General features: G+C 67.8%; 49 protein-coding genes and 2 pseudogenes (2 of these 51 only partly in view). 26 read left to right on the forward strand and 25 right to left on the reverse strand.

All coding sequences use genetic code 11. The features are described 5' to 3' along the window. Positions 1–444 carry the 5' end (the start) of a cytochrome ubiquinol oxidase subunit I gene (locus WS70_RS20145; protein ID WP_059598607.1) on the reverse strand. 969 nt of this gene lie to the left of the window's left edge, so only the first 444 of its 1,413 coding nucleotides appear in the window; it begins with the start codon at positions 442–444; its stop codon lies beyond the left edge, outside the window. A 498-nt stretch (positions 445–942) separates the two neighbouring features. Here WS70_RS20145 and WS70_RS20150 point away from each other — a divergent pair, with 498 nt between their 5' ends. The 3 genes from WS70_RS20150 (at position 943) to ltaE (ending at position 3,041) form a co-directional block, all read left to right on the forward strand. Continuing rightward, entirely contained in the window at positions 943–1,287 is a 345-nt protein-coding gene (locus tag WS70_RS20150; protein ID WP_059469913.1) for a hypothetical protein, read from the forward strand. Between the two features lie 15 nt (positions 1,288–1,302). Next, positions 1,303–1,857 carry a glycine zipper family protein gene (locus WS70_RS20155; RefSeq protein WP_059469863.1) on the forward strand — a complete coding sequence of 185 codons (555 nt, stop codon included), beginning with the start codon at positions 1,303–1,305 and terminating at the stop codon, positions 1,855–1,857. 182 nt (positions 1,858–2,039) lie between these two features. Continuing rightward, positions 2,040–3,041 carry a low-specificity L-threonine aldolase gene (gene ltaE / locus WS70_RS20160; RefSeq protein WP_059469864.1) on the forward strand — a complete coding sequence of 334 codons (1,002 nt, stop codon included), beginning with the start codon at positions 2,040–2,042 and terminating at the stop codon, positions 3,039–3,041. Positions 3,042–3,356: 315 nt separating this feature from the next. Here the strand turns inward: ltaE and WS70_RS20165 are convergent, their stop codons facing one another. Both WS70_RS20165 and WS70_RS33875 read right to left on the reverse strand, forming a co-directional pair. Beyond that, the gene (locus WS70_RS20165; protein WP_059598608.1) at positions 3,357–4,253 is read right to left on the reverse strand and encodes an HTH-type transcriptional regulator ArgP; all 897 of its coding nucleotides are present in this window, start codon (positions 4,251–4,253) and stop codon (positions 3,357–3,359) included. Next, positions 4,250–4,445 (reverse strand): annotated as a pseudogene (locus WS70_RS33875) (hypothetical protein). Before WS70_RS33875 ends, WS70_RS20165 begins: the two are co-directional and overlap by 4 nt. On the opposite strand from WS70_RS33875, the gene WS70_RS20175 reads away from it, so the two are divergent. Beyond that, positions 4,434–6,566 (forward strand): penicillin-binding protein 1A, encoded by a 2,133-nt coding sequence (locus WS70_RS20175; RefSeq protein ID WP_059598609.1) that lies wholly within the window; start codon positions 4,434–4,436, stop codon positions 6,564–6,566. The pseudogene WS70_RS33875 and the gene WS70_RS20175 overlap by 12 nt on opposite strands. A gap of 12 nt (positions 6,567–6,578) precedes the next feature. Then, complete coding sequence (locus tag WS70_RS20180; RefSeq protein WP_059469867.1) at positions 6,579–7,187, forward strand: trimeric intracellular cation channel family protein; 609 nt, start codon at positions 6,579–6,581, stop codon at positions 7,185–7,187. 27 nt (positions 7,188–7,214) lie between these two features. On the opposite strand, the gene WS70_RS20185 is transcribed toward WS70_RS20180, so the two are convergent. The 7 genes from WS70_RS20185 to WS70_RS20220 all read right to left on the reverse strand — a co-directional run bounded on the left by WS70_RS20185 (position 7,215) and on the right by WS70_RS20220 (position 15,712). Next, entirely contained in the window at positions 7,215–8,033 is an 819-nt protein-coding gene (locus tag WS70_RS20185; RefSeq protein WP_059598610.1) for a heme ABC transporter ATP-binding protein, read from the reverse strand. A gap of 148 nt (positions 8,034–8,181) precedes the next feature. Continuing rightward, positions 8,182–9,306 carry a FecCD family ABC transporter permease gene (locus tag WS70_RS20190; RefSeq protein ID WP_059598611.1) on the reverse strand — a complete coding sequence of 375 codons (1,125 nt, stop codon included), beginning with the start codon at positions 9,304–9,306 and terminating at the stop codon, positions 8,182–8,184. Between the two features lie 241 nt (positions 9,307–9,547). Next, positions 9,548–10,474, reverse strand: a complete 927-nt coding sequence (locus tag WS70_RS20200; RefSeq protein ID WP_059598612.1) for a heme/hemin ABC transporter substrate-binding protein — start codon at positions 10,472–10,474, stop codon at positions 9,548–9,550. Then, complete coding sequence (locus tag WS70_RS20205; protein ID WP_059598613.1) at positions 10,471–11,604, reverse strand: hemin-degrading factor; 1,134 nt, start codon at positions 11,602–11,604, stop codon at positions 10,471–10,473. Before WS70_RS20205 ends, WS70_RS20200 begins: the two co-directional genes overlap by 4 nt. A 56-nt stretch (positions 11,605–11,660) precedes the next feature. Further along, positions 11,661–13,940, reverse strand: a complete 2,280-nt coding sequence (locus WS70_RS20210) for a TonB-dependent hemoglobin/transferrin/lactoferrin family receptor (RefSeq protein WP_059598614.1) — start codon at positions 13,938–13,940, stop codon at positions 11,661–11,663. A gap of 495 nt (positions 13,941–14,435) precedes the next feature. Then, positions 14,436–14,663 (reverse strand): hypothetical protein, encoded by a 228-nt coding sequence (locus tag WS70_RS20215; protein WP_059469873.1) that lies wholly within the window; start codon positions 14,661–14,663, stop codon positions 14,436–14,438. A gap of 152 nt (positions 14,664–14,815) precedes the next feature. Beyond that, positions 14,816–15,712: a LysR substrate-binding domain-containing protein gene (locus WS70_RS20220; RefSeq protein ID WP_059598615.1), complete on the reverse strand. Its 897-nt coding sequence runs from the start codon at positions 15,710–15,712 to the stop codon at positions 14,816–14,818. 166 nt (positions 15,713–15,878) lie between these two features. On the opposite strand from WS70_RS20220, the gene WS70_RS20225 reads away from it, so the two are divergent. The 6 genes from WS70_RS20225 (at position 15,879) to WS70_RS20250 (ending at position 21,528) form a co-directional block, all read left to right on the forward strand. Then, on the forward strand, positions 15,879–16,730 hold the full coding sequence (locus tag WS70_RS20225; RefSeq protein WP_059598616.1) for an ABC transporter permease: 852 nt from the start codon (positions 15,879–15,881) through the stop codon (positions 16,728–16,730). A gap of 4 nt (positions 16,731–16,734) precedes the next feature. Continuing rightward, positions 16,735–17,778 carry an ABC transporter ATP-binding protein gene (locus WS70_RS20230; RefSeq protein ID WP_059469876.1) on the forward strand — a complete coding sequence of 348 codons (1,044 nt, stop codon included), beginning with the start codon at positions 16,735–16,737 and terminating at the stop codon, positions 17,776–17,778. 25 nt (positions 17,779–17,803) lie between these two features. Further along, positions 17,804–18,898 carry an extracellular solute-binding protein gene (locus WS70_RS20235; RefSeq protein ID WP_059598617.1) on the forward strand — a complete coding sequence of 365 codons (1,095 nt, stop codon included), beginning with the start codon at positions 17,804–17,806 and terminating at the stop codon, positions 18,896–18,898. 10 nt (positions 18,899–18,908) lie between these two features. Then, on the forward strand, positions 18,909–19,736 hold the full coding sequence (locus tag WS70_RS20240; RefSeq protein WP_059598618.1) for an ABC transporter permease: 828 nt from the start codon (positions 18,909–18,911) through the stop codon (positions 19,734–19,736). A gap of 16 nt (positions 19,737–19,752) precedes the next feature. Then, entirely contained in the window at positions 19,753–20,262 is a 510-nt protein-coding gene (locus WS70_RS20245; protein ID WP_059469879.1) for a TIGR00725 family protein, read from the forward strand. A 66-nt stretch (positions 20,263–20,328) separates the two neighbouring features. Continuing rightward, on the forward strand, positions 20,329–21,528 hold the full coding sequence (locus tag WS70_RS20250; RefSeq protein WP_059598619.1) for a porin: 1,200 nt from the start codon (positions 20,329–20,331) through the stop codon (positions 21,526–21,528). Between the two features lie 69 nt (positions 21,529–21,597). On the opposite strand, the gene WS70_RS20255 is transcribed toward WS70_RS20250, so the two are convergent. The 3 genes from WS70_RS20255 to rpiB form a co-directional block, all read right to left on the reverse strand. Then, positions 21,598–23,799, reverse strand: a complete 2,202-nt coding sequence (locus tag WS70_RS20255) for a S46 family peptidase (protein WP_059598620.1) — start codon at positions 23,797–23,799, stop codon at positions 21,598–21,600. A 272-nt stretch (positions 23,800–24,071) separates the two neighbouring features. Further along, on the reverse strand, positions 24,072–25,034 hold the full coding sequence (locus tag WS70_RS20260) for a sugar-binding transcriptional regulator (protein ID WP_059598621.1): 963 nt from the start codon (positions 25,032–25,034) through the stop codon (positions 24,072–24,074). A gap of 32 nt (positions 25,035–25,066) precedes the next feature. Continuing rightward, on the reverse strand, positions 25,067–25,561 hold the full coding sequence (rpiB, locus tag WS70_RS20265) for a ribose 5-phosphate isomerase B (protein WP_059469883.1): 495 nt from the start codon (positions 25,559–25,561) through the stop codon (positions 25,067–25,069). A gap of 274 nt (positions 25,562–25,835) precedes the next feature. On the opposite strand from rpiB, the gene WS70_RS20270 reads away from it, so the two are divergent. The 7 genes from WS70_RS20270 to dhaL all read left to right on the forward strand — a co-directional run bounded on the left by WS70_RS20270 (position 25,836) and on the right by dhaL (position 33,020). Beyond that, a complete protein-coding gene (locus tag WS70_RS20270) occupies positions 25,836–27,317 on the forward strand; it encodes a sugar ABC transporter ATP-binding protein (protein WP_059598623.1) in 1,482 nt (493 codons plus the stop codon). Further along, on the forward strand, positions 27,314–28,303 hold the full coding sequence (locus tag WS70_RS20275) for an ABC transporter permease (protein WP_162498993.1): 990 nt from the start codon (positions 27,314–27,316) through the stop codon (positions 28,301–28,303). The genes WS70_RS20270 and WS70_RS20275 overlap by 4 nt, the downstream gene beginning before the upstream one ends. Positions 28,304–28,334: 31 nt before the next feature. After that, complete coding sequence (locus WS70_RS20280) at positions 28,335–29,363, forward strand: substrate-binding domain-containing protein (RefSeq protein ID WP_059469885.1); 1,029 nt, start codon at positions 28,335–28,337, stop codon at positions 29,361–29,363. A gap of 11 nt (positions 29,364–29,374) precedes the next feature. Continuing rightward, the gene (locus tag WS70_RS20285; protein ID WP_059598624.1) at positions 29,375–30,145 is read left to right on the forward strand and encodes an SDR family oxidoreductase; all 771 of its coding nucleotides are present in this window, start codon (positions 29,375–29,377) and stop codon (positions 30,143–30,145) included. Positions 30,146–30,218: 73 nt separating this feature from the next. Then, the gene (locus WS70_RS20290) at positions 30,219–31,355 is read left to right on the forward strand and encodes an MDR/zinc-dependent alcohol dehydrogenase-like family protein (RefSeq protein WP_059598625.1); all 1,137 of its coding nucleotides are present in this window, start codon (positions 30,219–30,221) and stop codon (positions 31,353–31,355) included. A gap of 4 nt (positions 31,356–31,359) precedes the next feature. After that, positions 31,360–32,364: a dihydroxyacetone kinase subunit DhaK gene (locus WS70_RS20295; protein WP_059598626.1), complete on the forward strand. Its 1,005-nt coding sequence runs from the start codon at positions 31,360–31,362 to the stop codon at positions 32,362–32,364. Continuing rightward, the gene (gene dhaL, locus WS70_RS20300; RefSeq protein ID WP_059469889.1) at positions 32,361–33,020 is read left to right on the forward strand and encodes a dihydroxyacetone kinase subunit DhaL; all 660 of its coding nucleotides are present in this window, start codon (positions 32,361–32,363) and stop codon (positions 33,018–33,020) included. The genes WS70_RS20295 and dhaL overlap by 4 nt, the downstream gene beginning before the upstream one ends. Before the next feature lie 241 nt (positions 33,021–33,261). On the opposite strand, the gene aac(6')-III is transcribed toward dhaL, so the two are convergent. The 4 genes from aac(6')-III to WS70_RS20320 all read right to left on the reverse strand — a co-directional run bounded on the left by aac(6')-III (position 33,262) and on the right by WS70_RS20320 (position 36,114). Continuing rightward, entirely contained in the window at positions 33,262–33,732 is a 471-nt protein-coding gene (gene aac(6')-III, locus WS70_RS20305; RefSeq protein WP_059469890.1) for a tobramycin N-acetyltransferase AAC(6')-III, read from the reverse strand. Then, positions 33,729–34,112 carry a DUF6232 family protein gene (locus WS70_RS20310; RefSeq protein WP_059469891.1) on the reverse strand — a complete coding sequence of 128 codons (384 nt, stop codon included), beginning with the start codon at positions 34,110–34,112 and terminating at the stop codon, positions 33,729–33,731. The genes aac(6')-III and WS70_RS20310 overlap by 4 nt, the downstream gene beginning before the upstream one ends. Positions 34,113–34,497: 385 nt before the next feature. After that, positions 34,498–34,758 carry a DUF2866 domain-containing protein gene (locus tag WS70_RS20315; RefSeq protein WP_059469892.1) on the reverse strand — a complete coding sequence of 87 codons (261 nt, stop codon included), beginning with the start codon at positions 34,756–34,758 and terminating at the stop codon, positions 34,498–34,500. Between the two features lie 207 nt (positions 34,759–34,965). Further along, positions 34,966–36,114: a porin gene (locus tag WS70_RS20320; protein WP_059469893.1), complete on the reverse strand. Its 1,149-nt coding sequence runs from the start codon at positions 36,112–36,114 to the stop codon at positions 34,966–34,968. A gap of 301 nt (positions 36,115–36,415) precedes the next feature. Here WS70_RS20320 and WS70_RS20325 point away from each other — a divergent pair, with 301 nt between their 5' ends. Continuing rightward, on the forward strand, positions 36,416–37,225 hold the full coding sequence (locus tag WS70_RS20325) for a MetQ/NlpA family ABC transporter substrate-binding protein (protein WP_059469894.1): 810 nt from the start codon (positions 36,416–36,418) through the stop codon (positions 37,223–37,225). 122 nt (positions 37,226–37,347) lie between these two features. Here the strand turns inward: WS70_RS20325 and WS70_RS20330 are convergent, their stop codons facing one another. After that, entirely contained in the window at positions 37,348–38,463 is a 1,116-nt protein-coding gene (locus WS70_RS20330) for a succinylglutamate desuccinylase/aspartoacylase family protein (protein ID WP_059598627.1), read from the reverse strand. Positions 38,464–38,733: 270 nt separating this feature from the next. On the opposite strand from WS70_RS20330, the gene WS70_RS20335 reads away from it, so the two are divergent. Then, entirely contained in the window at positions 38,734–40,854 is a 2,121-nt protein-coding gene (locus WS70_RS20335; protein WP_082722473.1) for an acyltransferase family protein, read from the forward strand. A 207-nt stretch (positions 40,855–41,061) separates the two neighbouring features. On the opposite strand, the gene WS70_RS20340 is transcribed toward WS70_RS20335, so the two are convergent. Next, positions 41,062–41,844 (reverse strand): ABC transporter substrate-binding protein, encoded by a 783-nt coding sequence (locus tag WS70_RS20340; protein WP_059598629.1) that lies wholly within the window; start codon positions 41,842–41,844, stop codon positions 41,062–41,064. Between the two features lie 234 nt (positions 41,845–42,078). Beyond that, positions 42,079–42,978 carry a LysR family transcriptional regulator gene (locus WS70_RS20345; protein ID WP_059469898.1) on the reverse strand — a complete coding sequence of 300 codons (900 nt, stop codon included), beginning with the start codon at positions 42,976–42,978 and terminating at the stop codon, positions 42,079–42,081. A 134-nt stretch (positions 42,979–43,112) separates the two neighbouring features. Here WS70_RS20345 and WS70_RS20350 point away from each other — a divergent pair, with 134 nt between their 5' ends. Beyond that, on the forward strand, positions 43,113–44,303 hold the full coding sequence (locus WS70_RS20350; protein WP_059598634.1) for a M20 aminoacylase family protein: 1,191 nt from the start codon (positions 43,113–43,115) through the stop codon (positions 44,301–44,303). Between the two features lie 295 nt (positions 44,304–44,598). Here the strand turns inward: WS70_RS20350 and WS70_RS20355 are convergent, their stop codons facing one another. Both WS70_RS20355 and WS70_RS20360 read right to left on the reverse strand, forming a co-directional pair. Next, positions 44,599–45,315: a TetR/AcrR family transcriptional regulator gene (locus WS70_RS20355; protein ID WP_059469899.1), complete on the reverse strand. Its 717-nt coding sequence runs from the start codon at positions 45,313–45,315 to the stop codon at positions 44,599–44,601. A gap of 308 nt (positions 45,316–45,623) precedes the next feature. Beyond that, positions 45,624–46,409, reverse strand: a complete 786-nt coding sequence (locus WS70_RS20360; protein WP_059469900.1) for an IclR family transcriptional regulator — start codon at positions 46,407–46,409, stop codon at positions 45,624–45,626. 229 nt (positions 46,410–46,638) lie between these two features. Between WS70_RS20360 and pcaF the strand changes: the two genes are divergently transcribed. Together pcaF and WS70_RS20370 are read left to right on the forward strand one after the other, a co-directional pair. Continuing rightward, the gene (gene pcaF / locus WS70_RS20365) at positions 46,639–47,841 is read left to right on the forward strand and encodes a 3-oxoadipyl-CoA thiolase (protein WP_108034023.1); all 1,203 of its coding nucleotides are present in this window, start codon (positions 46,639–46,641) and stop codon (positions 47,839–47,841) included. A 666-nt stretch (positions 47,842–48,507) separates the two neighbouring features. Further along, positions 48,508–50,052, forward strand: coding sequence for a methyl-accepting chemotaxis protein (locus tag WS70_RS20370; RefSeq protein WP_059596458.1), 1,545 nt, complete (start codon positions 48,508–48,510; stop codon positions 50,050–50,052). A gap of 244 nt (positions 50,053–50,296) precedes the next feature. Here the strand turns inward: WS70_RS20370 and gabD are convergent, their stop codons facing one another. Together gabD and WS70_RS20380 are read right to left on the reverse strand one after the other, a co-directional pair. Further along, on the reverse strand, positions 50,297–51,766 hold the full coding sequence (gabD, locus tag WS70_RS20375; protein WP_059596459.1) for an NADP-dependent succinate-semialdehyde dehydrogenase: 1,470 nt from the start codon (positions 51,764–51,766) through the stop codon (positions 50,297–50,299). A 90-nt stretch (positions 51,767–51,856) separates the two neighbouring features. Further along, entirely contained in the window at positions 51,857–53,140 is a 1,284-nt protein-coding gene (locus WS70_RS20380; protein ID WP_059472490.1) for a 4-aminobutyrate--2-oxoglutarate transaminase, read from the reverse strand. A 142-nt stretch (positions 53,141–53,282) separates the two neighbouring features. On the opposite strand from WS70_RS20380, the gene pdxR reads away from it, so the two are divergent. Further along, entirely contained in the window at positions 53,283–54,857 is a 1,575-nt protein-coding gene (pdxR, locus tag WS70_RS20385) for a MocR-like pyridoxine biosynthesis transcription factor PdxR (RefSeq protein WP_059596460.1), read from the forward strand. A gap of 285 nt (positions 54,858–55,142) precedes the next feature. Further along, positions 55,143–55,544, forward strand: coding sequence for a GNAT family N-acetyltransferase (locus tag WS70_RS20390; protein WP_082716346.1), 402 nt, complete (start codon positions 55,143–55,145; stop codon positions 55,542–55,544). Positions 55,545–55,730: 186 nt separating this feature from the next. Here the strand turns inward: WS70_RS20390 and WS70_RS33660 are convergent. Continuing rightward, positions 55,731–55,991, reverse strand: a pseudogene (locus WS70_RS33660) (EamA family transporter); the annotation flags it as partial. Between the two features lie 162 nt (positions 55,992–56,153). On the opposite strand from WS70_RS33660, the gene selD reads away from it, so the two are divergent. Next, positions 56,154–56,896: the 5' portion of a selenide, water dikinase SelD gene (gene selD / locus WS70_RS20400; protein WP_059472494.1), read on the forward strand. Its footprint extends 322 nt past the window's final position; only the first 743 of its 1,065 coding nucleotides appear in the window; the start codon lies at positions 56,154–56,156; its stop codon lies off the right edge, out of view.

A 56,896-nucleotide genomic window follows, 5' to 3' on the forward strand; every position in this document is an offset into this window, starting at 1 on the left:
GAGAATCCAGAACGTCGAGATCAGCGTGCCGACCGCGACCATCAGCGTCGCGCCGAAGTGCGCACGCGGGCTCACGCGATTCCAGCCGAACAGCATGATGCCGAGGAAGCCCGCTTCGAGGAAGAACGCGGTCATCACTTCGTACATCAGCAGCGGGCCGGTGACGGAGCCGGCGAAGCTCGAGAAGCCAGACCAGTTCGTGCCGAACTGATAGGCCATCACGACGCCGGACACGACGCCCATGCCGAACGCGACGGCGAAGATCTTCGACCAGAAGAGACAGAGATTCTTGTAGTACGCCTTGCCGGTCTTGAGCCAGCGATATTCGAGCACGGCGATGAAGCTCGCGAGCCCGATGCTCAGCGCGGGAAAGACGATATGGAAGGAGACGGTGAATGCGAACTGCACGCGGGCCAGATCGAGGGCCGTAATAGCGGTTTCCATGCGAGTAGACCGAAGCTGACGACACCCGCCGGCGGGCTGCCGGCGGCCCCTGCGCCGCATGTGCAAGGCTGCGGCTGAAGAGTCGGATCGGAGTATGGGCCGCCGTGTTGCGGTGCGAAATGTGCCAACTCGTCGCAGATGTCCAGCGCACGGGCGCGGTTTGTCGATCTAAATCGTTGATTGGCATCAAGTTTGGCGCGCTTTTGTGTGATAGCGCCCGGCGCGGCGGGTTGACGCGCCTGCGGCAATTCACCGCGCCGCAAGCGCGCCGCGTCCGGAACGGCAGCGGGCGCATCGCGTGCATCTTCGTTGCCGGACATTACCGCGTAACGAAAGCCAGTGTCGCGAGACGGTTCGAGCGGCCCGTTTCGTCACATATGTAACGTACGGCAAGACCGCTCGCCGCCGTGTGCGTTGAAATCGCCGCGCATTCGGCATAGCTTGCTCATGTCGAAATCCGGCGCGGGACGATCCTGCGTCGAAGTGGCGGAGAGACATGTGAGCAAATTGAAGATTGTGTTCGGCGTCGCGGTCGCGGCGGCCGCGTGCGCGAGCGGCGCCGCGCAGGCGGCGCGGGTCGGCGTCTACATCGGGCCCGGTTACCCGTATTACTACGCGCCCGTTCCGTACTACTACTATCCGCCGCCCGTCGTGGTGGTGCCGGTCGAGCCCGCGCCGCCGCCGGAGTATATCGAGCAAGGACAGGGCGAAGGCCGGGCGGGCGCGGCCGCCCCTGGGCGCGGCGACGGCTTCTGGTACTACTGCGACGCGTCGAACGCCTATTACCCGAACGTGAAGCAGTGCGCGTCCGGCTGGCGCAAGGTGCCGGCCCGGCCGCAATAAAAGGATGCGACGAAGATGACCAATCCGATCGATCACTATGCGAGGCGGGCGCTGCTCGTCGCATCGGCGAGCCTGTTGAGTGCGTGCGCGGTCGTGCCGACGGGGCCGAGCGTGATGGCGCTGCCGGGCACCGGCAAGACATTCGACCAGTTCCGCGCCGACGACGCGAATTGCCGGCAGTTCGCGTTCGGGCAGGTGGGCGGCGTGAGTGCGAACCAGGCATCGACGGCGAGCGCGCTCGGTAGTGCGGCCGTCGGCACCGCCCTCGGCGCGGCGGCGGGCGCGGCGTTCGACGGCGGCCGCGGCGCGGCGGTCGGCGCAGGGGCGGGGCTGCTCGCGGGCAGCGTGCTCGGCGTGGGCGCGGCTCAGGGTTCCGCCTACGACGTGCAGCGCCGGTACGACTACGCGTACCTGCAGTGCATGTATGCAGCGGGCGACCGCGTGCCGGTGCCGGGGCGTGTCAGTCGCGGCTATGACGGTTACGGCGGCTACGAAGGCGGCGGCTACGCGCCGAACACGCCGCCGCCGCCGCCCGGTTCGCCGCCGCCTCCGCCGCCCGGCGCGTATTGAGCGTGCGCGGCGCGCGCCCCGAGGCGGCGCGTCGAGCCGCGATCGCTCGATTCGCCGGATCGGCGTGCGCTCCGTCGCATGGCACGCGCTGCGGCCGGGAGCCGGATTGCGTACACTCGGGTTTCCGCCGCCCCGTGTCGGGGCGGCGTTTCTTCGACCTGACGACTCGGACGGAACCTCGAATGATCGATTTACGCAGCGATACCGTGACGCGCCCGAGCGCGCCGATGCTGGCCGCAATGACGGCCGCCGAAGTGGGCGACGACGTATGGGGCGACGATCCGACCGTCGCGCGCCTGCAAGCCGTCGTCGCCGAGCGCGCGGGCAAGGAGGCGGCGCTGTTCTTTCCGAGCGGAACGCAGAGCAATCTCGCCGCGCTGATGTCGCATTGCGAGCGCGGCGACGAGTACATCGTCGGCCAGGCCGCGCACACGTACAAGTACGAAGGCGGCGGCGCGGCGGTGCTCGGCAGCATCCAGCCGCAGCCGATCGAGAACGCCGCGGACGGCACGCTGCCGCTCGACAAGATCGCGGCCGCGATCAAGCCGATCGACGATCACTTCGCGCGCTCGCGCCTCCTCGCGCTCGAGAACACGATCGGCGGCAAGGTGCTGCCCGAAGGCTACGTCGACGAAGCGGTCGCCCTCGCGCGCGGCCGCGGGCTCGCGACGCATCTCGACGGCGCGCGCGTGTGCAACGCGGCGGTCGCGTCGGGCCGCACGATCGCCGAGCTGTGCGCGCCGTTCGATTCGATCTCGATCTGTTTTTCGAAGGGACTCGGCGCGCCGGTCGGCTCGGTGCTCGTCGGCAGCCGCGCGCTGATCGACCGCGCGCACCGCTGGCGCAAGGTGCTGGGTGGCGGGATGCGGCAGGCGGGCGTGCTCGCGGCGGCGTGCCTGTACGCGCTCGAGCACAACGTCGAGCGCCTGGCCGACGATCACGCGAACGCCGAGCGCCTCGCCCGAGGGCTCGCGCAGATCGGGCCGGTGAAGGTGCTGTCGCAGGCGACGAACATGGTGTTCGCGCAGATTCCCGAAGCCGATTGCGCGCCGCTCGAAGCGTGGCTCGAGGCGCGCGGGATTCTCACGCAGATGCTGTATTCGACGCGCTTTGTCACGCACTGCGACGTGTCGCGCGACGACATCGATACGTTCGTCGACGCGGTGAAGGCGTACTTCGCATAGCGGGCTGGAGCCGCTCGGCGAAGCGGGGCGCTCGGGTGGGCTGGCGGTCCGTTGTCGACAGGGGTGGCCGATGGCGCGTCGCGCCCCGCTGCTTGTTGGTAAGCCAACGCCAACGCCCGGACCCGGCGCGCACGTGCCGGCCACGGCGTTCACCGCGACGCCCTCGCACGCCCGCATTCGTCGCGATGCCGCCGCCGGTCGCCCCGCCTGCAAGCGCTCGACATCGGCCTGGCGAGGTTTCCGAAACCCGTTCCTGCACGTTCGCGCAGTCAAGCCGACGGCGCGCGCGCCGTCACGTTCGCCGCGCGCGCACGCTCAAGCGGATCGCAGCAGATCACGCGCGGCGTCGACGACGCGCGCCGACAGCGACTGCATGCTCGGCGACTGCACTTTCCACGCATGCCAGTAGAGTGCGACATCCTGCGGATGCGCCGGTGCGAGGTCGACCAGGCCCTGCTGGTCGAGCGGCCCGCTGCCTGCGAGCAGCTCGGGCACCATCGCGTAGCCGAGCCCGTGCCGCACGGCGGCGAAGTGCGCATGCGTGCCCGGCACGTAGTGGCACGGAAACGCGCCTTCCGGCAGGCCGAGCTTGCCCTTCAGGAACGACAGCTGAAGCGCGTCGCGCCGGCTGTGCGCGACGACGGGCGCTTGCCGGGCGCTCGTGCGCGTGAGGCCGCGCGGAAACCAGCGCGCGGCGAATTCCTTCGACGCGAGCAGGCGATAGCGCATCGCGCCGAGCGGCGCCACGACGCAGCCGCGCATCGGCTTGCTCTCGGTCGTCACGCAGCCGATCACCATCCCGTTTTCGAGCAGCGCGAACGTGTGATCCTGATCCTCGACGAGCAGCTCGAACAGCATGCGCTCGCCCGCGAGCACCGACGTCAGCGCTGGCAGGAACCACGAGCCCAGGCTGTCCGAATTGAGCGCGATCGCGACCGCGATCGCCGAGCCGCGTTCGTCGGCGAGATCGGCGTGCAGATCCGCTTGCAGGAGCGCCATGCGGCGCAGGTGCTGCAGCACGCGCTGGCCGGCGGCGGTCGGCCGGCACGGCCGGGTGCGCAGCAAGAGCGGCGCGCCGAGGCTCGTCTCGAGCGCGCGAACGCGCTGCGTGACGGCCGAAGCGGTCACGTGCAGCCGCGACGCCGCCTGCTCGAAGCTGCCGGTATCGGCGACGGCGAGCAGCGCCGCCGCTTGTTTCGGATCGATCGTCATCTGTCGCTCGCGTCGTGCCGCCGGGAGAAGCGGCTTCCTGAATAAAATTTAGCGTAATCAACTTAGGCTAAATATTGTACCGACATCGAGATCCTCCCCGGACAATGCGCGCGTGCGCTTCGTGCACTGCAACATCCGCGCGATGCCCGCATGCCGCATCTGTAAAGGAAGGATTTCGAAATGATCGATCACACGCCGAATTCGACGCCGGAGACCACGCCGACGCCACCGCAAGGGCCCGCGACGCGGCGCCGCCGCTATTTCCGCACGCTGGCGGGCCTGCTGGTCGGCGCGGCGATCGCGGTCGGCGCGGTCGGCACGTGGACGCTGCAGCGCATCTGGACGCAGTTGCCGTCCGTCGAACCGCTCGCCGTCTATCGGCCGGCGCTGCCGCTGCGGATCTTCTCGCGCGACGGCGAGCTGCTCGCCGAATACGGCGTCGAGCGCCGCGAGTTCGTGCCGCTCGAACGCATGCCGCTGCTCGTTCGGCACGCGCTGCTCGCCGCCGAGGATGCGCAGTTCTATACGCATGGCGCGGTCGACGTCGGCGGTCTCGCGCGCGCGACGTTCGCGAACGTCGTCACCGGCCAGCCGGGGCAGGGCGGCAGCACGATCACGATGCAGGTCGCACGCAACTTCTTCCTCACGCGCGACAAGGTGCTGAGCCGCAAGCTCGCCGAGATCCTGATGTCGTACAAGCTCGAACGCGCATACAGCAAGGACAAGCTGCTCGAGCTGTACATAAACGAGATCTATCTCGGCGAGCGCGCGTATGGGTTCGCGGCTGCCGCGTCCGTCTACTTCGGCAAGCCGCTCGATGCGCTGACGCCGGGCGAGGTGGCGGTGCTCGCCGGCTTGCCGAAGGCGCCGTCGGCGTTCAATCCGGTCGTCAATCCGGCGCGCGCGACCACGCGCCGCAATTACGTGCTCGGCCGCATGCGCGCGCTCGGTTATCTCGATGAAGCCGCGTACCGGCAGGCCGCGGGCGCGCCGATCGCGCTCGCGACCACGCCGCCGCCCGGCATCGTCGCCGCGCCGTATGTCGCCGAGCGCGCGCGCCGGATGATGGTCGAGCGTTTCCACGACGACGCCTACACGCTCGGCCTCGACGTGACGACGACGATCGCGATGCGCGATCAGCGCGCGGCCGAGGCAGTGCTCGCGCGCGGCCTCACACGCGGCGGCCGGCGTGACGCGAAGGACGCGCTCGAAGGCGCGCTCGTGTCGGTCGACGCGGCGACGGGCGACATCCTTGCGCTCGCGGGCGGCGCGGATTTCGCGCGCAATGCGTTCGACCATGCGCTGCAGGCATATCGGCAGCCCGGCTCGAGCTTCAAGCCGTTCGTCTATTCGGCCGCGCTGGAAAAGGGCATGTTCCCCGGGGTGCTCATCGACGATACGCAGCGCACGCTGTCGCGCGACGAAACCGGCGCGAATCCGTGGCGGCCGCGCAACTTCGGCAACAACTACGAAGGCTTCATTCCGGTGCGGCGCGGGTTGATGCGCTCGAAAAACCTCGTCGCGGTCAGCCTGATGCAGGCGGCGCAGCCGGACTTCGTCCAGCAGCACGCGGTTCGCTTCGGCTTCGAGCCGCAGCGCAATCCCGCGTCGCTGCCGCTCGCGCTCGGCGCGGGCGCGGCGACGCCGCTTCAGGTCGCGAGCGCGTATGCGGTGTTCGCGAACCAGGGCGTGCGGATGGAGCCGCGACTCGTCGAATCGGTCCGACAGCGGCACGGCGGCGTGCTGTTCGACGCGCAGCCGACGGCGGGCGTGCGCGTCGTGTCCGAGCGCAACGCGTTCGTGATGGACAGCATGCTGCGCGACGTCGTGCGCCACGGCACCGCGCGCCGCGCGCTCGCGCTGAATCGTTCCGATGCCGCAGGCAAGACCGGCACGTCGAACGGCTCGAAGGACGTCTGGTTCGGCGGCTACTCGTCGGGCGTCGTATCGGTCGTCTGGATGGGCTACGATGCGCCGCGCAGCCTCGGGCGCGCGACGGGCGCGTCGCTTGCGCTACCCGTGTGGGTCGACTACATGAAGGGGGCGATCGACGGCCGCCAGGCGATCGAGCGCACGCCCCCCGCAGACGTCGCGCTCGTCGACGGCGATTACGTCTACGCCGAATACGCGGGCGGCAAGTGCACGCCGGCGCTGCCGCCGTTCGTGCGCAGCCCGTTCGCATGCGACGCGGCGCGACGCGCGTCGGCGGACGGCGACGCACCGGCCGGCGTGGCGGCGGGCGCGCCGGCGCCGCCCGCCGTCGACGCGGCCGAGCGCGCGCGCGTGCTCGAACTGTTCCGTACGGAAGATTGAGCGAGGACACGCATGCATACGCTCTACTTGATCGCGATCGTCGCGGAAGCGATGTCGGGCGCGCTGATGGGCATGCAGCGCGGGATGGACCGGTTCGGCCTCGCGCTCGTCGGCGCGGTGACCGCGCTGGGCGGCGGCACCGTGCGCGACGTGCTGCTCGGCCGCTATCCGCTGACCTGGGTCGCACACCCCGAATACCTGCTGCTGACGCTCGCCGCGGCGACGTTCGCGTCGATGACGGCGACACACGTCGCGCGGCTGAAGTCGCTGTTCACGACGGTCGACGCGCTCGGACTCGCGGCGTTCTCGATCATCGGCTGCGACGTCGCGGCGACGGTGAACGATAGCCCGACCGTGATCGTGCTCGCGGGCGCGATCACCGGCGTCTGCGGCGGGATGCTGCGCGACCTGCTTTGCAATGAGATGCCGCTCGTGCTGCGCAGGGAGCTGTACGCGAGCATCGCGTTGCTGACGGGCGCGCTGTATGTCGGGCTGAAAGCGCTCGGCGCGGCGGGTGGCGTCGCGACCGTCGTCGCGCTGGTCGTAGGGTTCGCGGTCCGGATGCTTGCGGTGCGGCGCGGCTGGCGCTTGAAGGCATTCCATACGGCCGACGCCGGCTGACGCCGGCGCCGCATGCGCGGCGGCCGCTCATGCTGGCACGATGACGGGCGCCGTGCCGTCGCCCGCATCGACGAGCCGCACGCGAAATCCGTGACAGCGTTCGATCAGGTCCGGACGCAGCACGTCGGCGGGTGTGCCGTCGGCGACGATCGCACCGTCCGCGAGCATCGCGATGCGATCCGCGTGACGTGCGGCGAGATTCGGATCGTGGACGATCGTCAGCACGCCGATTCCCCAGTCGCGCGACAGGCGTCGAACCGTGTCGAGCAATTGATGCTGATGCGCGAGATCGAGCGCGGCGGTCGGCTCGTCGAGCAGCAGGTAGCGGGGCGCGCTCGCCGATTCGCCGGATGGCCAGAGCTGCGCGAGCACGCGCGCGAACTGCACGCGTGCGAGCTCGCCGCCCGACAGTGTCGTGACGTCGCGCGCGCCGAGCGTCGACGCGCCCGCGAGCGCCAGCGCCTGCGACGCGATTTCGCTGTCTTCAAGCGCGAGCGCGCCGGTGCGGCGCGTGTGCGGATAGCGGCCGAGCAGCACGATTTCGAGCGCGCTGAACGGAAATGCGGGCTGCGACGCTTGAGGAAGCACCGCGCGCAACCGCGCGAGGCGCGGTGCGTCGATCCGGTGGACGGGCTCGCTGTTCAGCGTGACGTCGCCGCGGACGGTCGCGCCGCGCGCCGCGCCGCCGATCCGCAAGTCGCCCGAGAGCACCTTGAGCAGCGTGCTCTTGCCAGCGCCGTTGCGCCCGAGCAGTGCGGTGACGCAGCCGGGCGCGATCCGGATCGACAGGTCGCGAAGGATGACGCCGCCTGCGCGTGCGACGTGAAGACGATCGGCAATCAGCATGGCATTCGATTCGGTGTCGGTGCGCGGCTCGGCATGGCCGTTCGCGAAGCAGCGTGCGCGCCCGCGATCGAGATCGTTTCGTTGCGGCCGAACGAGCGGCGTGTGCGCAGGCCTGCGAAATTTCGATGATGAGATTCGGCTCGCAACGTCATGCTCCCAGTGCGCCGCGCCGTTTCCACAGCAGTGCGAGAAAGAACGGTGCGCCGATCAGCGCGGTCAGGATGCCGAGCGGAATCTCGGCAGGCGCGGCGAGCGTTCTTGCGGCGAGATCGGCGGCGACCGCGAGGAGCGCGCCGAGCAGCGCCGCGCCCGGCATCATGATCCGCTGATCGGGGCCGGCTGCGAGCCGCACGCAATGCGGCGCGACGAGCCCGATGAAGCCGATCACGCCGGTGCACGACACGAGCGCGCCGACGCACATCGCCGTTCCGACGAGCACGCGCCGCTTCACGCGCTGCACCGGCACGCCGAGATGCAGCGCCTCCGTTTCGCCGAGCTGCAGCGCGTTCAGCGCGTGCCGCTCGCCCGCGAGCAGCGCGCAGCCGACGAGTGCGAATGGTGCGACGGCGGCGATCATGCGCCACTGCGCGCCGCCGACGCTGCCGAGGCTCCAGAACGTCAGCGACCGCAACTGCGTATCGTCGGCGACGTAAGTGAGGAGGCCGATCGCCGCGCCCGCGAGCGCGTTGATCGCAATGCCGGCGAGCAGCAGCAGCGGCAGTGCGAGGCGGTCGCGCGTGATAGCGAGCCGATAGACGATCGCCGCGACCGCGAGCGCGCTGGCGAATGCGGCGACCGGCAGGAAGCCGAGCGCGACCGGCGCGGCGGCGACGAGCGGGCCGAGCACGATCAGCGCCGACGCGCCGAGCGCCGCGCCGCTCGACACGCCGATCAGGCCCGGATCGGCGAGTGGGTTGCGAAAGAGCGCCTGCATCGCGGCACCCGCTGCGCCGAAGCCGGCGCCGACGAGCAGCGCCAGCATGACGCGCGGCGCGCGGATATCCAGCAGCACCGCGCGCGCCTGACGCAGCGCGGGATCGCTCGCGAGCCGTGCGTCGGGCGCGGCGAGCGCGTCGAACAATTGCGCGGGCGCGAGCCGGAATGCGCCGACACAGAGCGCGGCGATCGATGCGACGGCGAGTGCGGCGATCAGGATGGCGAGTGTCCACACGGCGCGCCGTCGGCGGAAGGCGGCGACGGTCGATGGCGCGAATGCCGGGCGGAGCGCGGCAGGCGTCGGATCGACCGACGGAGAACGGGTAGCGATGCTCATCGTGGAGGATCGAATGGGATAGATTGCGATTCTGTCGACGCACGTGCGAAGTGGCCGATAGGCATCGCGTGCCGTACGGCGGCGGCTGCTTCGCAGCGCGCGAAACAGCGCGAACCGATTGCGTCGGATCGGACGGCGGCAGGCATGGCGACGAATTCAGGAAACCGAACGATCGCGAGCGATCGCCGCGCGACGCGGCTCGTCGCGGCGAATCGATGCGAGCATCGTCGATCTCGCATGCTCAAGCCAGCACGCGATTCAACCGGCGCTGCAACGCGGCGACCGCCTGCGGCAGACGCGGTCCGAAGCCGAGCAGGAACAGCGCGTCGAGCGAGACGACGCGCCGCGCGCGTCCGGCCGGCGTCGCCGCGAAGCCGGGCGTCGCGAGGAGCGCATCGCGTCCGCCGACCGCCTGCAGACCCTCGTCCGAGATCAGCACGACATCGGGCGCCGACGCGACGAGCGATTCGGCGGTCAGCGGCTTGTAGCGATCGAATCCCTGCATCGCGTTGTGCGCGCCCGCGTAGCGGATCATCGCGTCGGCGGCCGTCTGCTGGCCGGCGACGAGCGCCTGGTTGCCTGCGTGATTGAGCACGAACAGCACGCGCGCAGGCGTGCGCTGCGACGCGCGGGGCGGTGTGGCGTCGACCGCCGCGCGCGCCGCGAGCCAGTCGCGATCAAAGCGTGCGAGCAGCATGTCGCCCGCGCTCTGTAGCGAAAGTGCCTGCGCGATTCCGCGAATCTTGCGGCGCACGGATTCGACGTCGTGCGCCTCGTCGAATGTCGTGACGGTCACGCCGGCGCTCTTCAGTTGCGAGAGCACGGCGGGCGGTCCGGCCTCCGCCGACGCGAGCACGAGATCGGGCCGAAGCGACAGCAATCCTTCCGCGGACAACGTGCGTTGATAGCCGATCTTCGGCAAGCGCCGCGCGGCGTCCGGGTACGTGCAGGTGGTGTCCGTGCCGACGAGCTCGTAGCGCGTGGTTCGCGCGCCGCCCAGCGCGTAGATCGTTTCGGCGAGCGCGCCGCCGACCGCGACGACGCGCTTCGGCGGCACACTCGCCGGCGAGCGCGCGAACGCGCCCGGATGCGCGGCCGCGAACACGAGCGCGCCCGTGCCCGCGAGCCATGCGCGACGGCGTGCATCGATGCGCGACGACTGGCTCATCGCGCGACCTCGGTATCGGTCACGCCGGGGACGTTCGCCGCGCCCGTCGCGCTTGCGGCATCGATCGTCGGCAGCGCGCCCACCAGTTCGCGCCAGCCTGCCAGCTCTGGCTGTCCCGGCTTGCGTGCGCCGAACAGCATCGCGATGTTGTCGCCCGCTGCGTCGAACAGCTCGATCGACGTGACGATGCCGTCGCTCGTCGGCTTTCTCACGGCCCACGCGGACGCGACGAGATCCTCGCGCAGATGCAGGTTGAAATCCCCGTCGAGCACGTTGATCCACGCACCCATCCGGCGGATGTTCGTGACGGGACCGGTATGGATCTGGATCATCCCGCGATTGCCGACGAACACCATGATCGGCAGCCGCGTCTGCACGGCGCGTTCGAGCACGCGCCGCATTGCGTCGGTCGCGACGCGATGCGCGCGCGTCGTGCCGGCGAGCCGCAGCGCCTGCGTGCGCGCGACACCGAAGCGGCGCACGACGCCATGGAACTGGTGCGTGTCGGTCATCGCGTCCCACGCGTCGCGCAGGGCCGCCGCGTCGATCTCGCCGTCGGGCCGCTCGACGAACGCAGGGGGCGCGGGCTCGACCGCGAACGCAGGCGATTGCACCGGCATCCGCCAGCGCGACACGAACGCGTCGAACGCGTCGTGATCGCTGTGCTTGCGCAGATAGACCTTGTGCACCGCGTCGCCTTGCGCGTCGAAGAACTGCAGGCTCTTCATCGCGCCGTGCGCGGTCGGCTCGTAGACGGCGAAGCCCGCCGCCCAGTTGCGGTAGAAGATCCGCAGATCGATCGCGCCGAGCGCGAGCCCAACCGGGCCGTCATGGCTCATCTGCTCGAACACGCCGTCCTTCTCGTGCACGGCGGCCGCGTTGCGCGTGAGCGCCATCACGCCGCCCAGGCGCGGCATCTCTTCGAACAATTCGACGAAGCTCGGCTCGAGCCGCACGACGCGCTCGCCCGCGAACGCCGCGAGCGCCTCGCCTTCGCTGATGCCGAGCAATTGCGCGACGTCGCGGTTGCGCAGCTTGCGGGTTTCCTTCAGGTGCAGGAACGCGTCGCGCAGTTCGTCCGGCGCGAGCGCGCGGTTCGACGAAGAGGCGGGAGCGGCGGTGTTCATCATGTCGGAGATCCTCGATTGGCGGATTGGCCGGAAGGGAAAAAGGCGTGCGGGCCGCATCAGAAATCCACCTTCATGCTGACCGCGACGCTGCGGCCCGGAGCGGTGTATGCGTCGAGCACGTTCGAATCGGCGGCGATGCCGCGCACGTCCGACCAGTTCCAGTACTTGCGGTCGAACAGGTTGTGAATGCCGAGATAGGCGCTCACGTGCTTGTTGAAGCGATAGCCGCCGCGCAGGTCGACGACGAACGACGACGGCGGCGTGAAGCAGCTCTTCTTCTGGCACGCGTCCGAAGCCACGTCGCGGCCGCGCTTGCCCGCCTGGAACAGCAGGTCGGCCTGTGCGAACCAGCGCTCGCTCGGCTCGTAGCGCACGCCGAACACGGCGGAAAACGGATTGACCGTGTCGAGCGGCTCGCTCGCCGCGCCGTTGTCCTGCGTCGTGCCCTTCGTGAACGCCATCGCGGTCTTCAGCGTGAAGCCGTTCGGCATCACCCATTCCGCGCGTCCTTCGAAGCCGTGAATGCGCGCGTTCGCGAAGTTCACGTACTGGAACACGAGCGGATCGTTCGGCCGGGCGCTGCCGCCGATCGTGCGCTGCGAGATGAAGTTGCGATAGCGGCCGGTGAAGGCGGCGACGCTGTAGCGCATCGGCCCATAGCCCGTGCCGAGCGTGCCGCGCAGGCCCGCTTCGAACGTGTCGCTCGTCTCGGGCTTCAAGTTCGGATTCCCGATCGAAGTGTAGCCGTACAACGGATTCGAGAAGCTGTTGTTGACCTGATCGGGCGTCGGCGTGCGGAAGCCGTGCGCGTATTGCACGTACGGAATCAGCGCGGGCGTCACCTGGTACAGCACCGACACGCGCGGCGACAGCTCGTGATCGCTCGAGCTGACCGTCTTGCCGGTAAAGAGCGGATCGCCCGTCGTCGGGCTCAGCCGATACGCGTCGAAGCGCAGGCCCGGCGTGACGAGCAGCTTGCCGAAGCCGATCTGATCCTGCACGAACGCGCCGAACAGCGTGTAGTCGGTATCCGGAAACGCCTTGTTCGGGAACGATTCGCCGGGACTCGCGACGGTGCCGTCGCGCAGGCTCTTGATGCGGTCGATGCTGCCGTCGACGCCGTACAGCAGCTTGTGCGCGAACGGTCCGGTCGAGAAGCCGCTCTCGGCGAACGCGGAGCCGCCGAACGCGCGCTCGCTGTAGTGGTTCGAGCGCGAACGCGACGACAGGCTGCCGCCGCGCGTCTCGAACGAGTCCTGATCCTGTTTCGACTCCTGATAGTAGAACTGCACGTGCGCGGTCTGGAACCAGCGCGCGGCGTCGTCGCGGAAGTCGTAATCGATGCTGAAGCGGTTGCGCTCGAGCTTGTCGTGCGCGGCGAGACCGAGCGTCGTCGGCGGGTTGATCGCCGACAGCACGTTCGTGTCGATCCGGCGCCGCACCGTCTCGGCGGTGAACTTGAACGTGTCCCGCGACGTCGGCGTGATCGTCAGCTTGCCGAGCAGCGATTCCGTGTAGACATCCTGAGGATTCGCGGTCGTGCGTTTCGTGCTTGCGGAGTTGTCGCCGCCGCGCGTGTCGACCTCGTGGCCGCGGCGGCCGGACGCGATCAGCATCCCCTGGACGCGATCGTTGCCGCCCGCCGCCGCCACGGCCGCGCCGACGCTGCGGTCGACCGAGTCGTAGCTCGGCCGGAACGAGAAGTAGGTCTTCTTCCGATAGATCGACAGCAGATCGGACGGATCTTTCGTGATGAAGTTGACGGCGCCCGTCAGGCCGTCGCTGCCGTATAGCGACGATGCCGGGCCGCGCAGGATCTCGATGCGCTTCAGCGTATCGAGATCGGCGTAGTCGCCGCGGCCCGCTTCGAGCGGACCGAACGAGAACGCGCTCGGCAGCCGGATGCCGTCTTCCATCAGCAGCACGCGGTTGCCCTCGAGGCCGCGAATGTTGATGCTCGAATCGCCGTCGCGGCCGCCGCCGAGCGCGGCGGTCGCCGGGCGGTACGCGGTGCGGCGCACGGTGACGCCCGGCTCGTAGCGCAGCGCGTCCTTGATGTTGTCGGATTGCTGCTCTTCGAGGTCCGAATCGGTGATCACCGATACGCTCGCCGCGGTGCGGCTCGCCGCCGACGCGGTGCGCGTCGCGGTGACGGTGATCGGATCGAGCGATTGCGCGTCGATGCGCGCGGCCGCGATCGCTGCATGCGATGCGGATGCCGCGGACGGCGGTGCGGCGACGGCAGCAGGTTCGGAAGCGGCGCTTGCGGCGCGCGCGGCTGCCGCATAGATGCCGAAAGCGCCGAACAGCGCGGCGCGAAGCGGCCGCCGCGCCAACAGAGGTTGATGCACGGTTGGGTCTCCCAGTGACGAATTAGCCCGGAGGCTGGCTGGGTGACGCGTGCACCTGGCTGGCGCCCGCGCGCCGTTCACGGCGCGGGCAGGATGAAAGGAAATGTTCGTTGAAACGAATGGAAAGTGTAATTGAGAATCATTTGCAATTCAATTGGAGAAAGCGACTTGCGCGCCGCACGGGAAATCGGCGGATGTGACGTGCATGGCCGTACCGCTCGTCTCGGTGGCGATGTTATACGCAACTAACGGTCTGTTTCGGTAGGCAGCTTCGAGGTTGAGCGCGCGCGGGGCCGCATGTAGCGCGGGCCGGAACGGCATCCGTCTGCGGCGGGAGAGCAAGGATCGCGATACGGCTATCCGGCGTGATTTCGCGCGGACGGCAGGGGAGTCGAGCGTCGACGATCGGCGTGTGCCCGCTCGTCGTCCGCGCGAATCGAGGCGGCGCGCGACGGTGCGGCTAGCGCGCGTTTTCGCGTCTTACGCCATCGACTCGAGCCGAATCAGCAGCTTGCGCACGTGCGCCAAAAACGCCTCGTGCGCTTCCCGATCGCGGGGGGCGTCGAGATGCGACGTTTCCGCGAGCTGGATCTGCCGGTCGAATTCGTCGGCGAGTATTTGGCGCGTTTCGAGCGGAAGCGCGCGAATCAACGAGACGAGCAGCAATTCCTGAGCGTGAAGCATGCCGGACAGCGCCTGGACGTTCATGCCGACCTCCGTCGAAGAAGGGAAAGCGGCGCCGCGGGATCGCGGGCCGCCCATCTCTTCATACTAGGTCCGTCGCGCGCAAAAGCCGAGTTCCGCGCCCGTTCGTCTCGTCCGGACGTCCTTGCGCTCGAGGCGACCCTGCGCGCGTCGCGTCAAGCACGCCCGCACTCGCTCAGCATCCACGCGCGCAGACGCCGCAGCGACTCGCTCGTCTCCAGCCGTTCCGGCGCACAGCACAGATAGTGGCCTTGCTCGTCGACGTCGACAGGCGCGTCGAGCGGCTGCGCGAGCGTGCCGGACGCAAGCTGATCGCGAATCAGGAATGCCGGAACGAGCGCGATCCCGAGCCCCGCCAGCGCGGCCTGGATCAGCACCGAGTACTGCTCGAAGCGTGGGCCGGCGAGCGCGTTCATGTGTGCGACGCGATGTCGGTTCGCCCACGCGACCCACGCGCATTCGGCTTGCTCATGCACGAGCCGCGGCGCGGCCGCAACGTCCGCAGGCGCGCGCAGCGCGTAGCGCTCGGCGAATTCCGGCGCGCACACTGGCACAAACGTGCGGCCGTCGAGATAGTCGCACTGGACGCCTTCCCAGCGGCCGTCGCCATAGCGGATCGCCGCGTCGAGCCCGAACGGAAACGGGTCGCCTGGCGCGAGATGGCGGCGAAAGCTCAGCGTGACGTCGGGCGCGGTCTCGAGAAAGCGCGCCAGACGCGGCACGAGCCATTTCGTCGTGAACGTCGGCACGCTCGCGATCGTCAGCAGATCGCTGTCCTCGCGCGCGCTCAGCAATTCGAGCGATGCGTTGCCGATCTCGCGCAGCGGTCCGCCGACGCGCGCCTGATAGACCTGGCCCGCGCGCGTGAGCGTGAGGTTGCGGCCTTCGCGGACGAACAGCTTCACGCCGAGCAGCGCCTCGAGGCTCGCGATCTGCCGGCTGACCGCGCTCGGCGTCAAGCCGAGCTCGCGCGCCGCGTACGAAAAGTTCAGATGTTTCGCAGAACTGGCGAATGCGTGCAGCTCGGCGACGTTCGGATACAGATGCTTCATCGCGAAGTGTTCCGTCGATGCAAAGAGCGATGCGGAGTTTGTACGTTTTTTTCATGACGATGCCATGTCGCGCGGACAAACTGGCGGCCGTCACGACGATGCGCGAAACGCCTGTTCCGACGGGCTTCCCGCGTATCGCAACCTTTCGTCGCCAATGGGAGCAGCCATGCGCTCACCTACCGCCCCGGTGCTCGCCGGCGGTATTCCGATTCGTCGCAGCAGCAAAGGCCGCCCGTCGTTCGGCGCCGTCGTCGTCAACGGCATCGTCGCGCTGTTCGCGCTGTATCTGCTGATGCCGATCGTGCTGCTGCTGATCGGCTCGGTCGGGCAGAGCTGGACGAATACGCTGCTGCCGGTAGGCTTCACGTGGCGCTGGTTCGCCGAGCTGGCCGCCGATTCGAGCTTTCGGCGCGCGTTCGGCGTGAGCTTCGCCGTCGCGCTCGCGTGCTGTGGGCTCAACGCGATCGTCGGCGTGCCGCTCGCCTACGCGCTGCATCACCGCGCGCAAGCGGGACGCGGCATCGCCGCACGCGTCATGATGCTGACGCCGATCGGCGTGCCGGCGCTCACGCTCGGCTTCGGCTACATCGTGATCTTCGGCGGCGACGCGCTGCCGTGGCTCGGCACGCTGCCGCTGATGATCGCCGCGCACGCGGTGCTGACGTTGCCGTATCTGCTGCAGACGCTGCTGAGCGACCTGCGCCATCTCGATCTCGCGAAGCTCGAAGCCTGTGCGGCGACCCTCGGCGCACCGCCGCTGCGACAGTTCTTCACGATCGTGGTGCCCAATTTGCGACAGAGCCTGTTTTCCGGGCTCGTGATGGTCGCCGCACTGTCGATCGGCGAATTCCAGGTATCGAACCTGATCGCGGGCTTTCGCTATCGCAATTTCCCCGTCGTGCTGCTGCAGGCGTTCTACGGCGCGTCCGGCATCGCCTGCGCGGCGACTGTCGTGCTGCTCCTGCTCGCCGTGCTCGCGACGTTCGCATCGATCCACACCGTGCAACGACTGAAGTGAAGCCATGAGCCTCGAATTCGACAACGTCAGTTTCAGCTACCCCGGCGCGGCGCACGGCGTCGACGCCGTCACGCTGCACGCGCAGCCCGGCGAGCTGCTCGCCGTGATCGGGCGCAGCGGTTCCGGAAAATCGACGCTGCTGCGCCTGAGCGCGGGCCTGCTGAACGGCTACAGCGGCCGCATCGCGATCGGCGGCGCCGACGTGGCGGGCGTGCCGGTATGGCGACGCGAAGTCGGCATGGTATTTCAGCAGTACGCATTGTTTCCGCATCTGTCCGTCGTCGACAACGTCGCGTACGGCCTGCGCATGCGCGGCGTCACGGCCGCAGAGCGCAGGCGGCGCGCGCTCGAGATGCTCGAGCGCGTGGGCCTGGCCGCGCATGCGGCGCGCAGCACGACGCAACTGTCGGGCGGCCAGCAACAGCGCGTCGCGCTCGCGCGCGCACTCGTGATCGAGCCCGCCGTGCTGCTGCTCGACGAGCCGCTCGCCGCGCTCGATGCCGGCATCCGGCATCAGCTTCGCGACGAGATCCGCGCATTGCAGCGCGCGTGCCGCGCGACGACGCTGTTCGTCACGCACGATCAGGACGAGGCGCTCAGCATGGCGGACCGCGTCGCGATCGTCGACGGCGGGCGCGTGCTGCAGGTCGGCACGCCGCGCAGCCTGTACGAGCGTCCGGTGTCGACGCAGGTCGCGCGCTTCATCGGCCACTCGACGATCGTGCGCGGCCGCGTGCGGTCGAGCGGCACGGTCGACGTGCGCTTCGCGACGCTATGCGCGGACACGGGCGCGCATCGGCCGGGCGCCGACGTCGACGTGCTCGTGCGTCCCGAGCACGTGGAGCCCGATCCGCCCGAGCACTGCGTGAACCGCATCGGCGGCGCGCTCGGCGAGGTCCGCTACTTCGGCGCGACGCATCGCTACGACTTCGTGCCGCACGGCGCGGCCGAGCCACTCCTGTGCGAAGGCCGCGTGCTCGCCGCGCGCGGCATCGCGATCGAGCCGCGCCATCTGCTCGTACTGCCCGCGGCGACGGCCGCGCAATGATTGATTCGTTCAACGGAGATTCACGATGTTTGCAGGCCGACAATTTCTGACGGCGATGCGCCGCATCGCGCTCGTGTTCGCATTCGGCGCTTGCGCAACGCTCGCCGCGAACGGTGCGCATGCCGCGCCGCTCTATGTGGGCGAAGACGCACTCTATGCGAAGGCCGCCGACGAAGGGCTCGTCGTGTCATTCGACACCGGCCCGGAATGGGCGAACTGGAAGGCGCTGTTCGCGGCGTTCCGCAAGCGCTATCCGAAGGTCGAGCTCACGTACAACGACATCGGCTCGGCCGCGACCGTCGTCGCGCTCGACAAGTCGCGCCGCCGTCCGCAGGCGGACACCGCGTACTACTTCGCGGCGTCGGCGCTCGAAGCGGCGGGCAAGGACGTCGTCGCGCCGTTCAAGCCGATCAACTTCGATCGATTGCCGTCCGTGTTTCGCGACGCTGACGGCCGCTGGTTCACCGTGCATTCGCTGAACGTCGCGTTTCTCGTCAACAGGAAGCTCGTGAAGAACGTGCCGCAGCACTGGTCTGATCTGCTGAAGCCCGAGTATAGGAATGCGGTCGTCTATCTCGATCCGCGCTCGACGGGGCAAGGGCAGGTCGTCGTATTCGCGGCGGCGTCCGCGCTCGGCGGCGGCGTCGACAATCCGAAGCCCGGCGCCGATTTCTTCGGCAAGCTAAAGAATGCGGGCAACGTGCTGCGCGTCGAAGGCACGACGCCCTACGCGAAGTTCGTCAAGGGCGAGATTCCGATCCTGATCGGCTACGAGAACGACGGCCTGAAGGCGAAGTACGCGGACGGCATGGGCGACGCGGTCGACGTCGTGATTCCGCAGGACGGCAGCGTGTCCGCGCCGTACGCGATGAGCCTCGTGAAGAACGGCCCGAACCCCGCAGCCGCGCAGCTCTGGCTCAACTTCGTGATGAGCGAGGCCGGCCAGGCGCTCTTCGCGCGCGGCTACGTGCGGCCTGCGGTGCCGGGCGTCGCGCTCGCGCCGGACGTCGCGGCGAAGATGCCGAACGCGCCGCAGGTGCACCCGCTCGATGTCGCGAAGGCCGCCGCGCGCAAGGCCGAAGTCGACAGGCTGTGGTCGCAAGCGACGCTCGGCCAGTAAGGAGCGCGACGTGCAACGATCGTCTCTCGACCACGGCTTATTGCGCCGCTTCGGCGCGGCGCCGGCGGGCGGGCTGCTCGCGCTGTTCTTCGTGCTGCCGCTCGCCGCGCTCGTGAGCGCGGCGTTCGCGGAAGGCGGCCGTGCGTTCGCCGCGGTGCTGCGCGATCCGCTCGTCGCCGACGCGATCGGCCGCTCGCTTGCGCTCGCGGTCGGCACGGGCACGCTGTCGACGTGCGTCGGCGTGCCGCTCGCGCTGGCGCTCACCGATCAGACGCCCGCGCAGCGCCGCTGGTCGCTCGCGCTGCTCGGCGTGCCGCTCGCGTTCTCCGGGCTCGTGATCGCATACGGCTTCATCCTGACGTTCGGCCGCGCCGGTTTCGTGACGACGCTGCTCGCCGGCCTCGGCGCGGATGCGGCGAAGGTGGGCGGCGTGATCTACACGACGTTCGGCCTCGTCGTCGCGTACGCGTACTACCTGATTCCGCGCGTCGCGCTGATGCTGTTCCCCGCGTTCGCGAATCTCGACCGGCGTCCGCTCGAAGCGGCGATGACGCTCGGCGCGAAGCCGTGGCGCGCGTGGCTCGACGTCGCGTGGCGCGAGCTGTGGCCGTCGATCGCCGCCGCGTGGTGCCTCGTGACCGCGATCGCGCTCGGCACGTACGGCACCGCGCTCGCGCTCGCCGGCACGCAGATCAACATCCTGCCGCTCCTGATGTACCTGAAGCTGTCCGACGGACAGACCGATTTCTCGCAGGCCGCCGTGCTGTCGATCGTGCTGACGGCGCTGTGCACCTGCGTGCTCGCGATGGGGGAATACGTTGCGCGACGACATCGTTGAACGCCCATCGGAGGCGATGGCCGCGCTGGCGCGCGTCGCGCTGCGCCAGCAAGGGTCTCGGCGTCATCTGATGCCGGTCGGCCTGATCGGTCCGCGCGTCGCGACCGACGAGCAGATGCGCATCGCCGAGACGATCGCGCACGCGCTCGCCGCGACGGGCATCGTGATCGTCGGCGGCGGCAAGTGCGGCGTGATGGAAGCGGCCGCGCGCGGCGCGCGCCGCGCGGACGGCTTCGTGATCGGCCTGCTGCCCGAGGACGATGCCGAAGGCGCGAATCCGCATCTGAGCGTCGCGCTGCCGACGGGGCTCGGCATTACGCGCAATGCGCTGATCGCGCGCGCGTCGCTGTGCCTGATCGCGGTCGGCGGCGGGCTCGGCACGCTGTCCGAGATCGCGCTCGGCTTGCAGTGGGGCAAGCCGGTTTTCACGATTTGCGATGCGCCGCAAGTGACCGGCGTCGAGAACTTCGACGCGCCGGATCCGCTGCTCGCGCGCGTCGCGCAATGGCTCGTCGATTCGGCTTAGCCGCGTCGAGGGTTTGGAGATGAAGCGCGTCATTCGTTTTGATTCAATCTGGCAGGAATCCTATCCATGAAAAAAGCGGCAGTGGCATTGTTGGTGACGGGGAGCGCGTGCGTCGGCGCGCATGCGCAGGGCACGGTGACGCTCTACGGGATCGTCGACGCGGGGCTCGGCTACACGAGCAACCAGCGTGTCGCGCAGAGCAAGGGCGCGCTCGGCGCGCCCGTCAGCTACCGGAACGAGTCGAGCTACAGCTTCGCGAGCGGCACCTGGTCGGGCAGCCGTTGGGGGTTGAAGGGCAAAGAGGATCTGGGCGATGGCCTCGCGGCGGTGTTCCAGCTCGAGAACGGCTTCAACATCGGCACGGGGCAGGCCGGACAGGGTGGGCGGATGTTCGGGCGGCAGGCGTGGATGGGGTTGTCGAGCACGCGCTTCGGGACGCTCACGATGGGCCGCCAGTACGATCCGATCGTCGACTTCGTCGGCACGATCAGCGCGGGTACGTTCCTGACCGGCATGGGCGCGCATCCGGGCGACCTCGACAACATCGACAATCAGTCGCGCGAGAACAACTCGATCAAGTACGTGAGCCCCAAGTTCGGCGGCCTCACGCTGGGCGCGCTATACGGCTTCGGCAATCAGGCCGGCAGCGTGAAGAACCAGAACACGTGGAGCGTCGGCGGACAGTACGTGAACGGGCCATTCTCGATCGGCGCCGCGTACCTGTATGCGACGAACGCGTATGGTGCGAACGGCGGCGCGTGGACGGGCTCGTACGACGGCACGTTCGGTTCGTCGATCAACGAGGGCTTCGCATCGTCGAAGAGCATGCAGATCGTCGCGGCGGCGAGCACCTATCAGATCGGCGCGGTGACGCTCGGGCTGTCGTACAGCAACACGCAGTACAAGTCCGGCGCGTTCTCGACGTTCAACGGCACTGCGACGTACAACTCGATCGGCGGCACCGTGTCGTGGCAGGCGACGCCCGAGCTGCGCGTCGCGGCGGGCTACGACTTCACGCGCGGCAGCTCGATCGACGGGCAGTCCGCGCCGAAATATCATCAGGTGAACTTCGCGTCGTACTACTACCTGTCCAAGCGCACCGCGCTGTATGGCCTCGTCGGCTATCAGAAGGCGAGCGGCAAGACGCTCGACCCGTACGGCAACGTCGTGAATGCGACGGCGTCGGTCGGCGACGTCGGCAATGGCATCTCGTCGGCGGGCGACACGCAGACGCTCGTGCGCATCGGCGTGCGTCACACGTTCTGACGCGTGGCGCGTCCGCGCGCCGGCCGCCGAGCGCAGGCGGCCGGCGCGATGCGTGCACGCGCATCGCGTTCAGTGCGTCACGTTCACCTGCATCTCGTTCAGCAGGTTGTCCGCGCGGTCGAGATGATGCATTACCCACAGCATGTACCGGATGTCGACATGGATCGAGCGATCCATGTCCGGCTTGTAGCGCCAGCCCGAGCTCACGCCTTCCCAGGTGCCGTCGAACGCGAGGCCGACGAGCCGGCCATTCTTGTCGAGTGTCGGCGAGCCCGAATTGCCGCCCGTGATGTCGAGATTCGCGAGAAAGTCGACGGGCAGCGTGCCGAGCGCCGGCGATGCGAAGCCGTCGAAAGCGCGCGCGTGGATCGCAGCCAGTTGCGCGGCGCTCGCGTTGAACGGCTCGACGCCCGTCTGCTTCTGGACGATGCCCTCCACGGTCGTGAACGGCGCATAGCGGACCGCGTCGCGCGGCGCATAGCCCTGGACCGTGCCGAACGTCACGCGCAGCGAGCTGTTCGCGTCGTGATAGACGGGATGGCCGCGCGACTGCTCGAACGCGATCAGCGCGGTCATGTAGCGGGCCCGCAGCCGCGAATCGTCGGCGGCGATCGCCTTCTGTTCGCGCTCGTATGCGAGCAGGTCCGGCATCAGCGCATGCATCAGCACGAGCCAGCTATCGCCGCTCGCGGCGATTTGCGCGGGCGTCGCGTCCAGCCAGTGCATCCGCGTCGCGGTATCGGCGAGCTTCGTGCCGCGATAGAGATCGGCGGCCTTGCGCGCGAGCGCCGTATCGTCGGATGCGCCGTCGAGCCAGCGGTCGAGCGCGGCGAGCCGCAGGTCGGCCGGCAGCTTCACGTAGCGCTCGAGCGCGTAGACGAAGACCTGCTGATCGACGGCCGGATCCATCGTGCGATCGAGCCGCTGTTCCTCGCCGGCGATACGAATCTCGTCGCGCTTCTGATAGCCCGTTTCGCGTTCGATGTCGTCGGCCTTTCGCTTTTCGTCGGCGAGCCGGACGATCTTGTAGGATGCCTGATAAAGCCCGACATTCGACAGGAGTTCGCCGACGAAATTGCGCTCGCGCAGCCGCTTCTGCCGTTCGACGAGCTGCCGGAGCGCATCGAAATCGGCCTTCAGGCCCGCGCCGTCGAGCTTGCCGCCCGCCGGCCGCGCAGCGAGCCAGCGATCGAGCGCGGCCTCGTCGGCGCGCTTGTCCGCGAGTGCGGAGCTGTGCGCGAGCCCGTCGAGATTGCCCTCGAAGTTCTTCATCATGTTGTCGAGCCCGGCGACGCGGTTTGCGTAGCGCACGCCGATCGCCGGGTCTTTCCTGCTTGCCGCGGCGATGATCGCGACTTCGTCCTTCGCCATCCAGATTTCGGTCGGATAGCGCCACTCGATCGCGTTCTGCAACTCGTCGGCAAGCCGATAGCGCTCGGTGCGCCCCGGATAGCCGGCGACCATCACGAAATCGCCCGCGTTCACGCCGCCCGGATTGACCGTCAGCCAATGCGCGGGACGATACGGCACGTTGTCCTTCGAATACGATGCGGCGCTGCCGTCCTTCGCGACGTACGCGCGCAGGAAGCTGAAGTCGCCGGTATGGCGCGGCCACATCCAATTGTCGATCTCGCCGCCGAACTTGCCGATCGACACCGGCGGCGCGTAGACGAGCCGCACGTCGCGGATTTCGCGCTGCCGGATCAACTGATAGCTGTAGCCGCCGCTGAACGTGTAGACGTCGCAGCGATAGCCGGGCTGTTCGCAGTCCCGAACGAGGCGCTTCTTCGCGGTGTCGATGGCGGCGTAGCGCGCGTAGCCCGCGATGCCGGGCGTGAGCGCCGCATCGATCTTGTCGGTGACGTCGCGGATCTGCTCGGTCACGTACACGCGCTGCGTCGGATCGGCGGGCAGTTCCTCGCCGCGCTGCCGCGCGAGAAAGCCGTTTTCGATCAGATTGTTCTGCGGCGTCGAGTTGTATTGCAGCACGCCGTAGCCGCAATGGTGGTTCGTGACGATCAGGCCGTCCGGCGACACGAACGACGCGGTGCAAAAGCCCAGGCTGACGACGGCGTCCATCGGCCACGCGGTCAGCGTCGACAGCGTGTGCGGGTCGAGCGTGAGGCCGCGTTGTTCGAGCGTATTGGCGAGACCGGGCAGTTGGGGCGGCTGCCACATGCCTTCGTCGGCATGGGCGGCGCTCGTGGCGAGCGCGCAGGCGAACAGCAGGGAGCGTGCGGCGAACGATGCGGGTGACGCGGATGATCGCATGTATTTCTCGGATTGTTCCTGGCATGCGGGCGCCGGCGCGCGGGCGGGCGCGCCGGCGGACGGTGCCGCGCGATCGGGTATGTCGCGACGGCGAAAGCTGACGAAACGAATGCCGGGTGAAGCGCACGGCGAAACGCCGCGCGACAGTGTAGCGGCTGTGGCGGCGTTTTCAATTCTCGCTCGTCGATCGAGCGACGCGCCGGCGCGGCTGCGTTTCGGGCGATCCGGGACGCCGCGCCCGTTCGCCGGGGCGCGCCGACGCGACTTCCTTCCTATTCCGCCGTCGCCGTCTCGGTCGCTTGCGCGAGGCTCAGCACCGTCTGCGCGATCGATTGCGTCGTCGCCAGCGTGTTGATCACGCCGGAGCGCAGCGCGCCGAGGATGCCCGTCGCTTTCGTCGGCTCGCTCGCCGTCGCGATCACGTTGGGAATCCGCTTCAGGTCTTCGAGCGTGAGGCCGATCACGCGGCCGCGCAGCATCGTCGTCGCCGGGCGGCCGTGGATGTCGATGAAGTCGTAGCCCATGATGTCGCCGACCGCGCCCGCGCGCTTCGCCTCCGCCATCTCCTCGGGCGTGAACCAGCCCATCCGGACCATGTTGCTGTCCTCGAGAATGTCGCCGATCCCGACGAGCGCAATCGACGCGCGGCGCGCCTTGTCGAGCGACTGGCGCACGACTTCGTTCTCGAGCAGCGCGGTGAAGAGCTGAGGATCGTTGACGAGCGCCGGTGCATACAGCGTCTCGCTCTCGCCGCCGAAGCGCGCGGCGAGGCGCCGGCAGATGTGGTCGGCGTTCATCGTCTCGCCGCCGCGATACGAGCCGCCGATCGCGGACACGAACGAGCAGTTGCGCTGCGTCGTCGACACCGCGTGCCGCGACACCGCGCTCACGTTGCGGCCCATGCCGACCGCGACGATCGCGCCGTCGGCGAGCACGCGGTCGAGATAGCTCGCGACGAGGCCCGCGAGCAGCTCGCGCTGGCTGTCCTGATCCTTGTGGTCGACCGAGATGATCGCGCGCTGGATCCCGAAGCGCGCGACCAGTTCCTGCTCGAGATCCTGCACGGCGCGCGGATGATGGCGCACGCGGATCTCGACGATGCCCTCTTCGATCGCGCGCTTCAGCAGCCGGCCCACCTTCGGGCGCGAGATCGCGAACTTCTGCGCGAGTTCTTCCTGGGTCGACCCGTCGACGTAATAGCACTTCGCGAGTTGCGTGAGTTCTTCGTTCGTCATGTCGTAGTGGAGAGGAGCGGCGCGCCGCGGCGTCATGAACCGCAGTGCGCGTCGTTCGGACCGGCCTGGGTGAGGCCCGTCCGGTGTTCGTAATCGGCGATCCGCTGCACCTTCGGCTGCGAGCGGCCGCCGTCGAATTCTGCCTTGAGCCACGCGTCGACGATGCTGTTCGCGAGCTCGGTGCCGATCACGCGCGCGCCCATCGTGATGATCTGCGCATCGTTGCTGCGCCGCGCGCGCTCGGCCGAATAGGTGTCGTGGCACTGCGCGGCGCGGATGCCCGGCACCTTGTTCGCGGAGATCGCGACGCCGATGCCCGTGCCGCACAGCAGGATCGCGCGCGGGAACTCGCCCGCCGCGACTCGCTGCGCGACTTCGATCGCGATGTCGGGATACAGCACGGCCTCATCCGCGCTGTGCGTGCCGAAGTCGAGCAACTCGACATCGGGATGCTTCGCGCGGAGGTGCCGCTTGATCGACTCCTTGAGCGCGTAGGCCGCTTCGTCGCAACCGATCGCCACTTTCATGGTGAACCTCCGGAGGGCAAGTTGAGTGCGCAAATGTGCAATGTTGAGCAATTATAACGACCTGTCTGAACATTTGGCAAAGGGTGAAATTTTGCTCAAACGCTTGCTCGACCTAATAAATTCTTTATAAATCAAAGTGTCAATGATGATTTGGCGGTGGCGATCAGCGTTTACCAGTAATTGACACACCAAAAAACCGATGATTACCATGCGGTCACGCTGTATCAAATAATCGTGAGTGAACAAAAGTTCATTCATCATTCGGGATACGACAGTGACTCCTGTTCTGCTCGAAGCAAGCCAGGTAGCGAAGCGGTTCAACGGCGTGAGCGCGTTGCGCGACGGACGCTTGAGCCTCATGGCCGGACGCGTGCACGCGCTGTGCGGCGGCAACGGCACCGGAAAATCCACGTTCCTGAACATCCTGATGGGGCTCCTGCGCCGCGACGAGGGCGCGATCCGGCTGAACGGCCGCGACGTCGACTTCGCGTCGCCCGCCGAAGCGCTCGCGAACCGGATGGCGATCATCACGCAGGAGCTGTCGCCGGTGCCCGGGATGACGGTCGCCGAAAACCTGTATCTCGGCCGCGAGCCGACCCGTGCGCGCGTCGTCGTCGATTTCCGGACGCTGAAGCGCCGCGCGCAGGACCTGCTCGACCGCCTCGGCTTCGCGATCGACGCGGGCGTACCGATGCATCGCCTGAGTCTCGCGCAGACGCAGCTCGTCGAGATCGCGAAGGCGTTCAGCCGCGACTGCGAGGTGATGATCATGGACGAGCCGACGTCCGCGATCGGCGAGCGCGAGACCGAGACGCTCTTTGCCGCGATCCGCAACATCACCGCGCATGGCGCCGGGATCATCTACGTGTCGCATCGCCTGAGCGAGCTGTTCGAGATCGCCGACGACTACACGGTGTTTCGCGACGGCGCGTACGTCGAGAGCGGCCGCATCGCCGACATCGATCGTGCGCATCTCGTACGCGCGATCGTCGGCCGCGAGATGCCCGTCGTCGACAAGGCGCGCCGGCCCGCGCACGGCGAGCCGTGCCTCGCGGTCGGCGGACTCACGCGCGCGGACGAGTTCGAAGCGGTGAGTCTCGACGTGCGGCGCGGCGAGATTCTCGGCATCTACGGGCTGATGGGCTCGGGCCGCAGCGAATTCCTCAATTGCGTGTACGGCCTCACGCGGCCCGATGCGGGCACGGCGACGCTCGGCGGCGAGCCGCTGCCGCAAGGCGATCCCGCGCAGGCGATCCGCGCCGGCATCGCGCTCGTCACCGAAGACCGCAAGGACTCGGGCCTCGTGCTGTCCGGCAGCGTGCAGGAGAACATCGCGATGGCCGCGTACCGGCGCCTGTCGCGCGGCGGCGTGATCCGGCGCGCGCTCGTGCGCCGCCTCGCGCAATCGATGGTCGAGCGGCTGCGGATCAAGGCCGCGTCGCTGCGAATGCCGGTGGCCGCGATGAGCGGCGGCAACCAGCAGAAGGTCGTGCTCGCGAAATGCCTGTCGACGGAGCCTGTGCTGCTGTTGTGCGACGAGCCGACGCGCGGGATCGACGAAGGCGCGAAACAGGAAATCTATCGGCTGCTCGATACGTTCGCGCGCAACGGCGGCGCGGTGATCGTCGTGTCGTCGGAGGCGCCCGAGCTGCTGTATCTGAGCGACCGCATCGCCGTGTTCAAGGGCGGCCGCGTCGCCGCCGTCTGCCCGGGCGACGGCGCCACCCAGGAATCCCTGCTCCACCTCGCTTCATGAACAAGACCATGAACACTCAGACTCTGACCCGTCTCGAAGCGGCGCCGAAGCGCGTGAACGTCGCGGAGCTCGCGAGCCGCTTCGGCATCCCGATCATTTTCGTCGTGCTGTGCGTCGTGCTCGCATTCGCGAGTCCGTACTTCCTCACGTGGCGCAACTGGAGCGACATCCTGCGGCAGACGTCGATCAACGGGATTCTCGCGATCGGCATGACGTACGTGATCCTGACGAAGGGGATCGACCTGTCGGTCGGCTCCGTGCTTGCGCTCGCGGGAATCGTGAGCGGCCTCGCCGGCGCGGCGGGGCACGGGCTCGCGGCGTCGCTCGCGGTCGGCGTCGCGTGCGGCGCGGCGCTCGGCGCGATCAACGGCGTGACGATCGCGCGCTTCAACGTGCCGCCGTTCGTCGCGACGCTCGGCATGTTGAGCATCGCGCGCGGCGTCACGTACATCGTCAACGACGGCAGCCCGGTCGCGAACCTGCCCGACGATTATCTTTCGCTCGGCGTCGGCAGGCTCGGCCCGCTCGGGATGCCGGTGCTGATCTTCGCGGCGGTCGCGCTCGCGTGCTGGTGGGTGCTGCGCTACACGACGTACGGCCGCTATCTGTACGCGGTCGGCGGTAACGAGAAGAGCGCGCGGACTTCCGGCATCGGCGTGCGCAAGATCGTGTTCTCGGTGTACGTCGTGTCGGGCGCGCTCGCCGGTCTCGCCGGGATGATTCTCGCCGCGCGCACGACGTCCGCACTGCCGCAGGCGGGCGTGTCGTACGAGCTCGATGCGATCGCGGCGGTCGTGATCGGCGGCACGAGCCTGTCGGGCGGGCAGGGCGGCGTGGTCGGCACGCTGTTCGGCGCGCTTTTGATCGGCGTGATCAATAACGGGCTGAATCTGCTCGGCGTGTCGTCGTATTACCAGCAGATCGCCAAGGGACTCATCATCGTGCTGGCCGTGCTCATCGACGTGGCCCGCAAACAGCCGCGCTGACGCAGCGCATTCCCATCCGGAGGAGACGACAATGCAAACACGAAACACCTGGCTCGGCCGCTTCGCGGCCGCAACCGTGCTCGGCGCGACGCTCGCGATCGCGGCGGCGGGCGGCGCGGCGCACGCGGCGAGCGGGCCGTACCGCGTCGGCGCGGCGGTGTACGGCATGAAAGGCCAGTTCATGCAGAACTGGGTGCGCGAGATCAAGGCGCATCCGGCCGTGAAGAGCGGCACCGTGCAGCTCACGGTGTTCGACGGCAACTACGACGCGCTCACGCAGAACAATCAGATCGAGACGATGCTCACGCAGCAGTACAGCGGCATCCTGTTCGTGCCGATCGACACGAAGGCGGGCATCGGCGTCGCGACGCGCGCGGCCGCATCCGACACGCCGCTCATCGCATCGAACACGATGCTCGCGACGCCGAAGGTGCCGTACATCGGCAACGACGACGTCGAGGGCGGCCGTCTGCAGGCCGAAGCGCTCGCGAAGCAGATCGGCGGCAAGGGCAGCATCGTCATCATCCAGGGGCCGATCGGCCAATCCGCGCAGATCGATCGCGAGAAGGGCGAGATGGAAGTGCTCGCGAAATATCCGGGCATCAAGGTGATCGAGAAGAAGACCGCGAACTGGTCGCGCGCGGAAGCGATGAACCTGATGGAGGACTGGCTCAATGCGCATCCGAAGCAGATCAACGGCGTGATCGCACAGAACGACGACATGGCGCTCGGCGCGCTGCAGGCGATCAAGAACCGCGGGCTCACGCCGAAGGACATTCCGATTACGTCGATCGACGGGATGCCCGACGCGATCCAGGCCGCGAAGCGCGGCGAGATCACGACGTTCCTGCAGGACGCGCAGGCGCAGTCGCAGGGCGCGCTCGATCTGGTGCTGCGGCAGCTCGTCGGCGCGAGCTACAAGCCGCAGTCGGTGATCTGGCAGCGCTACGCGAAGGATCTGAAGTGGGACGGCGGCACCGCGAAGCGCTACGTTCTGCCGTGGGTGCCCGTCACGCCGGCGAATGCCGATCAGCTCTACAGGCAGGTCACGGGCGGTTGAGCGAGGCGGCCATGACGAATCTCTGGGACAGGGCGTTCGATCTGACGGGCCGCGTCGCGCTCGTGACGGGCGGCGCGGCGGGCATCGGGCATGCGTGCGCGCAACTGCTCGCGCAGCGCGGCGCGAGCGTCGCGCTCGTCGATCTGCATCCCGAAACGATGCGGATTGCCGCGACGCTGGAAGGCGGCGCCGCGCGCCACGCCGGCATGTCGCTCGACCTGCGCGACTACTCGGCCGCGCAGGCGGCGGTCGAGCGCGTCGCGTCGCGCTTCGGCGGCGTCGACCTGCTCGTCAACAGCGCCGGCGTCGCGCTGCTCGACAAGGCGCTCGACGTTGGCGAGGCCGCGTGGGACGCGACGATGGCGATCAACGTGAAAGCGTCGTTCTTCATCGCACAGGCGGTCGCGCGGCAGATGATCGCGGGCGGCAGAGGCGGGCGGATCGTCAATCTCGCGTCGCAGGCGAGCGTGGTCGGCCTCGACCGGCATGTCGCGTATTGCGCGAGCAAGGCCGCGATCGTCGGGATGACGAAGGTGCTCGCGCTCGAATGGGCGCCGCATGGGATCACCGTCAACGCGGTGTCGCCGACGATCGTCGAAACCGAGCTCGGCAAGAAGGCGTGGGCGGGCGAAGCCGGCGAGCGCGCGAAGCGCGAGATTCCGTCCGGCCGCTTCGCGCGGCCGGACGAGATCGCCGCACTCGTGCTCTATCTGCTGAGCGACGCAGCCGCGATGATGACAGGCGAGAACGTCGTGATCGACGGCGGCTATACCGTGCGTTGAAGCGACGGCGGGCCGCGCGGCGGTCAGGCCGTCATCGTCGGGACAACCGACAGAAGATATAAGGAGACGTTGCATGTCGTCGATAGCCGAAGCGCCGCCGCAACGCGCGGCCGCGCACAGCGACGCGGGCGCGCTGCCCGCCACGATGCGCGCCGTGGTATGTCACGGTCCGGAGGACTACCGCCTCGAACAGGTGCCCGTGCCGAAGCCGGGACCCGACGAGATCCTGACCGAAGTCGAGCTCGTCGGCATCTGCATGGGCGACATCAAGACGTTCCGCGGCGCGCCGTCGTTCTGGGGCGACGCGGTGCAGCCGCGCTACGTGAAGCCGCCGATGATCCCGGGCCACGAGTTCGTGTGCCGCGTCGCCGCGCTCGGACCGGGCGCCGAGCAGCGCGGCGTGAAGGTCGGCGATCGCGTGATCTCCGAGCAGATCGTCCCGTGCTGGGGCTGCCGCTTCTGCGGCCACGGCCAGTACTGGATGTGCCAGAAGCATGATCTGTACGGATTCCAGAAGAACGTGCACGGCGCGATGGCCGAGTACATGATCTTCACGAAAGAGGCGATCGTCCACCAGGTGCCCGATTCGATTCCGTCCGACGAGGCGATCCTGATCGAGCCGCTGTCGTGCTCGCTGCATGCGGCCGATCGCGCGAACGTCGGCTTCGACGACGTGGTCGTCGTCGCGGGCGCGGGCACGCTCGGGCTCGGCATCGTCGGCGCGGTTCGGCTGCGCCATCCGAAGAAGCTGATCGTGCTCGACATGAAGCCTGAGCGCGCGGCGCTCGCGCTCAGGATGGGCGCGGACGAAGTATGGAATCCGGGTGAAGAGAACGTGATCGAGAAGATCCGGTCGATCACGGACGGCTATGGCTGCGACGTCTATATCGAGGCGACCGGCCACCATCGCGCGGTCGGTCAGGGGCTCGCGATGCTGCGCAAGCTCGGCCGTTTCGTCGAATTCAGCGTGTTCAACGACGACGCGACCGTCGACTGGTCGATCATCGGCGACCGCAAGGAGCTCGACGTGCTCGGCTCGCATCTCGGCCCGTACATGTATCCGCGCGCGATCGAGTTCATCGGATCGCGCAAGATCGACGTGCGCGGCATCGTCACGCACACGTTTCCGCTGTCGCGCTTCGCGGAGGCGTTCGCGGTGATGGAGCGCGGCGAGCAATCGTTGAAGGTCGTACTGGATCCGCGAGGTTAATTGCATGAATCGTGTCATCAATCATCCCGACTACGTCGTCGAGGACATGCTGCGCGGCATCGTCGCCGCGCATCCGCAGCTCACGCTCGACGCGGACAATCCGCGCGTGATCGGCGTCGCGCAGCCGGCGCCGGGCAAGGTCGGCGTTGTCACGGGCGGCGGCTCGGGCCACGAGCCGGCGTTTCTCGGCTACACGGGGCCGGGGCTCGTCGATGCGGTCGCGGTCGGCGAGGTCTTTTCGTCGCCGACCGCGAAAAGCTTCGTCGACGCGTTCAAGCGCGCCGATCGCGGCGCGGGCGTCGCGTGCCTGTACGGCAACTACGCGGGCGACAACATGAACGTGAAGATGGCCGTCAAGATGGCGGCCGCGCAGGGCATCGACGTGAAGACCGTCGTCGCGAACGACGACGTCGCATCGGCTTCGCGCGACGAACGCGCGAAGCGGCGCGGCGTCGCGGGCGAGATCCTGATGTGGAAGGCGGGCGGCGCGCGCGCGGCGGCGGGCGGCAATCTCGATGCGGTGATCGCGAGCGCGCGGAAGGCGATCGACAACACGCGCTCCGTCGGCATCGGCCTGTCCGCGTGCACGATTCCGGCGAACGGCAAGGCGAACTTCCACATCGCCGACGGCGAGATGGAGGTCGGCATCGGCCATCACGGCGAGCATGGCGTGCGCGTGATGCGCACGGTGCCCGCGAAGGACATGGCGGAAATGATGCTCGACATCGTGCTGCCGGATTTCCCGCTCGAACGCGGCGAGGAAGTCGCGGTGCTCGTGTCGGGGCTCGGCGCGACGCCGCTGATGGAGCAATATATTCTGTATGCCGAAGTAGCGGAGCGGCTCGCGGCGGCCGGATTGAAGATCGGCTTTCGTCTCGTCGGCAATCTGTTCACGTCGCTCGAGATGATGGGCGTCACGCTGACGATCACCCGGCTCGACGACGAGCTGAAGCAATTGTTCGCCGCGCCGTGCAGCAGCATCGGCCTCACCGTGGGAGAACGCGCATGAACACCGCCGCCATTCAGCGCTTGCCGCTCGCCGACGCCGGTTTCGTCGTGCGCGAGCTCGTCGACGTGATCCAGCGCAACCGCGATCCTCTGTCGGAGATCGACGCGGCGATTGGCGACGGCGATCACGGCATCAACATGAGCAAGGGCTTCGGCCAGTGCGGCGCGCGGCTCGACGCGCGCGGCGCGACGAGCCTGCCGGATGCGCTCGACGTATTGTCGACGTCGCTCATGGACGGAATCGGCGGATCGATGGGGCCGCTTTACGGCAGCTTCTTCATGGATTTTGCGGCGGCGCTGAAGGGGCGCGACACGCTCGATGCGGCGCTGTTCGGCGAAGCGCTGTCGGCGGGGCTTGCGGGATTGCGGACGATCAGCGATGCGAAGGTCGGCGACAAGACGTTGATCGACACGCTCGCGCCCGCCGACGCCGCATTTCACGAAGCGCTACGCGCCGGCGACGATTTCCGGCACGCGCTCGCGGCGATGAGCGCGGCCGCCGAGCGCGGCAAGGAATCGACGCGCTGGCTGCAGGCGAAGATCGGTCGGGCGTCGCGGCTCGGCGAGCGGTCGGTCGGCACGCTCGATGCGGGTGCGGTGTCGTGCTGCCTGATTCTGTGCAGCGTCGCGAGTTCGATCGGCGCGCGGCTGAACTGACCGGATAGGCGGCTGCGACGATACGGCGGCGGGTGGGGCGAGCATGGAGTCGAGCATAAACGGCGATCGGATCGGCGATCGACAGTCGACGGTATCGCGCAAGCGGGCCGCGCCGCGCGGCTCGATAGCTTTGGCTCTCGATTCGACTCGTTGCAATTCGCGCGCAGCGTTCGACATGCGGCATGCGATTCGCCGTCCGAAGTCTGCAATCCGCGCCGCGATGCGCGCGCCCGCCGTCGCGTCAACGTGCGAGCGTCTTCCGAAAGAAGACCACCCGCTCGGTTTCGTCGAAGCCGAGTGCGCGATGCAGCGCGTGCGACGCGGCGTTGCCGAGCGGCGCGTCCGATGCGAATTCGGCGCAGCCGCATGTCGCGCCCCAGACAGCGGCGGCCGAGCATAGCGCGCGGGCGACGCCGCGGCGGCGCGCGGCCGGATCCACGAAGATGCCTTCGAGAAACAGCGCGGGCGACGTGTTGCAGCCGTTCACGTAGTCGCGCCGGACGGCGACCTCGGCGAAGCCGAGCGGCGCGTCGTCCGGCGTCCACGCGATGAAGCACGCATGGCGGTTCGGCGCGTCGAGTTGCTGCGCGACATCGCGCGCGTGCTCGGCATCGTCCGCATGCGGCCACAGCGCACGGCGAAGCTGCCGCCACGCGGGGGCGTCGGACGCCGTGGCGGCGCGGATCGTGAAGAGCGAAGCGGGGTGCGTCAAGTTGACGCGGTCGCCGAGCGGGCCGCGTTCACCGCGTGCGCGACGCGCTCGACGAATTCGCGGTCGATGCTCATCACCGCCTCGCGCTTGCCGTCCGGCATGTCGACGATGAGCCGATGCGTGACGTCCTGCGTGGTCCACGCGAGGTAGCCGACGACGATGAGCATCACGCCCACGACGAGCAGCGCGCTCGTGCCGAGCGTGCCGCCCGCGATCGCGGCGGCGGTGCCGATGAGCGAAATCGACCACGGGACGATCTTGTTTTTCCTGACGGTGAGAACTTCGACGCCGCGGATCTCTCGCAGCGCGAAAATTTGCCCTGCGGCGGACAGGCTGTTGCGCGTGACCATGACGCCGCGTTCGTTGAAGGCGTTTTCCATCAAAGGGGTGCGAATCGGAAAACGCGCAGCGTAGCAGATTTGACGGGAGCGTCAACGAGGTCCGATGACGCATGGCGTCGAAATCGGGGAAGACCGGGGAAGACCGATACGGGTGAACGGCAGGGAAAATCGGTAAGGACTGCCGGCACGACGGCCGGACAGGATGATCGGGGCGGGATGACCTACGGAGGCGGCTGCGCGACGTTGCTTGCGACCGCAGCCGGCAACTCCGGCCAATCGGCGAAAGAGAACGGAGAGAACGGAGAGAACGGACAAAAAACGACAGGAACGATCAGAAGCGGCTCGTCCTGCGTGGGAACGCATCGCCGCGCCGCGCGTGCGCAAGCCTTGCCGAGCGCGGCGGCGAATCGCGCCGGAGCGCCCGTCAGAACAGCGCGGCGCCGCCTTCGTACAGGCGCCCGGGCACGTGCGACGCGACTGCCTCGGCGATTTCCGCCTCGGTGCTCTCGGCCGGCACGATCCGACGGCGCGCGGGCGCGTCGAGGTGCATCGTCCATTCGACGAGCCGGTACGGGCGTCCCCACGGGCGCTGCATCGCGATCGACACGCGGCAGCTTTGCACCGGGAACGCGTGTTCGTGCGTGAGTATCGTGCGCAGGCCGCTGAAAACGGTATCTTCGACCATCGTTTCCTCCGATCCTGTCTTGCGTTGGACGGTCTGCGCCGCCGCAATCGGGATAAAAAAATGCCGCCGATGCTCAGGCGGCCAACAGGGGGGGTGTGAGCATCCTCTCAACCCAGAATTAAGCGAAACTTAAAAGCAGCAAAAAAAGCGCCCCGCACGAGGCGGGGCGCTTTTGCCGTAGTGTGCCGCGAGTTGTCGAGCGAATGCTCAGAACTTGTGGCGGATACCGACGCGCGCGGCGAACTGGTTCTTCGAACCCGTGCCCGACGTGTTGAAGTAGCTCGTGCTCGAACCGATCTGCGCCTGCAGGTTGTTGCCCGACGCTTCCTGGTAGATCGCGAGCAGGTACACGTCGGTGCGCTTGCTGAGCGCGTAGTCGAGCGCGCCGTTGACCTGGTTCCAGTGGCCCGAGTTCGCACCCGACACACGCGAGTACGTGTAGCCGACGCCCGCCGACAGCGCCGTCGTGAATGCATACTTGCCGCCCGCTTCGTACGCGTTGTACGTCGTGCTGCCGCCCGTGATCGGCTCGAGGCGCGTGTTCGTCCACAGCGCCCAGAGGGTCGCCGGGCCCCAGATGTAGCGGCCGCCGACGCCGAAGCTGCGCAGGTCGCGAACGTTGTTGATCGTCAGGTTCGCGATGTTGGTCGTGATCGCCGGCGTCGACTGGCCCGGATAGCGGATGTCGGTGTACGCGGCGCCGAGGCCGATCGGGCCGTTCGCGTAGTTCAGGCCGAAGCTGTATGCGCGCGACGAGCCTGCCGTCGTCGTCGTGCCCGTCGTCGTCGCCGGTGCGCCCGCAAACGACGTCGAGTTCGAGAAGCCGTACAACGCGCCGAACGTGAAGCCCGAATAGTTCGCGCTCTGGAACTTCACCGCGTTGTTGATGCGGCTCGACGTCAGTTGGTCGATGTCGTTCACGTGGTACGCGTAGTTGCCCGCGACCGTGTTGCCGCCCGTCGAGTAGTTCGAGCCGAGGATGTCGGTCGAGAACGAGTATTGACGGCCGAACGTCAGCGTGCCGGCTTCCTTGTGCGACAGGCCGACATACGCTTGGCGGCCGAAGATCGCGCCGCCCTGGCCGATCGTGCCGTTGCCGCTGTTGAAGCCGTTTTCGAGCACGAAGATCGCCTTCAGGCCGCCGCCGAGGTCTTCTGCGCCGCGCAGGCCCCAACGGCTGCCCTGGGCGATGCCGTCGTCGTACTTGAAGAGCTTGCTGCTGCCGCTGGCGCTCTTGCTATGGTTCACATAGCTGACGCCGGCGTCGATGAGGCCGTACAGCGTGACGCTGCTTTGTGCATGTGCCGCGCTCGCGGTCGCGGCGAGGATAGCGGTGGTCAACAGTTTCTTGTTCAAGGCAAATCTCCGAGCAGTAAGAATGTTTGCAGTTCCGCTGCGCTCTTAAGGCGGTTGGAAGGGGAACGGAAGCGCACTGTATCGACGGGGCGCTTAATGAATATGACAATTGCTGTCATGTTCACGTCTGTAGCGCCCGCGCCACACGTGATGATGGAGGCTTGCATTCGTCGCGTTATGTCGATTCCGCCGGATGATTGACCGGGCGCAGGAATATATGTATGAAAATTGCTTGGTTTGTCCCTTTGCCGCCACATGCGACGATTCGCGCTTTCATGAAAACAGGATGCGAGGACAAGCCATGCGACGATTTGCTTCGATCTTGCGCCGGGCGGCCGGCGGCGCGGCGTTCGTGATCGCGGCGACGCTCGCGCACGCGGGCGGCCCGGCGCTGAAGATCGGCACGATGAGCGGCCCGGACGCGCAGATCTGGGCCGAGGTGACGAAGGTCGCCGCGCGCGACGGGCTCGCGATCAAGGTGATCGAATTCAACGACTACGTGCAGCCGAACGCGGCGCTCGATGCGGGCGACCTCGATGCGAACGGCTTCCAGCACCAGCCGTTTCTCGACAGCCAGATCAAGCAGCGCGGCTACAGGATCGTGAACGTCGGGCTTACGTATACGTCGCCGATGGGCTTCTATTCGAAGAAGCTCAAGTCGCTGAAGGATCTGCCAGTCGGCGCGAAAGTCGGGATTCAGAACGATCCGTCGAACGGCAATCGCGCGCTCCTGCTGCTGCAGAAGTACGGGGTCGTCAAGCTGAAGCCGGGCGCCGGCACGAACGGCGTGAATGCGACGCCGCTCGACGTCGCCGAGAATCCGAAGAAGATCAAGCTTGTCGAGCTCGACGCCGCGCAGCTGCCGCGCGCGCTGCCGGACCTCGACGCGGGGTCGGTCAACACCGACTATGCGGTGAAGGCGGGGCTGTCGCCGGTGAAGGACGCGATCGCGATCGAGGATCTGAAGGGACCGTACGCGAACCTGATCGCGGTGCGCGCGCAGGACAAGGACAAGCCGTGGGTGAAGAAGCTCGTCGCCGCGTATGAATCGGACGACGTGCGCAAGTTCATCGAGACGAAATTCAACGGCGCGATCATTCCGGCGTTCTGACGAGGCCGGCAGGGGCGGGTGGCGCGCTGCGCGTGCGCCCGGACGCATCGCCGGGCGCGATGCTCATGCAAGCACGAGCACGATGCTTGCACGGACATGAGTTTGGACAGCGACTCGCCCGCTCAGGCCGTCAGCAGCGACCCGGTGCGGATCGGCTTCGCGCCGGCGATCCGCGCGACTTCCATCCCGGCCGTCGCGAAGCGCGCGATCTGGCGCGCGTACAGCACGCCGGACACGCTGCTCTTCAACGTGACGACGCGGTCGGTCAGCGGATCGACGATGTCGGCCACTTCGTCGCCCGCCTCGATCCACACGCCGACGGGCGTACGGAACACGATCACGCCCGATACCGGCGCGACGAGCGGATCGGTGCCCGCGAGCGGCGTTGCCGCGAATTCGAGCGGCGGCTGCGGCGCGGGCGCGCCTTCGATCGTGCCGCGCAGCGTCAGGTATTCGATCAGCGCTTGCGCGTCGTGCTCGGCGAATTCATACGATACGTCGCGTTCGCTGCGCAGCTCGACCGTCACCGAAATCGCGCCGTTCGGGATCGGATGGCGTTCGCCGAAGCGGTTGCGCAGCTCGGACCAGCAGAAGCTGTGAATCTCGTCGAACGGGTTGCCGACCGAGTTCAGCGCGAGCAGCGACGCCTTCGCGCCCAGGTAGCGCGCGAGCGGCTCGACGTCGTCCCACAGATCCGGATTCGTGTAGACGTGCATCACCGCATCGCAGTCGCAGTGCAGGTCGAGCACGATATCGGCGTCGAACGACAACTGCTGCAGCGCGAGCCGCTGCGATTCGAGCTCGGTGCGCGGCTTCTGCTCGCCGAGCGCTTCGCGCATCGCGTCGCGCACGATGGCGAGGTTCGCGGCCGCGTCTTTCGTGAGGCGGCCTTCGATGCGCGGGATCACGAGCGCGGCGAGATCGTGGAAGTTGCGGTTGAAGTTCTGCATCGACCCGAGCTCGAAGCGGCCGAGATGATCGCCGAACACGTGCTGCGCGAGGCCGATCGGATTCGCGACCGGCACGACGACGATCTCGTCGCGCAGCTTGCCTGCCGTCTCGAGCGCCGCGAGCTTGCGGCGCAGCAGCGTCGCGACCAGCATGCCCGGCAGCTCGTCCGCATGCAGCGACGCCTGGATGTAGATTTTTTTCCCGCTGCGCGGGCCGTAGTGGAAGCTCGTGATGTGGCGCGCCGTGCCGACGGCCGGCGAGATCAGCGGATGGGTCTGCGTTTGCATGATGGGAATGAGCGGCGCAACCGCCGCGCGCCTTCTGTCGATGTCGGTGAGACAACGATTGTACGTGGATCGTCATCGACGCACCAAACCTGTGCCGGAGGTTCACCGTTTTTCTGTCCGATCAATGACTTGCGTCGAACGCAGCGTGCTCGCCGGATCAAAATTATGACGATTTTTTAATCGATACACTGTCTGCCGCAGCGCGTGCGGGGCGTCGATTTTTTTATCGTTCGAATGCGGGCGGCGAAGGCTCGGCCAAGGATCGATCCTATGACAGTGAGCGAGATGCAGTTGACGGGCAGCCGGACCGGCGAGCCGAGGACACGCGAGAAAACCGCGTACCTTCCGTACATCGACGGCCTGCGAGCGTGGGCGGTGCTGTCCGTCATGCTGTATCACATGGATGCGCGCTGGCTTCCGGGCGGTTTTTCCGGCGTCGACATTTTCTTCGTGATTTCGGGCTTCGTCGTGAGTTCGTCCGTCGCGAACCTCGGGCCGATATCGTTCGGGCAATTTCTTTTGTTTTTCTATGCCCGGCGCATGCGGCGGATTCTGCCGGCGCTGGTCGTTGTCCTGCTCGTGACCGGCTTGATCGCGACGCTCTTCATTCCGGCGTCCTACCTGAGCGACAGAAATCAGAAAACCGGACTGCTCGCATTTTTTGGCTTGAGCAATTTCATCCTCGGCGCGACGGGCAGCGATTATTTTTCTCCGAAGGTTGAGTTCAATCCGTACACGCACACGTGGTCGCTCGGCGTCGAGGAACAGTTTTATTTGATCTTTCCGTTTCTGTTCTGGGCATGGCTCGCTCGCAAGAACCGGAAATATCTGTCGACGGCGCTGATTGCCGTCGGGCTGTGCACGTCGCTGTCGTGGGCTGGCTGGGTGGGACCCGCGAAGCACACGCAAGCGTTCTATTTCATCTTCGGTCGATTCTGGGAGCTTGCGGCGGGTGCGCTGCTCTATCAGCGCGTCGCGTTTTCCGGATTTTCCGCGGCCGAGCCGGCGCGATCTTCCGCCGCCGCCGGAATCAAGGCGGGCGCCTGGGCGTCCGCGTCGGCGGTGCTGGCCGGATTCGTCATGTCGAAGCCGGATCTCTATCCCTTCCCCGGCGCGATCGTTCCTGTCGCCGGCACGCTGGGGCTGCTCGGCTTGCTATACGGGCGCGGGCCTGCGGGCCTGATTTCCACGATTCTGGAGAGCCGCGTTTTTCGATTCGTGGGCAGGATTTCTTATTCGCTATATCTGTGGCATTGGCCGATCTTCGTCGTGTTTCGCTGGACGATCGGGCTCGACTCGACGAGCAGCAGAGCCTGCGCGCTGGTTCTCGCGTTCGCGCTTGCGGTTGCTTCGCACCGTTTTGTCGAGACGCCGTTTCGTCGCGGTTCGTCGGCGCGCAGGGTGCCTCGCGTCGTCGTGGTCGCGTGTGGGTTGGGCTTGATGGCGGGCGGCGCGGGACTTTCGTCGATGCTGGCCGTCGCTCAGCCGGCGCTGTCGCTCAGTACGGTCGCGCGAAACCGGCTGGATTGGTATCCGTACGGCGCCGACACGAACCCCGCCTATCCGGGCTGTCTTGCGGACGTCGACAATCGGGACGTCCACGGCGGGAGGTTGTGGATCTATTCGCGCAAGCATTGCGACTTGCCGCCGGAAAGCCGCCATCGTGTCTTCGTGATCGGCGATTCGCACGCGATGGCCTATGCCGGCATGTTCAAGCAATTCGTCGTTCGGACAGGCATCACGGTCTATTCCTACAACAATGCGGGGTGTCCGTTCGTCAGCCTTCAGCCGTGGCGCGAGGGCGGCGATCCCGGATGCCGTCGATACGGCGACGCGGCGTTGACGGACATGCTGTCGAAACTCGCGCCGGGAGACGTCGTTTTCCTGCCATCTCTTCGCCTGCCGCGCATGATCACCCAGTGGGCGTTCGTGGGCGACGAGGCCGCGCGGCAGCTGCTGTTCGGCGGCGCAGCGGCCGCTCAGCGAAACCGGGCCGTCGCCGATGCCATTCCGGTGTTGCGGGACATCGAGCGGAGAGGGGCCAGCATCGTGCTGGAAGCGCCGACGCCGATATTCAGAATGGTCCCGTACCGTTGCTCGGACTGGTTCAATCGACACAACGCGATTTGCGAACGCGGCCCGCTTGTCAGCAGGCGCGAGATCGACGAGCTGAGGGCGCCGGTTCTTGAATCGTACGCGCGGATCGCGGCCCAGGTGCCGAACGTTCATACTTGGGATCCGCTGCCGCTCCTGTGTCCGGAGAAAACGTGCTCGGCGTACGACGGCAAGAGGCCGTTGTTTTTCGACGGCGATCACATCAGCGGTTATGGAAATTTGCGGGTCCTGCCCGGCTTCGAGGCGTTCGTACGCAAGTTGATCGGCGTCGCGTAGCGCCGGTTTGCCGACGCCGGGCGGCAACCGGCGGACGACTGCCGAATGAAGGCGCGGGCGTGCATGCATGTTCGGCGGGCGCTGCCCGATCCTGCCGTCCGGTTGCGCGAGTCGATGCCGGGCGCAAAAAAACGGGCTTCGCTCTTCAGCGAAGCCCGTTTTTCGCCGCGCAGGGCGCCGCGCCGGTCGCGCCGCCCGCGGGCCGGCTTACTTGCCGTACACGTCGAAGTCGAAGTACTTCTTCGCGATCTTGTCGTACGTGCCGTCCTTGTGCATGTCGGCGATCGCCTTGTCGATCTTCGCCTTCAGATCGGTGTCTTCCTTGCGCAGGCCGATGCCGGCGCCTTCGCCGAGCGTCTTCGGATCGTCGAGATCCGAGCCGGCGAACGCGAAATCCTTGCCGCGCGGCGTCTTCAGGAAGCCGATCTCGGCCTGCACGGCGTCTTGCAGCGCCGCGTCCAGACGGCCGGCGAGCAAGTCGGCGTAGACCTGGTCCTGGTTCTGGTACGGCTGGACCTTCACGCCCTTCGGCGCCCAGTAGGTCTTCGCGTACGTTTCCTGGATCGTGCCCTGCTCGACGCCGACCGTCTTGCCCTTCAGCGAGTCGGCCGTCGGCATCAGATTCGCGCCCTTCTTCGTGACGAGGCGCGTCGGCGTGTTGAACAGCTTCGACGAGAACGCGATCTGCTCTTCACGCTGCGGCGTCATCGACATCGACGACAGCACGCCGTCGAACTTGCGCGCCTTCAGCGCGGGAATCATGCCGTCGAAGTCATTCTCGATCCACACGCACTTTGCTTTCACACGCTTACAGATCTCGTTGCCGAGATCGACGTCGAAGCCGACCACCTTGCCGTCCGGACCTTTCGATTCGAAAGGCGGATAGCTCGCATCGACGCCGAAACGGATCGTCGACCAATCCTTCGCATAGGCGCCGCCTGCCGACACTGCGAGCAGGGCCACGGTCAAAGCCGCCAAGAATTTTTTCACTGTTGTTCCTCGTGTAGTTCGATGATTGCGCGCGGTTGTGCCGCAAGTGCGCTTCGGCCCGGCGCGGCTGCGGGCCGGGCTGACTGGTGCCCTCGTCCGGTGCGGGACGAACGGTGCGCCAAGATTACCAAGACAAAATAGCGCGGCGCTTCCTAGTGGAAGCCCCGATAGCGGTTCGGCGCGCGTCGAGGCGGTTTGTGCGGCGCGGTGCGGCGTTGCCCGCCCGGGAATGATCTATGTCAACGTTTCGTCGGCCGCGTGCCGGAGACAGGCGATGAATTGCGTGACGGCGGGCGTCGGCAGCAGGTCGCGGCGCGACAGGATCGACAGGTCGTAGCTCGGCAGCGTGTCGTCGAGCCGCGCGGCGCGGATGCCGAGCGGCTCGACCATCGCGGCGAGCGGCTTCGTGAAGCAGCCGATCACGTCCGAGCGCGCGACGAGGCCGAGCGTCACCGCGAACGACGACGGCGCGCGCAGCAGCCGCTGCGGCAGCGGCAGCCCGTGTGCGTTGAACATCGACATCATCACGCTGTGCGGGAAATGATCGGCGCCGACCGTGACGATCCATTCGGCGTCGAGCAGCTCGGCTAGCCGCCGCGCGCCCGCGAGCGGATGGCCTTCGCGCATCGCGACGACGAATTCCGTCGAGCACAGCGGCAATTGCGCGAAGTCGCGCTCGAGCGCGGGGATGTGATGGATCGCCGCGATGTCGAGTTCGCCGTTGCGCAGCCGCGCGAGCGCGTCGGGCACCGTCACTTCCTCGAGCGACAGGTTCACGCGCGGCATCGTCGCGCGGAACTTCATCACCGCGCGCGGCAGCGCGGTCAGCGCGATCGACGGCATCGTGCCGACCGCGATGCGCCCGGACATCTCGCCCCTGACCTGCTCGACCGCCTCGACGGTGCGGCGCATGTCGCCGAGCAACTGCTCGGCGCGCGGCAAGAGCGCGTGGCCGCACGCGGTCAGCTCGACGCCGCGCACGCTGCGCACGAGCAGCTCCGCGTTGAGCGCGCTCTCGAGCTCGCGGATCGTGTGCGTGATCGCGGGCTGCGTGACGCCGAGCTCGCGCGCGGCGGCGCGCAGGCTCTTGTGATGGGCGGCGGAGACGAACGCCTGCAGTTGCTGGAGCTTCATGGCGGCGAAGGAGGGTGATAAACGCAGTTTATCGCGGTGAAAAAAACAGCATCTTATTGAATCGTTACGGCGTCGATATAGTGGCCCGCTTCTGCGCGTCCGATTGCACGGACGCCGCCGCCACGGAGCCTTCGATGAACGACGCACGCTTGACCGAGGTCGACGACCTTGCCCCCCTCGCCGACGCGCTGCGCGAGATCCGCCATCGCATCCACCGTCATCCGGAGCTCGCGTACGAAGAGATCGAGACGGCCGCGCTCGTGGCCGACAAGCTCGAGGCGTGGGGCTGGCAGGTGACGCGCGGCGTCGGCGAGACGGGCGTCGTCGGCACGCTGCGCGCGGGCGACGGCGCGCGCAGCGTCGGCGTGCGCGCGGACATGGACGCGCTGCCGATCGTCGAGGCGACCGGGCTGCCGTACGCGAGCGCCGTGCCCGGCAAGATGCACGCGTGCGGCCACGACGGCCACACGACGATGCTGCTCGGCGCCGCGTGGCGGCTCGCGCGGACGCGCAATTTCTCCGGCACCGTCCATCTGTATTTCCAGCCGGCGGAAGAGCACGGCGTCGACAGCGGCGCGAAGAAGATGATCGACGACGGCCTCTTCGAGCGCTTCCCGTGCGACGCGGTGTTCGGGATGCACAACCATCCGGGCGTCGAGCCGGGCGTGTTCCTGATGCGGCGCGGGCCGTTCATGTCGGCGGGCGACAAGGCGGTGATCGAGATTCACGGCGTCGGCGGCCACGCGGCGCGGCCGCATCTCGCGGTCGATCCGATCGTCGTGGCGGCGAGCATCGTGATGGCGCTGCAGACGATCGTCGCGCGCAACGTCGATCCCGCGCAGCCCGCCGTCGTCACGGTCGGCTCGCTGCACGCGGGCACCGCGAACAACATCATTCCGAACCGCGCGCGGCTCGAGCTCTCCGTGCGCTCGTTCGACCCGGCGGTGCGCGCGCTGCTCAAGCGCCGCATCGCCGAGCTCGTCGAATCGCAGGCGGCGAGCTACGGCGCGAAGGCGAGCGTCGAGTACATCGAAGGCTATCCGGTCGTCGTCAATTCGGATGCCGAAACCGACTTCGCCGCGCAGGTCGCGAAGGAGCTGGTCGGCGAGCGGAACGTCGTCGAACAGGCCGACATCCTGATGGGCAGCGAGGACTTCGCGTTCATGCTGCAGCGGCGACCGGGCGCGTTCGTGCGGCTCGGCAACGGCGCGGGCGCGGACGACGGCTGCATGCTGCACAACCCCGATTACGACTTCAACGACCGCAATCTGGCGATCGGCGCGGCGTTCTGGGCGCGGCTCGTCGAGCGGTATCTTGGGCGGTAGGCGGGCGGTGGACTGGCGGTGGGCTGGCTCTGCGATGGGCGCCGCGGTTGGCGGCGGGGTGTGAGCCGTCCACCTGTGTGTCGATGTTGCCGGCCCGGCGCCCGGCGGTAGCGTTGGCGCGGGACGTCAGGCGGAGAGCGGCAAGCAGCTTGGGGAGCAAAACGGGAAGCTGCCAAGCAACGAGCAACGAGCAACGAGCAACGAGCAACGAGCAACGGGCAACGGGCAACGAGCAACGGGCAACGGGCAACGGGCAACGGGCGCAAAAATCCGCGCCGTCCGCCCCGCCCCCGGCCTAAGCCTGTTCCAGCGCCCCCGGCGAACGCGCGCCGCAAGCGCGCAGAATCAGCCGCACGACCTCTTCCGTCGTCTTGTCGAACGCCTTCGCCGACAACGCGCGCTTGCCGGACAGCGCGACGATCTGCGCGTCGAAGTCCGCGTAGTGCTGCGTGGCCGCCCAGATCATGTAGAGCAGCGTTTTCGGCTCGACCGGCTCGACGAGCCCGCGCGCGATCCAGCGCTCGATCAGCGCAATTCGCGTATCCATCCACGGCTTCACGCGCTCGAGCAGCAGATCCTGCATGTGTTCCGCGCCGCTGATGATCTCGTTCGCCCACACCTTCGAGCCGAGTGGCCGCTTGTACGACAGCGCCATCTTCGCGCGCACGTATCCGCCGAGCGCGGCGACCGGATCGTCGCCGACGTCGAAGCTGTCCGCGGCGCTGTGCCAGTCCTCGAGCAGGTCGTCGAGCACGCGCCGGTACAGCGCGAGCTTCGTCGGGAAGTAATAGTGCAGGTTCGCCTTCGGCAGCCCGGCGCGCTCGGCGATCAGCGCGGTGCTCGCGCCCTCGAAGCCGCGCTCGGCGAACACGGCCTCCGCGCATGCGAGCAGGTGCGCTTCGTTCAGCTCGCGGATGTGCGCCTTGCGCGCGCGGCTCGGCGTGCGCGCCGCGTTCGTCCGGGCGCGCGGCGCGGGCGCGTCGGGGGGCGTCGTCGGATCGTCGTGTTGCATGGCGTGCGCTCGGTGGATGGCGGCAACCGGAGGCCGTCATTGTAGACGCCGCGGCCGCCGGCCGACGCATCGCGGATCGCTGGCGGCCGTTCCGCCGCGCATAAACGACACGTTTTTTTTAATCCATTGAATTCACGGCGCCAATGCGCTATAACCTGACCATTCGGACAGGATTCGATCGGCGAGCGGCGCTGCTTGATAAAGCAAAACAAAGATAGGGCCGTGCAGGCGCCGCCGCACCGTTCTGGCCGAAGATGACGTCGGAGAGTGCGCGCTTGGGGGCAGGGGCGGTCCCCAAGCGCGCCATGTCATCCGCGTCGCGCGACGAGTTGCGACACGGTCTGCGCGGCTTCCAGCAGCGGGTCGAGGAACGTCTTCACCATCTGTTTCGCGGAGTGCCGCTGCGCATTGCCGCTGATGTTCATCGCGGCGATCACGTGCCCGCGCCGGTTGCGGATCGGCGCCGACAGCGAAATCAACCCGGCTTCCAGTTCCTGATCGACGATCGCCCAGCCCTGGCTGCGCACCTGCGCGATTGCATCCTTCAATGCGGCAGGGTCGATGAGCGTGCGGGGCGTGTACGCGCGCAGCGTGCTCTGCGCGAGCGTGTCGTCGAGCGCGGCGTCGTCGAGCGACGCCAGCAGCACGCGGCCCATCGACGTGCAGTACGCCGGCAGCCGGCTGCCGATCGACAAATTGATCGTCATGATCTTGTGCGTCGGCACGCGCAGCACGTAGACGATCTCGGTGCGGTCGAGCACGGCCGCCGAGCAGCTTTCGTGGATGCGCGCGGATAGCTGCTCCATCACCGGTTCCGCGAGATTCCAGAACGGCATCGATGTCAGATACGCGAACCCGAGATCGAGGATCTTCGGGGTGAGGCGAAACAGGCGGCCGTCGGCTTCGACGTAGCCGAGCGTCTGCAGCGTCAGCAGGATGCGCCGCGCGCCCGCGCGGGTCAGGCCGGTCGCCGCCGCGACCTCGGTGAGCGTCTGCTCGGGATGTTCCGCGTCGAACGCGCGAATGACTGCGAGTCCCCGCGCGAAAGACTGGACGTAGGAGTCGCCTGGTTTTGCCTGAAATTCTGTGCTCATGGCCGCTTGGAATAATGTGCAGCGGAGAAGATTAGCGCATGGGGTCGGGTTGCGCCAACCCGTGTCCCGCGTGGGCCGCGTGCTTGACGGGAGCCGGTGCGCTCCCTATGATCGCACGGAAACGTTCGATTAACGATCTTAAGTTCTATTATCGAACAAATTTCGAGGCGAGCGGCGACGGTGGTTTCCGTCGCGTCGGCTCGCGTGATCAGATTGACCGGAGACGACGATGACCGAAGCTTTTCTGTGCGACGCAATCCGCACGCCCATCGGCCGCTATGGCGGCGTCCTGGCCCCGGTGCGGGCCGACGACCTCGGCGCGGTGCCGCTCAAGGCGCTCGTCGAGCGCAACCGCGACGTCGACTGGGCCGCCGTCGACGACGTGATCTACGGCTGCGCGAACCAGGCCGGCGAAGACAACCGCAACGTCGCGCGGATGTCGCTGCTGCTCGCCGGCCTGCCGCTTGGCCTGCCCGGCGCGACGATCAACCGCCTCTGCGGCTCCGGGATGGACGCGATCGGCGTCGCCGCGCGCGCGATCAAGGCGGGCGAAGCGGGCCTCATGATCGCGGGCGGCGTCGAGAGCATGAGCCGCGCGCCGTTCGTGACGGGCAAGGCGACGAGCGCGTTTTCGCGTCAGGCCGAGATCTTCGACACGACGATCGGCTGGCGCTTCGTCAATCCGCTGATGAAACAGCAATACGGCGTCGATTCGATGCCGGAGACGGCCGAGAACGTCGCGACCGACTACCGCGTCAGTCGCGCCGACCAGGACGCGTTCGCGTTGCGCAGCCAGCAGAAGGCGGCGCGCGCGCAGCAGGACGGCACGCTGGCGCAGGAGATCGTGCCGGTGACGATTGCGCAGAGGAAAGGCGAGCCGGTCGTCGTGGCGCGCGACGAGCATCCGCGCGAGACGTCGCTCGACGCGCTCGCGAAGCTGAAGGGCGTCGTGCGGCCGGACGGCACGGTGACGGCGGGCAACGCGTCGGGGGTGAACGACGGCGCGTGCGCGCTGCTGCTCGCGAGCGAGGCGGATGCGCGGCGTCACGGGCTGGCGCCGCGGGCGCGCGTGCTCGGGATCGCGACGGCGGGCGTCGAGCCGCGGGTGATGGGGATCGGCCCGGCGCCGGCGACGCAGAAGCTGCTCGCGCGGCTCGGGATGACGATCGACCAGTTCGACGTGATCGAGCTGAACGAGGCGTTCGCGTCGCAGGGGCTCGCGGTGCTGCGCCTCTTGGGCGTCGCGCACGACGATCCGCGCGTGAACCCGAACGGCGGCGCGATCGCGCTCGGACACCCGCTCGGCGCATCGGGCGCGCGGCTCGTGACGACCGCGATGTATCAGCTGCATCGCACGAACGGCCGCTATGCGCTGTGCACGATGTGCATCGGCGTCGGTCAGGGCATCGCGATCGCGATCGAACGCGTCTGATCCGCGTCGTACGCCGAGCATCGCGCGGCAATCCATATGGCCCGCGCCCGCAAGCGCCCGGGCCGTTTTTCTTTGCACGCGCAGCGGCGCGCATCGCGAGCGCCGCCGCATCGGATGCATGACGGCGGCCGTCATGCAGTCGGGTCGAGTCGCGCCGCGCGCATCCCGCCCAAGATATCTTCCGCATTTCCCGGCGAATTCTTCAATATTCGCATGACGCCTTGATTGAAAAGGCAATTCCACATCGCCGGATAGATTTCGGCGAACCTGCATTGGCGCATGCCATACGCTTATCCCGGCATTCGAATCAAGCTCAGAATGTCGATCGATCTTATTTCTAATTCATGAATATTCGATCGACAAAACTCATGAAATAATTCATATCGGATTATTTGATGTCGATCATTAGAATCGGCATGGTTTGAGTGAACATTCAAATGTTGCGGGACCGGCAACGTCGACGAAAAGCAACGAAGGCAGCCCGTCCGAGAGGCTCCGGTTTGATGTGTGTCAACGCGAAATTCATCATCTCGTGCTTACCCCTGCGTGCCGGTTTTGCTGAACGGCTGCCGACAACGAGGTGCGAGCCGATCGAACGCCATTCGATCGATTTGGCTCGGCCGATGAAATCAATTAAAGGACATAGATCCAGCATTCGGAGCGCTCATGCGTAACAACCAACCCGTCACCCAACGCGAATTCGATTTTCCCGACGATGCGACCTTGATGTCGACGACCGATCCGCACGGCCGCATCACGTATGCGAACGCGACGTTCGTGCACGTCAGCGGCTTTTCGAGCGACGAGATCGTCGGCGACGCGCACAACGTCGTCCGCCATCCCGACATGCCGCGCGAGGCGTTCGCCGACATGTGGGCGACGTTGAAGCGCGGCGAGCCGTGGACTGCGCTCGTCAAGAATCGTCGCAAGAACGGCGACCATTACTGGGTGCGCGCGAACGCAGTGCCCGTGATCCGCGGCGGGCGGACCCAAGGCTACATGTCGGTGCGCACGAAGGCCGCGCGCGGCGAGATCGCCGCCGCCGAAGCGCTCTATCGCGACTTCCGCGAAGGCCGCGCGGGCGGGCGGCGGTTCCACAAGGGCGTGATCGTGCGCAGCGGACTGCTGCGCGCCGTGTCGCTGCTGCAGACGATGTCGGTGCGCGCGCGCGTCCATCTGCCGATCGCCGTGCTGACGCCGGCGATCGTCGGCGCTGCGTGGGCGGCCGGCGTCACGGGCGCGCCGCTCGCGCAGCTCGCGGGCGCGACGTTCGGCGGCGCGGCGCTCGCCGCCTGGTGGCTCGACGCGCAGATCGCGCGGCCGCTGCGCACGCTGCGTCGGCAGGCGCTCGACGTCGCGACCGGATCGAGCCGCCAGGGCGTCAACATGAACCGCGTCGACGAGATCGGGATGACGCTGCGCACGATCAATCAGCTCGGGCTGATGTTCCGCTGGCTGATCGACGACGTGAGTGAGCAGGTGCTGACCGTGCAGCGCGCGATCAACGAGATCGCGCAGGGCAACAACGACCTGAGCGCGCGCACCGAGCAGGCGGCGACGAGCGTCCAGCAGACGGCCGCGTCGATGGCGCAGATGACGGCGACCGTGTCGAGCAACGCCGAGACGGCGACGCAGGCGAACCGGCTGTCGGAATCGGCGAGCCATGCGGCGGAGCGCGGCGGCCAGGCGGTGCGCGAGGTCGTCAGCACGATGGGCGAGATCACCGAGAGCTCGCGGCGGATCGCTGAGATCATCGGCGTGATCGACGGGATCGCGTTCCAGACGAACATCCTCGCGCTGAACGCGGCCGTCGAGGCCGCGCGCGCCGGCGAGCAGGGGCGCGGCTTCGCGGTCGTCGCGGGCGAGGTGCGCGCGCTCGCGCAGCGCAGCGCGAACGCGGCGAAGGAGATCAAGGCGCTGATCGGCGCGAGCGTCGAGCGGGTCGAATCCGGCGCGCAGACCGTCGACTATGCGGGCAAGTCGATGGACGAGATCGTGTCGCAGGTGAAGCGCGTGTCCGATCTGATCGCCGAAATCAGCGCGTCGACGAGCGAGCAGAGCGCGGGCGTCTCGCAGGTCGATCACGCTGTCGTGCACCTCGACGACATCACGCAGCAGAACGCCGCGCTCGTCGAAGAGAGCGCGGCGGCGTCGGAGAGCCTGCGGCAGCAGGCGACGATGCTCGTCGAGGCGGTGGGGGTGTTTCGCTGAGAGCGGGGCGTCTTTCGCCACGCATCGATGCGCGAGGCTTCGCGCCACGTCGCGTGCGTCATGGCGGCGCTTCGCGCGCGTGGCGCGCGGATCGTCGTCATTCATTTGCGGGGCGCGCTCGTCGCGGATCGTCGAAATCCCGCGGTCATGGGGCTTTCACGGTTTCACGCATGCAAAAACAAAACGCCGCCGGGACGCGCAGTCCCGACGGCGTTTCGCACGTTCACACCGCGCGCGTCACACGTCACACAGCGAGACACATGTACTTGATCACGACGTAGTCATCGATCCCGTAGTGCGATCCTTCGCGGCCGAGGCCCGACTGCTTGACGCCGCCGAACGGCGCGACCTCGTTCGAGATGATCCCGGTGTTGATGCCGACCATCCCGTATTCGAGCGATTCCGCGACGCGCCACACGCGGCCGATGTCGCGGCTGTAGAAGTACGCGGCGAGGCCGAACTCGGTGTCGTTCGCATGGCGGATCGCCTCGTCGTCGGTCGAGAACCTGAAGAGCGGCGCGAGCGGGCCGAACGTCTCGTCCTTCGCGACCTTCATGTCGGCCGTCACGCCCGTCAGCACGGTCGGCTCGAAGAAGCCGTGGCCGAGCGCGTGGCGCTTGCCGCCCGTCGTCACGCGCGCGCCCTTGCCGAGCGCGTCCGCGATGTGCGATTCGATCTTCTTCACGGCCGCTTCGTTGATGAGCGGCCCCTGGACGACGCCTGCTTCCGTGCCGAGCCCGACCTTCAGCTTCGCGACGGCGGCGGACAGCTTCTCGGCGAACGCGTCGTAGACCTTCTCGTGCACGTAGAAGCGGTTCGTGCATACGCACGTCTGCCCGCTGTTGCGGTACTTCGACGCGATCGCGCCGTCGACCGCCGCATCGAGATCCGCATCGTCGAACACGATGAACGGCGCATTGCCGCCGAGCTCGAGCGACACCTTCTTCACGGTCGGCGCGCATTGCGCCATCAGCAGGCGCCCGACGGGCGTCGAGCCGGTGAACGACAGCTTGCGCACGATCGGGTTCGATGTCAGCTCGCCGCCGATCGCCTTCGGGTCGCCGGTGACGACGCTGAACACGCCGGCCGGCACGCCCGCGCGCTCGGCGAGCACCGCCATCGCGAGCGCGGAGAACGGCGTCGCCTCGGCCGGCTTTACGACGATCGGGCAGCCTGCCGCAAGCGCCGGGCCGACCTTGCGCGTGATCATCGCCGCCGGGAAGTTCCACGGCGTGATCGCCGCGCACACGCCGACCGGCTCCTTCGTCACGACGATCCGCTTGTCGGCGGCGGGCGTCGGGATCGTGTCGCCGTACGCGCGCTTGCCTTCTTCCGCGAACCATTCGAGGAACGACGCCGCATAGCCGATCTCGCCCTTCGCTTCCGTGAGGGGCTTGCCTTGCTCGGTCGTCAGGATGAGCGCGAGGTCGTCCGCGTGCGCGACCATCAGGTCGTGCCACTTGCGCAGGATCGCCGCGCGTTCCTTCGCGGTCTTCTTGCGCCACGCGGGCCATGCGGCGTTCGCCGCGTCGATCGCGCGGCGCGTCTCGGCCGCGCCCATCGCGGGCACGGTGCCGATCGGCGCGCCCGTCGCCGGGTTGCGGACTTCGAAAGTCGCGCCGTCGTCGGCGGCCTGCCATTCGCCCGCGACAAACGCGCGCTTGCGCAGCAGCGCGGGATCTTTCAGTGCAAGGGTTTCGTGATCTGTACTCATCGTGTGTCGACCGTATGCGGAAACGATTGGCGCCGCCGGGCGCGGCGCGGCGATGCCGTGACGCGCGCGCGGCGGCGAAGACTCAGGCGCTCAGGCGGGCACGCCCACCGCCTCCTTCAGCACGCTCTCGAGAATGCCGAGCGCTTCGTCGAACACGGCATCCGGTATGGTGAGAGGAAACAGGAAACGTATCACGTTCGCGTCGACGCCGCAGATGAGCAGCAGCAGACCGCGCTCGAGCGCCGCCGCCTGCACGCGCTTCGTGAACGCGGCGTCGGATGCGCGCGTGTCTGGATCGACGAACTCGGCGGCGACCATCGCGCCCGGGCCACGCACGTCGACGATCTGCGGCACGTCGGCGCGCAAGGCAGCGAGCTTCGCCTTCAGCTTGTCACCGAGCACGGCCGCGCGGTCGGCGAGCTTTTCTTCGTCGATCACGTCGAGCACCGCATGCGCGGCGGCGACGGCGAGCGGATTGCCCGCGTACGTGCCGCCGAGGCCGCCCGGCGCGGCGGCGTCCATCACGTCCGCGCGGCCGACGACGCCTGACAGCGGCATCCCGCCCGCGAGGCTCTTCGCGATCGTCATCAGATCGGCGGACACGTCGTAGTGCTCCATCGCGAACAGCTTGCCCGTGCGCGCGAAGCCCGTCTGTACTTCATCGGCGATCAGGAGGATGCCGTGCGCGTCGCACAGCTTGCGCAGCGCGCGCACGAAGTCGGCGGGCGCCGGGTTGAAGCCGCCTTCGCCCTGCACCGGCTCGAAGATGATCGCGGCGACGCGCTTCGGATCGATGTCGGCCTTGAACAGCGTCTCGACGGCGTCGATCGAATCGGCGGTCGTCACGCCGCGCAGCGCGTTCGGGTACGGCGCGTGGAACACGTCGCCCGGGAACGGGCCGAAGCCGAGCTTGTACGGCGCGACCTTGCCCGTCAGCGCCATGCCCATCATCGTGCGGCCGTGGAAGCCGCCCGCGAACGCGATCACGCCCGGCCGGCCGGTGTACGCGCGTGCGATCTTCACGGCGTTCTCGACCGCTTCCGCGCCCGTCGTGAAGAACGCGGTCTTCTTCGGTTGCGCGATCGGCGCGCGCGCGTTGATCTTCTCGGCGAGCTCGACGTACGACGCGTACGGCACGATCTGGTACGCGGTGTGCGTGAAGTGCTCGAGCTGGTCGGCGATCGCCTTCACGATCTTCGGATGGCGATGGCCCGTGTTCAGGACCGCGATGCCGGCCGCGAAGTCGATGAAGCGGCGGCCCTCGACGTCCCACAGCTCCGCGTTCTCGGCGCGTGCGGCGTAGAAGTCGCACATCACGCCGACGCCACGCGGCGTCGCCGCGTTCTTGCGGGCGTGCAGATCGGCATTGTTCACAATCGTCTCTCCTCGTGGTTCGAATGCGCCGGCGGCGACGGCCGTCGGCGGGCACGTCGTCCCGGCGTGCGCGTTGAAACGACTATAATCAAACTTGGCTCTGAAAATCAGAGCCATTTTGATAAATATATAGGAGCCAATCATGCGGGCGAGCGTGCTGTCGGACTGGCTGGCGCAGCGGATCGTGCGCGGCGGCGGCGCGCAGCCGATCTATCGGCAACTGCACCGGTTGCTGCAGCAGGCGATCCTGACCCGCGAACTGCCGGCGGGCGCGCGCGTGCCGTCGTCGCGGCTCCTCGCGGCGGAGCTTGGAATCGCGCGCAACACCGTCACGCAGGTCTATGAGCAGCTCGCGCTCGAAGGCTATGTGACGTCGGCGACCGGGCGCGGCACGTTCGTCGCGGACAGCGCGCCCGACGAGATCGTCGGCGCGCCGGCCGAGCCGCAGCCGGGAGCGCCGGCGTCGGCGGCCCCGGCTGCCAAGTCCGGGGGAACCGATGCGGCATCCGACCTCGGCTCCGAGCTCAATCCCGCGCCCCGCTCGCTGTCCGCGCGCGGCGCGCGCCTCGTCGGCGGCGCGGGCGTGTCGAAGCGGCAGGGCGGCGCGTTCATGCCGGGCGTGCCGGACGTGTCGCGCTTCCCGGCGCGCGTATGGACGCGGTTGCACAACAAGTACTGGCGGCGCTTGCGCCCCGAATTGCTGACCTACGCGCCGGGCGGCGGGCTCGCGTCGCTGCGCGAGGCGCTCGCCGACTATCTGCGCACGTCGCGCTCGGTGCGCTGCGCGCCCGGGCAGATCATCGTGACGACGGGAATCCACCAGTCGATCGATCTGGCGGTGCGCTTGCTGACCGATCCGGGCGACGTGATCTGGACCGAAGATCCGTGCTACTGGGGCGTGCGCAGCGTGATGCACGTGTCGGGCCTGACGACGCGGCCGATTTCCGTCGACGAAGAGGGGATCGCGCCGACCGCTGCCGATTTCGCGGCGCCGCCGAAGCTGATGCTCGTCACGCCGTCGCACCAGTACCCGCTCGGGATGGTGATGAGCCTCGCGCGGCGTCGGATGTTGCTCGAATACGCGCGCCAGCACGGCGCGTGGATCATCGAAGACGACTACGACAGCGAATTTCGCTACGGCAGCCGGCCGCTCGCGTCGCTGCAGGGACTCGACACGGCGGAGCAGGTGATCTACGTCGGCAGCTTCAGCAAGACGCTGTTTCCGGGCTTGCGGGTCGGCTATCTAGTCGTGCCGGAGCCGCTCGCCGAGCGCTTCGCGACCGCGAGCGCCGAGCTGTACCGCGAAGGGCAATTGCTGCAGCAGGCGGTGCTCGCCGAGTTCATCGCCGAAGGGCACTTCGTGTCGCACATCCGCAAGATGCGCACGCTGTACGGGCAGCGTCGGCAGACGCTGCTCGACGCGCTCGCGCGCCGCTATGGCGACGCGCTGCCCGCGGTCGGCGGCGACGCCGGGCTGCATCTCGTGATGCGGCTGCCGGACGGCGCCGACGATCAGGCGGTCACGCGCGCGGCGCTCGAGCGCGACATCGTGGTGCGCGCGCTGTCAGGCTATTACGCGGATGCGCAGCGCGCGTCGCCGGGGCTGCTGCTGGGATACGCGTGCGTGCCGGAGGACGAGATCGCGCGTGCGTTCGATACGCTGTCGCATGCAATCGACGAAACTGCGTCGGCGAGCCTGAGCGTCGCGGCTGGATAAACGCGGCGGACGCGATGCGCGGCTCGTGTGGCCGTCGACGCATGCGCGTCCGGCATTCACGGGGCGATGAGCCCGCCGGCTTCGAGTGCGCGCGCGAATCGTCGGAAGACGGCGCGAAATCGGCGCTTGCACCGATAATCGGCCTTTGCTTCATACAACGGGGATATCGTGAGCGAGCCACTCATTGCTTTGCAGGACGCCAGAATTTCATTCCGGCGCGTTTCGGCGTTCACCGTGACCGACGTCTGCGAGCTCAGCGAGACGCTATCGGAAGCGCAGCGCGAGATGGTCGCGGACAACGGCACGTCGATCGCCGAAGCGCACTTTTCCGAAAATGCCTGGTTTCGTGCGATCTATGCCGATGAAACGCTCGTCGGCTTCATCATGTTGCACATCGGGGCCGATCACGACGACGGCATCGATTGTCCGGGCGTGTTTCTCTGGCGCTTCATGATCGCCGGACCGTATCAGCGAACGGGAATCGGCAGGAAGGCGATCGATTTGCTGGTCCGGAACCTTCGGCTCAAGGGCTTCAACGAACTCCATACGAGTTACGGTCTCGGCGACGGCAGCCCGGAAGGTTTTTACCGACGCCTCGGCTTCAGCCTGACGGGCGGCGCCTACGGCGACGAACTCGAGGTTGTGCTGAGCCTCGACGACTACGGCCGAAAGCACCAAGGCCAGTGACGTCCGAAACGCCTCGCGGCAGCGCGCTCGGCCCGGCGCGTCGAGGGGCCGTTTCGCGGCCGGATCGGCAACGCGTGCTCGATGGTCGTCGCGCGCGCGTCGAGCCGACGCCCGCCGTCAGTAGCCGATCCACACGGCGAACGCGAGCACGCCGCACGACAGCGCGAGCAGCACGCCGAAGAGCGGCAGCGCGAAGCAATAGCCGAGCTCGAGGAGCGCCGACGCCGCGATGTACGGCCACGCGGGCGCGGGCGGCAACGCGAGCGCGAGCGCCGCGCCGAACACCAGATACGGCGCCGACATCATGTCGAGCTGCGCGACGCGGTCTTCGCTGACGTGCCGGAATGCGTTCCACGCCGCGTGCAGCAGCGCGGAGAACAACACGAGCAGAACGAACAGTTGATCCATCGACGCGGGCGCGTGCGGCCGACAGCGGCCGGCCGGGATGGCGAAGCGCACGATTATCGCCGCGTTTCCGGTTTCGCGCCGGCTCGCGGGCACGCGGGGGCCGCGTGTGGCAGGGGCACAGTACGGCGCACGGCGGGCTTGTGCGCAATAGCGCGCCGGATTGTCGATAATAGAGCGTTCTGTCTTTTACTGGATTCCGCGATGACCGAGACCAAGCAAACCGACGCGGCGGCGCCGCGCCTCACGAGCCTGTCGCACGGCGGCGGCTGCGGCTGCAAGATCGCGCCCGGCGTGCTGTCGGAACTGCTCAAGCGCAATGCGCCGCCCGCGCTCTTTCCCGATCTGCTCGTCGGCACCGAGACATCCGACGACGCGGCCGTCTATCGTCTGAACGACGAGCAGGCGATCGTCGCGACCACCGATTTCTTCATGCCGATCGTCGACGATCCGTTCGACTTCGGCCGGATCGCCGCGACGAACGCGCTGTCCGACGTCTACGCGATGGGCGGCAAGCCGGTTCTCGCGCTCGCGCTCGTCGGCATGCCGATCAACGTGCTGCCGCACGAGACGATCGCCGCGGTGCTGCGCGGCGGCGAGGCGGTGTGCGCGGACGCGGGCATTCCGGTCGCGGGCGGCCATTCGATCGATTCGGTCGAGCCGATCTACGGGCTCGCGGCGCTCGGCATCGTTCATCCGGCGCGCGTGAAGCGCAATGCGGCCGCGCGTGCGGGCGACGTGCTCGTGCTCGGCAAGCCGCTCGGCGTCGGCGTGCTGTCCGCCGCGCTGAAGAAGGGCCGGCTCGATGCCGACGGCTACGCGCAGATGATCGCGACGACGACGAAGCTCAACCGGCCAGGCACGGCGCTCGCCGCGCTGTCGGGCGTTCATGCGCTGACCGACGTGACGGGCTTCGGCCTGCTCGGCCATACGCTCGAGCTCGCGCG

This window comes from Burkholderia mayonis, assembly GCF_001523745.2.
Classification (GTDB): domain Bacteria; phylum Pseudomonadota; class Gammaproteobacteria; order Burkholderiales; family Burkholderiaceae; genus Burkholderia; species Burkholderia mayonis.

What these genes read in the sequence shown, in the direction of transcription:
- WS70_RS20155 (WP_059469863.1), top strand. Translation starts at nt 1,303, where the DNA reads ATGACCAATCCGATCGATCACTATGCGAGGCGGGCGCTGCTCGTCGCA.
- WS70_RS20230 (WP_059469876.1), top strand. Translation starts at nt 16,735, where the DNA reads ATGAGCCTCGAATTCGACAACGTCAGTTTCAGCTACCCCGGCGCGGCG.
- WS70_RS20370 (WP_059596458.1), top strand. Translation starts at nt 48,508, where the DNA reads ATGCGTAACAACCAACCCGTCACCCAACGCGAATTCGATTTTCCCGAC.
- dhaL (WP_059469889.1), top strand. Translation starts at nt 32,361, where the DNA reads ATGAACACCGCCGCCATTCAGCGCTTGCCGCTCGCCGACGCCGGTTTC.
- WS70_RS20175 (WP_059598609.1), top strand. Translation starts at nt 4,434, where the DNA reads ATGATCGATCACACGCCGAATTCGACGCCGGAGACCACGCCGACGCCA.
- WS70_RS20315 (WP_059469892.1), bottom strand. Translation starts at nt 34,758, where the DNA reads ATGGTCGAAGATACCGTTTTCAGCGGCCTGCGCACGATACTCACGCAC.
- pcaF (WP_108034023.1), top strand. Translation starts at nt 46,639, where the DNA reads ATGACCGAAGCTTTTCTGTGCGACGCAATCCGCACGCCCATCGGCCGC.
- ltaE (WP_059469864.1), top strand. Translation starts at nt 2,040, where the DNA reads ATGATCGATTTACGCAGCGATACCGTGACGCGCCCGAGCGCGCCGATG.
- WS70_RS20275 (WP_162498993.1), top strand. Translation starts at nt 27,314, where the DNA reads ATGAACAAGACCATGAACACTCAGACTCTGACCCGTCTCGAAGCGGCG.
- pdxR (WP_059596460.1), top strand. Translation starts at nt 53,283, where the DNA reads ATGCGGGCGAGCGTGCTGTCGGACTGGCTGGCGCAGCGGATCGTGCGC.
- rpiB (WP_059469883.1), bottom strand. Translation starts at nt 25,561, where the DNA reads ATGAAAGTGGCGATCGGTTGCGACGAAGCGGCCTACGCGCTCAAGGAG.
- WS70_RS20245 (WP_059469879.1), top strand. Translation starts at nt 19,753, where the DNA reads ATGGCCGCGCTGGCGCGCGTCGCGCTGCGCCAGCAAGGGTCTCGGCGT.
- WS70_RS20165 (WP_059598608.1), bottom strand. Translation starts at nt 4,253, where the DNA reads ATGACGATCGATCCGAAACAAGCGGCGGCGCTGCTCGCCGTCGCCGAT.
- WS70_RS20235 (WP_059598617.1), top strand. Translation starts at nt 17,804, where the DNA reads ATGTTTGCAGGCCGACAATTTCTGACGGCGATGCGCCGCATCGCGCTC.
- WS70_RS20345 (WP_059469898.1), bottom strand. Translation starts at nt 42,978, where the DNA reads ATGAAGCTCCAGCAACTGCAGGCGTTCGTCTCCGCCGCCCATCACAAG.
- WS70_RS20200 (WP_059598612.1), bottom strand. Translation starts at nt 10,474, where the DNA reads ATGAGCCAGTCGTCGCGCATCGATGCACGCCGTCGCGCATGGCTCGCG.
- WS70_RS20180 (WP_059469867.1), top strand. Translation starts at nt 6,579, where the DNA reads ATGCATACGCTCTACTTGATCGCGATCGTCGCGGAAGCGATGTCGGGC.
- WS70_RS20190 (WP_059598611.1), bottom strand. Translation starts at nt 9,306, where the DNA reads ATGAGCATCGCTACCCGTTCTCCGTCGGTCGATCCGACGCCTGCCGCG.
- WS70_RS20310 (WP_059469891.1), bottom strand. Translation starts at nt 34,112, where the DNA reads ATGGAAAACGCCTTCAACGAACGCGGCGTCATGGTCACGCGCAACAGC.
- WS70_RS20260 (WP_059598621.1), bottom strand. Translation starts at nt 25,034, where the DNA reads ATGACGAACGAAGAACTCACGCAACTCGCGAAGTGCTATTACGTCGAC.
- WS70_RS20330 (WP_059598627.1), bottom strand. Translation starts at nt 38,463, where the DNA reads ATGCAAACGCAGACCCATCCGCTGATCTCGCCGGCCGTCGGCACGGCG.
- WS70_RS20280 (WP_059469885.1), top strand. Translation starts at nt 28,335, where the DNA reads ATGCAAACACGAAACACCTGGCTCGGCCGCTTCGCGGCCGCAACCGTG.
- WS70_RS20220 (WP_059598615.1), bottom strand. Translation starts at nt 15,712, where the DNA reads ATGAAGCATCTGTATCCGAACGTCGCCGAGCTGCACGCATTCGCCAGT.
- WS70_RS20325 (WP_059469894.1), top strand. Translation starts at nt 36,416, where the DNA reads ATGCGACGATTTGCTTCGATCTTGCGCCGGGCGGCCGGCGGCGCGGCG.
- WS70_RS20360 (WP_059469900.1), bottom strand. Translation starts at nt 46,409, where the DNA reads ATGAGCACAGAATTTCAGGCAAAACCAGGCGACTCCTACGTCCAGTCT.
- WS70_RS20350 (WP_059598634.1), top strand. Translation starts at nt 43,113, where the DNA reads ATGAACGACGCACGCTTGACCGAGGTCGACGACCTTGCCCCCCTCGCC.
- gabD (WP_059596459.1), bottom strand. Translation starts at nt 51,766, where the DNA reads ATGAGTACAGATCACGAAACCCTTGCACTGAAAGATCCCGCGCTGCTG.
- WS70_RS20295 (WP_059598626.1), top strand. Translation starts at nt 31,360, where the DNA reads ATGAATCGTGTCATCAATCATCCCGACTACGTCGTCGAGGACATGCTG.
- WS70_RS20390 (WP_082716346.1), top strand. Translation starts at nt 55,143, where the DNA reads ATGGTCGCGGACAACGGCACGTCGATCGCCGAAGCGCACTTTTCCGAA.
- WS70_RS20290 (WP_059598625.1), top strand. Translation starts at nt 30,219, where the DNA reads ATGTCGTCGATAGCCGAAGCGCCGCCGCAACGCGCGGCCGCGCACAGC.
- WS70_RS20250 (WP_059598619.1), top strand. Translation starts at nt 20,329, where the DNA reads ATGAAAAAAGCGGCAGTGGCATTGTTGGTGACGGGGAGCGCGTGCGTC.
- WS70_RS20215 (WP_059469873.1), bottom strand. Translation starts at nt 14,663, where the DNA reads ATGAACGTCCAGGCGCTGTCCGGCATGCTTCACGCTCAGGAATTGCTG.
- WS70_RS20255 (WP_059598620.1), bottom strand. Translation starts at nt 23,799, where the DNA reads ATGCGATCATCCGCGTCACCCGCATCGTTCGCCGCACGCTCCCTGCTG.
- WS70_RS20205 (WP_059598613.1), bottom strand. Translation starts at nt 11,604, where the DNA reads ATGATGAACACCGCCGCTCCCGCCTCTTCGTCGAACCGCGCGCTCGCG.
- WS70_RS20185 (WP_059598610.1), bottom strand. Translation starts at nt 8,033, where the DNA reads ATGCTGATTGCCGATCGTCTTCACGTCGCACGCGCAGGCGGCGTCATC.
- WS70_RS20335 (WP_082722473.1), top strand. Translation starts at nt 38,734, where the DNA reads ATGACAGTGAGCGAGATGCAGTTGACGGGCAGCCGGACCGGCGAGCCG.
- WS70_RS20225 (WP_059598616.1), top strand. Translation starts at nt 15,879, where the DNA reads ATGCGCTCACCTACCGCCCCGGTGCTCGCCGGCGGTATTCCGATTCGT.
- WS70_RS20285 (WP_059598624.1), top strand. Translation starts at nt 29,375, where the DNA reads ATGACGAATCTCTGGGACAGGGCGTTCGATCTGACGGGCCGCGTCGCG.
- WS70_RS20355 (WP_059469899.1), bottom strand. Translation starts at nt 45,315, where the DNA reads ATGCAACACGACGATCCGACGACGCCCCCCGACGCGCCCGCGCCGCGC.